We start from the raw sequence: 42,014 nt of genomic DNA on the forward strand, positions 1-42,014 counted from the left end.
CCTCCCCCGCCGCCCCCTGAATTCTGATCACTCCCAGGGGACCGCCTGGGATCGCATGCGCATGATCGCGGAGAATGCCCTGCATCCTGACGGGTCGGCCGTACGAGCCGAGGGCTCACAAGGCCGTCAACGCCACCGGCGATCAGCGTGGACCGCCCGCCCGAACCGACCGTTGACGGACGCTGGATCCACGCTGGATCATCAGCGCATTCTGGATGTTTTCGCAGGTCATTGCACTGCCGCCGATATTCCGGTTCAACGTATGAATGAATCCGCCCCCTGGCCTTGCGTGATGAATGCGCAGGTCAGGGGGTGTTTTACGGATTGGGAGTCGTGCACGTCGTGACGTTTCAGGGGAATGTCCAAGAGATGGGGTCGACGTCAGCGGGCTCCTCGTCTGTGCAGGTCAGGGGTATGGAGCGATCGGTGGGCGCGGTAAGTGACGGCTTGGTCACCGTCACGGTGGCGGGATTTTGGCTGGATGAGCTGACGCTCCGTCTTCTCTGTGGTGCGGATCTGGAGGCGGCGTAGATGCAGGGTGAGCAGGGCCTGGGCAAAGGGAGCCTTCCGTGGCGTCCAGAACGAGATGAGGGTGTTCGTGACGGCCATTGGCAAGGTGCTGTTCGCGCCCCAGCTCGTCCGGTCCATCGCCGACGGTCAGCCGCGCACGTGCAGCCGGAAACCCGTGCTGCCCGCGGGCTCCAGTCCCTCCTTCAGGTGCAGCGAGGGGATCTCGTAGTCACCGAAGTTCTGCCGCCGGAACGCGATCGGCTCGGTCGACTCCAGGGTGAGCAGGCGCTGCTCCCATGCCTTGGCGACGTCCGGGTAGTCCTCGCCGGTCATCCGGTCGGTGCCGTACAGCACGAACGGCGGCAGCATCTCGATGCCCGGGTAGTACAGGATGCCGTGGTGGATCGGGAACAGCAGATCGTCGATGGGGCCGTTGATCCCGCGAGCGGCGTAATGCGACTCCGGTCCGCCGGCGGTCACCGACAGCAGGGCCCTTCTGCCCGCGAGGGTGCCTGCGTCGAAGCGCTCACCGTATTTGGTGTCGCTGTGCTCGCCGACGCCGTAGGCGAAGCGGTAGGTGAAGCGGTGGGTGAGCACCCGGCCCACCCAGCCTTTGAGGATCGCGGGCATCGAGTACCACCACAGCGGGAACTGGAAGATGATCGTGTCGGCCCACAGCAGCTTCTCCTGCTCGGTGAGGACATCCGGGGTGAGCGTCCCGGCGTCGAAGGCCCGGCCCGAGTCCAGGGCGACCTTCAGCGGACTTGAGGCGTGGGGGCCGTAGTCCGCGGCGTCCACGACCGCCTTCCAGTTCATCGCGTACAGATCGCTCACCCGCACCTCGTGCCCGGCGTTCTCCAAGGTGGACACCGCGAGGTCCTTCAGCGAGCTGTTGAGCGACTGCGGCTCCGGGTGGGCGTGGACGATCAGTGTCTTCACGGGAACTCCTTCGGATCGGATGCCTTCGATCCTGGGCGCCGCGGCGCCCGTTGTTCAGGGGCGCCTCTTCCATCGGACGGGACTTCCTGGTACTGGCGGGGCCACCTTCACGAGGCATCACCGACGCCATGCTGGGGGCATGGACGATCTTGCAGGCTTCCTGCGGACCCGGCGTTCCCGGGTCGATCCGGCAGCCGTCGGCATCCCCACCGACAGCCGCCGCCGGGTCGAAGGGCTGCGCCGTGAAGAGGTCGCGCACCTGTCCGGAGTCAGCGTCGACTACTGCGTACGCCTGGCGCAGGGCCGCGCGACCCAGCCCTGCGAGCAGGTCCTCGACGCGCTCGCCCGTGTCCTCGGCCTCGACGCGACCGAACGCGGGCACCTCGACCGGCTCGCCCGGCAGCGCCGCCGCCGCGCGAAGGCGCCGGGCATGGGGGTCCCCCCCGGCCGGAGGCTGGGGGGCCGGCCGGAGCTGCTGCCCGTCCTCGGCCTGGTCGCCGACGCACCCACGCTGGTCATGGACCACCGCCTGGACGTGCTCGCCGGGAACCGCCTCGCCGGGCTCCTCTACGGCTGGCCGATGCCGGGCCTGAACACCGCCCGGCACATCTTCCTCGAGGAGACCGAGCGCGGCCTGGACGCGGACTGGGAGAACTGCACCCTCGACGTGGTCGGGCACCTGCGCCTGGCCGCCGGCAAATACCCTGAGGACCCCCGCCTGGCCTCGCTCATCGGCGAGCTGGCGATGGGCAGCGAGCGCTTCCGTCGCCTCTGGGCCCGCGCGGACGGGCGCGCCCGCACACATGGACGCAAGGCGTACCGGCACCCGCTGGTCGGACTGCTGGAACTACACCAGGAAAACTTCGCACTACCGGGCGAATCAGGCATGGAGCTGCTGGTGCTGTCCGCGGCCCCCGGCAGCCCCACCGAGGACGGGCTGCACCTGCTCGCGGGCCTGGGCGCGGACAGCGGTAACGCTCACGCTGTTGCTCCGCACGTGCCAGGTTGCTGTCTGTGCGGCTGTCGGCGTGGCTTGTGGCTGTGTCGCGCTTCTCGCTCAGGAGCCCCCTGTCAGGAGGCATGTCCGGTGGTGTTCGAACGGGCTGGACGAGGTGGCAGATTTTTCGAATATGGCTCGGCAGTTTTGGTGAAACTGAGCCGCGAATCGTCTATGGCGTAGCGGCAGATTTGGTCTAATGGGGTACTGTCCGTCCGTCTGAAACAAGGACCTGCCATGGCGAACCCAGCCGCGTCGCACCGCTTTCCGCGCCACTTGGAGACGGTCCTGAAGGAGCTGCTCCTGGACGAACCCGTCATCGTTCTCACCGGGGCTCGTACGGTCGGCAAGAGCACGCTCCTCACTGCCTGTGCCGCGGGCCACGGAGTCGATGTTGTGGATCTGGACGAGGTCGACACCCGGCATGCGGTGTCGACGGACCCTGGACTCTTCGTCAGCGCCGACCGCCCCACGCCGGTGTGCATCGACGAGTTCCAGCACGTTCTGTCTCTATTGGACTCGATCAAGGCCGAGCTCAACCGGGACCTGCGCCCCGGGCGCTACCTGCTGACGGGCTCCACCCGCTACGACACCCTGCCACTGGCGAGTCAGTCCCTCACCGGCCGGGCGCATGTGACGACGATGTGGCCACTTTCCCAGGGAGAGCTGCGGGAGCGACGGGAGACCGCGCTCGATGCGCTGGTCAGCGATCCGGGTGCCCTGGTGACGGCGGAGCCCTCGCTCACCTCGCGCCAGGAGTACGAGGACATGGTCCTGGCCGGCGGCTTTCCCCTCGCCCTGGCCCGAGTCCCGGGCCGGTCCCGGGACCGCTGGTTCCGTGACTTCGTCAATCTCGTCATCGAGCGGGATGTGCTGGAGATCCGCAAGGTCCGGCAACGGCAGGTGCTTCCCCAGGTCCTGCGCCGGCTGGCCGGGCAGACCGGACAGGTGCTCAACATCAGCCACGTCGCCGACGCGGTCGGTCTGGAGGTGAGCGTGGTGCGTGACTACATCGGGCTCCTTGAGGCCGTGTTCCTTGTCCACCGGCTGGAGGCGTTCGGGCGCTCGGTCACCAACCGTGCCACCCGGACCCCGAAAATCCATGCCGTCGACACCGGCCTTGCCGCCTTCCTGCTCGGGGTGACCGGGCAGAAGTTGCAGGCCCGCACGCCGGCGGCCCTCACTCAGTTCGGCCATCTCGTGGAGACCTTCACGGTCAACGAACTGCTCAAACAGTCCGGCTGGTCACAGCAGGCCGTCTCCTTCTCGCACTACCGGACCAGGGATCAGCAGGAAGTCGACCTGGTGATGGAGACGGATGCCGGGATGGTTGCTGGGGTGGAGGTCAAAGCGGCCGCCACGGTCAAGGACAGCGACTTCGCGGGACTGCGGGCTCTCAGGGAGCGGCTCGGTGAGGACTTCGCGGGCGGAGTGGTGATCAACCTGGGGAAGCGGTCCTACACCTACGAGGACCGGCTGCACGTGCTGCCCCTCGACACGCTGTGGCGCTGACGGCCGCATCCGCCAGCAGAGACGCCTCGCGGAATGCGATCCAACCGGGTTCCCGATGCATGGTTTCCGGCGGCTGGATCCTGGCTGGATACACCCCGATTCTCCGGTGTTTTCGCAGGTTGAAACCCTGGGGTGGATGTTCCGGTTCAACGTATAGCGGCTGGTCCCCTAGTAACGTCTATGTTACTAACATCGTTGTTAGTGTCATGCGTGGAGGTCGGCAGACGTGGTGGATTTTGTAGGCCGTCGCCAGGAGCTGGCGACACTGGAGCGAGAGCTGCAGAAGGTAGCGACAGGGGTTGGCGGGGAGCGGCCCGGTCGGTGCGTGATGTTGCGTGGGCGGCGCCGGGTGGGCAAGTCGCGACTGGTCGAGCGGTTCGCGGAGCGCTCCGGAGCCCCGTTCTTGTTCTACGCGGCGACCGGTGCGTCCCCCAGGGATGATCTGGCACGGCTGGCCCGGGACGCCCAAGCGTCGACGCTGCCGTTGGCGGGGCTGGTGGCCGCCGCGCGGCCGGAAAACTGGGACGCCGCGTTCGATGTGCTGGCCGCGGCGCTGCCCGCCGACCGGGCGAGCGTGCTGGTCATCGACGAAGTGCCGTACTTGATGGATACCGATGGCGCCTTTGAGGGGATGCTGCAACGGGCCTGGGATCGGGTGCTGGAGACCAAGCCGGTGCTGCTGGTCCTCATCGGCTCCGATCTGTCGATGATGGAGGCACTGAACAGCTACGGACGCCCCTTCCATCAGCGCGGCCGGGAGATGGTGCTGGGACCGCTGAACCCCGCCGAGGTGGGGCGGATGCTCGGGCTGGATCCGGCGGAAGCCTTCGACGCCGCGCTGGTCACCGGCGGGCTGCCGCTGATCTGCGCGGAGTGGCCGCGGGGCACAGGGCTGTGGGACTTCCTCGGCGAGGCGCTGAGCGACCCGGTCTCGGCCCTGCTGGTGTCGGCCGAGCGTTCGCTGGCTGCCGAATTTCCCCCGCAGGCTCAGGCGCGTACGGTGCTGGCGGCTATCGGCAGTGGTGAGCGGACCTTCACCAACATCGCTCGTGCAGCCGGCGGAATCGGGGCCACGCCGCTGCAGCGAGCACTGGAGCTGCTCACGGACAAGCGGATCGTCGCTGCGGAGCTGCCCGTATCGCTGCGTCCGTCGAAGGACCGCCGCTACCGGGTGACAGATCCCTACCTGCGGTTTTGGCTGCACCTGCTCGGCCCCTCCATGGAGGAGATCGAGCGGGGGCGGGGCGATCTGACCTTGGCGCGGATCCGGGAGAACTGGACCAGCTGGCGCGGCCGGGCCGTCGAGCCCCTTGTGCGCGAGGCCCTGGCGCGGATACTGCCCGACGATCAGCTTCCCGCGGCCCCCGCAGTGGGCGGCTACTGGACCCGTACCAACGACGTCGAGATCGATATCGTCGGGGCGGATTGCGCTCCCATTGCCAAGGAACTGCTCTTCGTCGGCTCCATCAAGTGGCTGGAGCAGTCGCCCTTCGACCGGCACGACTTGGCCGCTCTCTATCGACACCGGGCCGCTCTCACCGACGAACCTGTTCCAGTCGTGGCGGTTTCGCGCAGTGGAGTCGACTGTCCAGGGCTTGACGCCACCTACGGTCCCGGCGATTTGCTGACCGCCTGGCCGCTGTGAGGGGCGGATGGCAGGCGAGGCACGAGAGTTGGGGAGCGCGATCATGCTGAACAGGCGTTGGAGTTCGGCTTCAACGTCCAGCGTCACCTCGACAGGCAGTCGCGCTGATGTCGCTGAAACTCTCGCCCGGTCGCTGCGTCACAGTCGGCAGCCGCCGACGTAAGTGCGCTCAGATCCCGGTGCTGCCAGGCTGTTCGGTGCCCCGCCGCGCTTCGGCGAGCAGGACGCCCAACCGGCGCAGGACGTCCACCTGGGCGTCGTTGTAGATGTCCTGGACGGCCTGGCCGACGGTTTTCTTCGCGAACTTCTCGCCGCGCGGGGCGTCGGCGGGCAGGGTGCTAAGACCCGGGTGCTGCCGGTACAGCGCGTGCACGAAGGCGACCAGCCCTTCCGCGACGTCGGCGCGGGTCTGCTCGTCGGCGTCGGCGGGCAGCCGCTCGAACCTCTCACCGGCGGCATCCATGACCGGGTTCCTCATCAGGTCCGCATAGGCCGCCGTGCCCTTCGGGCCGAGCACCCTGCTCATCACGGTGACGAACGAGCGATCCGCGTCGGACATCGGGGTGTCGACCGCGGCCGCGGCGAACTCCGGAGGCAGGTCGGTCGGAACCGACTTCTTCAGGATGAACCCGAGTTCCATCCTGGCCCGCTGCAACCGTTCGATGGTGGCCGCCAGTTCGGCGTCGAGCGTGCGCAACGCCTCCTCCGGATGATCATCGGACTCGCCCATCTCGGCGATCTGGGACAGGGGGAACCCCAGGTCGACAAGGCGCTTGATGCGCAGCAGCCGCACGAGGTGGGCCACGCCGTACTGCTTGTAGCCATTGGCCCGGCGTTCCGGCTCGTCGAGCAGACCGACCTCGTGGTAGTGCCGTACCGCCCGCAGGCTGGTGCCCGCGAGCTCGGCGATCTCACGCGTGCTCCATGCCATGGCTCCGCACTCCGTTCGGCTCCTCGCGCGTCAGCGCGCGGCCTCGACTCACTCCATTCGAATCACTCCATTCGAAACCATGCCGTCGCGGCACGGTCAAGCGCCACCCCGCCCCTCCGGAAGGGCTTGACTGTGCCGTGACGGCACGGTTTTTCGTGGTTCCCATCGCATCGACGGCACGGGTTCGCGAAGACCGAGGAGACGCCATGACCGAGCACCACCGCACCGACACGGCCGGGCACCACCGCACCGACACGGCCGGGCACCACCGCACCTACACGGCCGGGCACCACCCCGCCGACAGGACACCGGCCGAGCCCGCCGCGCAGAGCGAAGCGCATCAGAAGCTGCTCGACCAACTCGGCGGTACGAAGGGGATGGTGTACACGGCGATCCCGATCTCGGCGTTCGTCGCGGCGAATGCCGCTTTCGGGCTGCCGCTCGCGATCGGCAGCGCACTCGCGGTGGCCCTGCTGATCACCGTGTGGCGGATGGCGCAGGGGGAGCCGTTCACCGCGGCGGCCGGCGGTGTCTTCGGAGTCGCGGCCGCCGGCGGCGTCGCGGCGTGGACCGGCTCGGCGGGTGGCTTCTTCCTGATCGGCATCTGGGCGAGCTGCGCGGGCGCGGTGCTCCTGATCGTCACGTTGCTGGCCCGCAGGCCGGTGACCGGCCTGCTGTGGAACGCGCTGCACGGCAACAGGCACGCGTGGCGGGACGACCGCCCCAGCCTGCTGGCGCACGACGTCGCCACCGCCACCCTGACTGTCCTGTTCGCAGCACGGTTCGGCGTGCAGCAGTGGCTCTACGAAAGCGATGCCACGGGCTGGCTGGCTCTCGCCAAGGTCGGTATGGGCGTGCCCCTGCTCGCCTTGGCTCTGCTGGTCGTCTTCTGGGCGTTCCGCCGGACGACCAAGCGGCTCGTAGAACCGGCGACCCAGTGAGCCGGCGAGCCGGTGGGCCGGGCGACGGCCCGGAATGACCGTGCCGTGACGGCACGGTGCCACCTCGCACCGGCAGAACCCGCACCAACAGAGCCCGCACCGGCAGAACCCCTCGTTCCCGCCGAATCGTTCCCGCCGAACTCAAGGTCGGCCACACGTCGTTTCCGGAGGAGACCATGAAGAAGATTCCCGTGCCCGCCGCGGCCACTGCGGCAGTCGCCGCGCTGGCGTTAACCGGTGGGTCCGTCGGCCCTGCCGGCGCGGCACAGTCCGCTGCCCCCACGGTGGCCACCGCCGAGGACCCCGTGACACACAGGGACAACAACCGTGTCCCCAAGGGCGCGGAGTGGACACAGCACTACTTCCCGTCCTCGGACGGCTCCGGTACCGAGCTGCACGCCGATGTCCTGCTGCCGGAGAGACTGCCCCAGGGTGAGAAAGTGCCGGTCATCCTCTCTGTCGGCGCCTACTTCGGGCACTCCGGAGAGCTCACGGACGAGAAGTGGAAGAAGACCGGCCCGTCCGCACGCTTCAAGGACCTCGTCGAGGGAGGCGACCTGTTCGACCGGGGCTACGCCCTGGTACAGGTGGACCTGCGCGGCTTCGGCGGGTCCAGCGGCTGCCTCGACTACATGGGCAAGGGCGAGCAGGCCGACGTCAAGGCGGCGATCGACTGGGCGGCGAAGCAGCCGTGGTCCACCGGCAAGGTCGGCATGTACGGCAAGTCGTACGACGCGACGACCGCCCTGGTCGGCAACAACCTGGACCAGGACGCGCTCAAGGCCGTCGTCGCCCAGGAACCCGTCTGGGACATGTACCGCCTGACCCGCTCCAACAGGGTGCCGAAACTGGGCGGGGTCCTCGCCCCCAACACCTACAACCAGATAGCGCAGTTGCCGCCGCTGCCCGACGACCAGGAGCGCTACAAGAGGAACAACCGGTACGAGCTGAAGCACCCGGAGTGCACCGCGTACAACACGGACAACAACCTCAAGCCCGACCCCGAAGACCCGTACTGGCGGCAGCGCGACCTGGCGAAGCAGGCCAAGGGCAGCGACACCCCGCTGTTCTTCACCCAGGGCTTCATCGAGTCGAACACCAAGCCGGAGGCGATGCAGGAGTACCTCGCGGGCCACCAGGGCACCGAGCGCGGCTGGCTCGGCCAGTGGGACCACGTACGCGGCAACGAACGCACCGAGGACGGGCGGCTGCAGATGGGTCGCGCGGGCTGGTTCAAAGAGGTGATGTCCTTCTACGACCAGCACCTCAAGGGGATCGCTCCCACGACCGACTACCCGGCCTTCGCCGTCCAGGACAGCACCGGAGCCTGGCGTTCCCAGGACACCTGGCCCCTCTCGGACCGGTCCGCCGACGTGGTGCTGCGCGACGGGTCCTACGTGGACCAGGGCGAGCCCGGCGACTCGGCGAACTTCCTCACGTGGTCCGAACCGGTCGAGCGCGACATCCGCATCACCAGGACGCCCAGGATCGAGATGGACACCGAGGGCAGCGGCAACGTCATGGTCAAGTTGTACGACGTCGCGCAGGACGGCTCCGCCGTCATGTTCGACGAGCAGGTGGCGATCGTGGATGCCTCCGGCCACGTGGCCATGGACCTCAAGTCGACCGACTGGCGTCTGAAGGCCGGCCACTCCCTGGCCGTCGAGATCGGCACCGTCTATGACGGCGCGTGGATCGACACCCCGACCGGCGACCGCATCAAGGTGACGGACGCGCGCCTCGGCCTCTCCGTCGACGACCCCTCCGACGACCAGGCCACCGAAGGCAAGCGCTCGCCGTACCTCGACACCTACGTGAAGGTGTACACGAAGAAGAAGTTGGCGACGCAGCCCCCGTCGTTCACGGTCCCTTCGGCTCGCGACTGATACCCGGCCGGCTCGTGCCGAACTCGCCCTTTGACCTGCATTTGTGCAGGCCAAGGGGCGATTCGCTGCAGTGGCGTGTTCCGGCCGGTGCACACAGGGTCGTATCCAGCTCACGCGGTGGGCGGGCGCGGGACCGCGTGCTGCTCGGAAGTCACACGGGGACCCTCGTCAGCCTGAGGCGTCCCGGCTCTTCGCGCCGGCGCGCAGATAGCCCGAGTTCGCCACCTGACCGAGGAACGTCATCCGGGTGTCCGTGGCCATGTGCTTCTCGTAGGCCTCTTTGATACCGGGCCACTTGGGGTGCCCGAAGTCGTCGAGTACGACGATGCCGCCGGGCGCGGCAATCTGCTCGGCCCACGCGAGATCCGCGAGGACGCCGGGGGCGGAGTGGTCGCCGTCGACGATGATCACTCCGTAGGAACGGTCGGAGACCAGGGCGCGCACCTCGGGGTCCTCGGAGAAGCCCTGCTGGATGCGGGTCGCGGCTCCGGCCGCGCCGGCCAGGCCCAGATTGGTGCGCACCGCGGCCCCGCGCACGGGGGTGCCGGTCGGGTCGGCTCCCTCGGTGGTGCCGGGCTGGAGCTGCAGGCCCGCGAGCGGGTCGACGATCGTCAGGCTCGGGTCGCGGCCCGCGCGCTCCATCATCCGGATCAGGGCCGCGCCGAACATTCCGTACAGGGTGCCGATCTCCAGGATTTCATCGTTCGGCGGGTCGAGCAGCGGTACGGCGGAGAGCTTGCCGCAGATGTTCATGGTGCCGCCCGCGATCCGGCCGACTCCGAGCGCCTCCAGGGCGATGAGCAACCGGAACGACTGGGCGATATTGCGCTCCGCGCCGTCGCTGTCCCCGGTCATCAGCGCCAACTCGTCGATGGCGCGCTGGAGATGGACCTCGGCGGGGAGTCGCGACACACCACGCCCTGTTTTGTCAAACAGCAGCTCGAGGGGCCGCTGGCGCTGGCGCAGCGCCGTCAGCTCGCGCAGCAGTCCCCCGTCGGGGTCCCTGCTGGCGCGGCGGATCCCGCGCTCGATGCGCTGATCGATGAGGTCGGCGATCGGACGCAGGGTGCGCCTGGCGGCCTTGGTGGTGAGTAACCCTCGCATGGCTCTGTGTCCCTCACAGGTAGGGGAGAAGTACCGCGTACATGTGGGGGGGGACAGAAGGTGTGCAGGCCTTCCCCGTACGTCGGTGGAGACGGGCGGCACAGTGGGAGCGTCCGACGACAGTAGAACGTAAAACATCCATAGATCAAGCACAGGAAACGACGGCATCCAGCCCAGGAAAAGCGGAAATGACCCTTGGGCCACAAGAGGGTTACCGCATCAAGTCGTCAGGGTGGAATCACCGTCCAGGGCGGCGATTTCTTCGACCTGCTATCCAAGTGACGGTGCGAATGGCCGCGGATGTGGTTCAGCGACCTTCACGCGAAACCGTTGCCGGTTGCGCCACGTCAGTTGCCCCACATTCCGCCCCTTTACCTGCCCGTCCTGGGGTCCACCTTCGATCGGCGTCACGGGCAGAATGAACTCGTGCCTCTCACTCAGACCCGTCTCCGGCTACCTACGGGCGCCCGTGGTGACGCCGCACTGGCTTTGGGGACGTTTGTGTTGGTGGCGATCGCCGAGGGGCAGCGGCTGGGCAGCGGCGAGGGCTCGGTGGCCTCGATGGTCGTGTCCTGGCTGCTGATCGGAGCGGTGTGCGGCGCGCTGTTGTTCCGGCGCCGATGTCCGGTGGCGGTGGGCTGGTTCACGGCGCTGGCCACCGGGGGCTACTACGTGCTCAGTGCCGTCGACGGGCCGCTGGTCCTCGTCCCGATCGTGGCGTTGTACGCCATCGCCGCCCAGGGTCGGCTGCAGCCGGCCATCGCCGTGGCGGCGGCGATGGTGATCGGCGTCGGCGTGGGCGCCCTCATGACCCGGAGCGACGTCACTGGTACGGCGGTGTTCATGCTCACCGGCTGGTTGGTCGCTGTCGTCGCGCTCGGCAGTGTGCGGCACGGCCGGGTGGCGTACGCCGAGGAGGAGGCGCGGCTTCGGGCCACCGAGGAACGGCTGCGCATTGCCCGCGAGTTGCACGATGTGATCGGGCACAACATTTCGATGATCAACGTGCAGTCGGGTGCGGCCCTGCACCGGCTGAAGAAGGACCCTGCGCAGGCCGAAGCGGCGCTGAGCGCTATCAAGGCGGGTAGCCGGGAGACCTTGCAGGAGCTGCGGGCCACCCTCGAGTTGCTTCGCCGGGTCGACGAGGATGCGCCCAGAGCACCAGCGCCGGGTCTGGCCCGGGCGGATGCACTGGTGGCCTCGGCAAAGCTCGCGGGGCTCGCGGCGCGGATCGAGCGGACCGGGGCCGAGCGCGCGTTGCCTGCCCAAGTCGACCTGGCCGCATACCGGATCGTGCAGGAGTCGCTGACCAACGCCGCCCGGCACAGCGGCGCCGGACACGTCACGATCCGGATCGCCTACGGGGACCGCGAGTTGACGGTCGCCGTCGAGGACGACGGCCAAGGCGCGGCAGCCCGCCCGGCCAGGTCGGGAGGCGGCAGCGGCATTGCCGGCATGACCGAGCGGGCGCGGGCATTGGGCGGCGAGCTGGCCGCGGGCCCACGGCCGGAAGGCGGATTCGCGGTGCGGGCCCGGCTACCGTACGGGATCACAGGAGAGCCGACGGAGCGGAGCAGCCGATGATCAGGGTCCTGCTGGTGGATGACCACTGGCTGGTCAGGGCCGGGTTCCGGTCGGTCCTGGACGACGAGGACGACATCGAGGTGGTGGGCGAGGCCGCCGACGGGCAAGCCGCGGTCTCGGCCTGCCGCGCGCTGAAGCCGGACGTGGTGTTGATGGACATCCGGATGCCGGGGACGGACGGTCTCGACGCCACCCAGGTGATCACGGAGGATGAGCAGCTGGCCTCGGTGAAGGTGGTCATCCTGACGACCTTCGATCTGGACGACTACGTGTACGGGGCGCTGCGCGCCGGGGCGACCGGCTTCCTGGTGAAGGACACCGAGCCGGAGGAACTGCTGCACGCGGTGCGGGTCGCCGCCCGGGGCGACGCCCTGATCAGTCCGTCGGTCACCCGGCGGCTCATCGCCGAGTTCGCGGGCCGGGTCAAGGGCCCTCAGCCGGACCCTCGGCTCGATGTGCTCACGGACCGGGAGCGCGAGGTCATGCAGCTGGTGGCCGCCGGGCTCACGAACGACGAGATCGCCGAGCGGCTGGTGCTGCAACTGTCGACGGCGAAGACGCACGTCAGCCGCATCCTGACGAAGCTGGGTGCACGAGACAGGTCACAGCTCGTGGTCCTGGCGTACGAGTCCGGAATGGTCAGCCCCGGCTGGCTGGAGGACTGAGCGGATACGGCGAAGTCCGGTGCTGTACCGCGCCCCGTAAGGGGCGCGGGGAACTGCGCGACCAGCCACGGACGGCCCGCAGGTTCCGGACCGCACTTCCAGCGGAGCGCTTAGGCAGGCCCGGCCCTCACCGGTCTCACCGCTGGCCCGCAGGCACGGTACTGCCCCGGGGTGGTTCGCTGACCCGGCATACCTGCTGCCGCGCACGGCGGATCCGGGCTGGTCAGCAGGGTTCGATCCGGTTGGCCATCCGCCCGTGGACGCCGCCCTACATCCGGGGTACCGCGTCGCGTACATCCGCTGAGGTACGCCTGGTGTCGTCCGGGGACTGACGATTTCGACCTCGTCGCGGGCGCACGATCGGGGCATGAACGCACCTCCCTCTCCCGGACGGGTCACGACCGCGCTCGTCGGCGCCCTCGTCGGAGCCGCCGCCGGAATTCTGCTGGTGTCGGCTGCCGGGGCCCTGGCCTTGGAGATCGACGGAGTGTTCGCCATCCCGGCGATCGGCGTACCCACGTTGTGCGGCGTCGTAGTGGGCGCGTTCGTCATGCCTGGCAACTCACGCTCCAATCGGAGGTAGTCACCCATGTCTCCCGACCGCGGCGCACCCGCGCCCTTTGCCCCACCGGCACCACCCGGCCGACGAGCTGAAGCGCGCGTCGGCCGGTTCGGCGCCCTGGCCGGCTGGGCGCAGCGTCATCGCTGGGCGGCTCTGCTGCTCTGGGTGGCCGTCCTGGCTGCCGTCACGTTGGGCTCGACGGCCGCCGGCTCCGCGTACAAGAACAACTTCGCGCTGCCGGGCACCGACTCGCAGACGGCCACCGACCTGTTCACAAAGCACGGTTCGGACCAGGCCGGGGACAGTGTCGAGATCGTCCTCAAGGACACCCGGGGCATCGACCAGCCCAAGGCCGCCGTGGAGAAGATGCTCGCCGAGGTCGAGCAGCTGCCGGGCGTCGCCGAGGTACGCAGTCCCTACGTCGACGCCTCCGCCGTGTCCAAGGATGGCACGATCGGCTACGCCACCGTCACGCTCGACGGCAAGGCCGAGGCCGTGCCGAAGGCGGAGGTCGCCAAGATCATCGAAACCGCCCAGGGCGCCGCGTCAGGCAGTCTCCAGGTCGAGCTCGGTGGCGAGGCCGTGCGCGGCGCCGAGGAGAAGGAAGCCCCGATCGCGGAAATGGCCGGAATCGTGGCCGCTGTGATCATCCTCGGGCTGCTCTTCGGCTCCCTGGTGGCGGCGGCCGTGCCGCTGATCACCGCTCTCTTCGCGGTCGGCTCGGCCCTCGGTCTGATCGTTCTTGCCTCGCACGTCTTCACCATCGCCGATTTCACGCCGCCCATCACGATGCTCGTCGGGCTCGGCGTCGGCATCGACTACGCCCTGCTGATCTTCTACCGCTACCGGCAAGAGCTCACCGACGGCGCCGAGCCGGCCGAAGCCACCCGTAAGGCCCTGGACGCCGCAGGACGTACGGTGTTCTTCGCCGGCTGCACGGTGATCATTGCCCTGCTGGGGCTGGTCGCGCTCGGTCTCGGCTCGCTGCAGGGGGTGGCCCTTTCCCTGGCGCTGACCGTGCTGACCACCATGGCCGCATCCCTGGTCCTGCTGCCCGCCCTGCTGGCGATCTTCGGCAAGCGCATCCAGCGCCATGTGCTCAAGCACGCGGCCAGGACCGAGGCCAAGGGCAAGGCCGAAGGCCGCCGCTGGCGGGCCCTGGCCTCGGCGGTACAGCGGCGGCCGTTGCCGGCTCTGGTGGCCGCCACCATCGCCCTGCTGGCGCTGTCCGCACCGGCCCTGGGCATGCGGCTCGGCTTCGCCGACGCGGGCAACGACCCGAAGACCACGACCTCCCGGCAGGCCTATGACCTGCTCACTGAGGGCTTCGGCCCGGGTTTCAACGGTCCGCTGATCGTCCTTGCGCAAGGAGACGCGGCAGCCGGCAAGATCGTGTCGTCCGCACTGGCCAAGACCGAGGGTGTGGCGGCGGCCAGCCCTGCGGTGCCCTCCGAGGACGGAGCCCTGTCCACCGTGTTCGTCTACCCGACGACGTCACCGCAGGACAAGGGCACCGCCGACCTGGTGCACCACCTGCGCGAGGACGTGGCCCCGGAGCTCGAGCAGGACACCGGTGCCAATGTCCTGGTGGGCGGCGCCGTCGCAGGCTCCCAGGACTTCTCGGAGACCGTCTCCAAGCGGATGCCGATCTTCATCGCCGTCGTGGTCGGGCTGTCGTCCCTGCTCCTGATGATGGTCTTCCGGTCGATCCTGATCCCTCTCAAGGCCGCGCTGCTGAACCTGATCTCGATCGCGGCCGCGCTCGGCGCCATGACCCTGGTGTTCCAGCACGGCTTGTTCGGGGTGCAGCCGGGCCCGATCGAAGCCTTCCTCCCCGTGCTGATCTTCGCGATCGTGTTCGGGCTCTCCATGGACTATGAGGTGTTCCTCGTCGGGCGAATGCACGAGGAGTGGGAGCGTACGAAGGACCATTCCCTCGCGGTGCGGGAAGGGCTGGCCTCCACCGGCAAGGTGATCACGGCGGCAGGCGCCATCATGATCGTGGTGTTCGGCGCCTTCATGCTGAGCGCCGACCGGATGCTCCAACAGTTCGGCCTGGGGCTCGCGGTGGCGATCTTGATGGACGCACTGGTCATCCGCTGCCTGATGGTCCCGGCCCTCATGCAGCTGATGGGCAAGTGGGCCTGGTGGCTGCCCGCCCCGCTCGCCCGGTGGCTGCCCAAGGTGACGCTCGAAGCCCCTGCGCAGAGCCCGCCGGCGGCCAAGGAGACCGTCGCTCCTTGATCGGCAGATTGCCGTGATCGCCGCTACATGTTGATCAGGCGGCGCCAAGTCCATGCGCTGGGCCCGGCCGGAAACCCGTCCGAGCCCAGCGCGTCGACGGCAGTTGGGCACACCTGCAACTCCATGCGCCCATCACAGGAGGGGAGGACGGTCGCTCATGGCTCACATGAGGCCGCCACCCGAGCGGGGGTGGCCGCTTCTTTTACTGGTACTGCGGTACCAGTCACCCCTCGAAGAGTCACCCGCGGTCCCAGTGATTGCGACGTTCCCGCCCGTAGCTTCGAAAGCAGAGGTCACGGCCCTTCCGTGACCGGTATCCAAGCGAGAAGGAGTGACCTCGGTGATCGAAGCGCGAGAGCTGACCAAGCGCTACGGCGACAAGACGGCCGTGGACCGGCTGAGCTTCACCGTCAAGCCTGGTGAGGTGACCGGATTCCTCGGCCCCAACGGCGCGGGCAAGTCGACGACCATGCGCATGGTCGTCGGCCTGGACGCCCCTACCGCGGGCTCGGTCGTCGTCAAGGGGCGCGCCTACGCGGAGCACCCGGCGCCGCTGCACGAGATCGGAACTCTGCTGGACGCCAAGTCCGTCCACCCCGGGCGCAGCGCGCGCGGCCATCTGATGGCGTTGGCACACACGCACGGCATCGCGCGCCGCCGGGTGGACGAGGTGATCGAGCTGGCCGGGCTGACCAGTGTGGCGGGCAAGCGGGTGGGTGCCTTCTCGCTCGGCATGGGGCAGCGGCTCGGCATCGCCGCCGCACTCCTGGGCGATCCGGACATCCTCATGCTGGACGAGCCGGTCAACGGCCTGGACCCGGAGGGCGTGCTGTGGGTGCGCAACCTTCTTCGCGGGCTGGCCGACGAGGGCCGGGCGGTGATGCTCTCCTCACACCTGATGAGCGAGATGGCGCTGATCGCCGACCACTTGGTCATCGTCGGCCGCGGACGGCTGCTCGCGGACACCACGCTGGACGACTTCACGCAGACGGCCGGCGGGGGCGGCGTGAAGGTCGTCACCGACCAGGCGGCGCGGCTGCGACGGCTCATCGCCGGCCCGGATGTGGTGATCACCTCCGATTCCGCCGAGGAGTTGGTGATCTCCGGGCGCACCGCCCGGGAGATCGGAATGATCGCCGCCTCGCACGGGGTGCCGCTCTACGAGCTGACCCCGCAGTCCGCCTCCCTGGAGACGGCCTTCATGGACCTCACCCGCGACGCCGTGGAGTACCACAGCGCACCCGCCGACAACGCGGGCACTGACCGAAAGGCGGCATGATGACCACCTCCTCTCTTTCCGTGGCGCCTGCCTCCGCGACGCCGGTGCGCAAGGTGACGCCTCGCGGGGTACTGCGCTCGGAGTGGGCCAAGTTCTGGTCGCTGCGCTCCAGTTGGATCACCCTGACTGCCTCCGTGGTCGTGCTGCTCGTCTTCGGGACGATCGCTGCCTCCACATACAGCCCTCCCACGGGAGCGGACTCCGGTCCGTCCATGTCCGACGGCTCCAGCGACGCGGTCAACCTGGCCCTGATGGGCACGCCGTTCGTGTCGCTGATCGTGGGCTCGCTCGGGGTGCTGCTGTTCGCGGGCGAGTACAGCACGGGCATGATCCGCTCCACGCTCGCCGCGGTCCCCAGGCGGCTGCCGGTGCTGTTCTCCAAGATTGCCGTGGTGGCACCGCTGGTGCTGGTCCTCACCACGATCGGCGCCTTCGTGGCGTTCCAGCTGGGCGCGATCGGCCTGGACGGCGAGGAGATCGCCCTGTCGCTGGGCGATGACGGTGTACTGCGCAGCCTGCTCGGCGTTGGGGTCTACCTGGCCCTCGTGGCGGTGTTCGGTGTGGCTCTGGGCGCGCTGCTGCGCTCTGCCGCCGGAGGCATCGCCTCCCTGCTCGGCATCCTGCTGATCCTGCCCAACCTGACCTCGCTGCTGCCCGACTCGCTGGCCGACACGCTCCAGCCGTACTTCCCCAGCACGGCCGGAGAGGCCATGTTCTCCCTGCACCGGTCGGCCGACTCCCTCTCGCCCGGTGCAGGATTCGCGGTCTTCGCCGCCTGGGTGGCCCTCGCACTCGCCGCGGCGGCCATCCGGCTGAAGCGGACCGATGCCTGAGTGGGGAAGTGGAGACGATCGGGCTCATGAGTCCGCACCGTGCGGCTGGCGCCGTGGACCGGGCGCAGGGGGCGGCACCCTCGCCGTCCCCTGCGCCCGAGGCCGGCTGGGAACATCCCCTGCTGGACTGGCTGCTGCGCCGCCAGCGCCGCCTGCAGCAACTGGGCCGGCGGCACCCCTGGTTGCTCGACACCGCGGTGGTGCTGATCGTCGCGGTGATCGGCCTGACCGACCTGCTCTCCGACGGCGGTGGCGACGGCCCCTTCGGGAACACCGAAGTCCGCGACGACCTGCCGGCCGCCGTCTCGTACGTGGTGTCCGCCGCGCTCGTCGTGCCGCTGTGGTGGCGCCGCCGCGCCCCGGCCCCCGTGTATTTCCTGATCGCCCCGGTCGCCCTCGTCCAGGGGGCGCTGGGCCTGCAGGTGGCGGCCGGCATCGCCGCGTTCATCGCCCTGTACACCATGGCCCGCTACGGTTCCCTGCGGCTACTGGGCTGGGTCGCTGCCGTGGCCGTCGCGCAGGAAACGGTTCCGGTTCTCGTCCTCCTGCCGAGTGAACGCTGGCTGCAGAGCCTGTTCTTCGAGCTGGGGACGGTCACCGCGGCTGCCGCCGTCGGGCTGACGCTGCGCACCCGCCAGATGTATCTGACCGCGCTGGAGGACCGCGCCCGGCGCCTGGAGATCGAACGCGACCAGCGCGAACAGCTCACCGTCGCCGCCGAACGTTCCCGAGTTGCCCGCGAGATGCACGACATCGTCGGCCACAATCTCTCCGTCATGATCAGTGTCGCCGACGGCGCCGCCACCCTCGCCGCCAACAGCGGCGAGCAGTCCGAACAGTCCCTGCGCATCCTCGGCGACACCGGCCGCCAGGCCATGAGCGAACTCCGGCGTGTCCTGGGCGTCCTGCGCGAGAAGCAGCACGGCGAACGGCCGCTCAGTCCACAGCCCGGCATCCGCGATCTGGCCGCCCTCCTGTCCAGGGTCCGCACCGCGGGACTGGACGTCACCTATCGGACCGTGGGCGACCTCGACACGCTCGGCAACAGTGTGCAGCTGACCGTCTACCGCATCGTCCAGGAAGCCCTGACCAACACCCTCAAGCACGCCGGTGCCGGCTCCGCCGCCGACGTCACCGTGACCGCGGACGCCGGACAAGTCCGGATCCGGATCGCCGACACCGGAGCCCCGCCGGAGGTACGTCGACCGTCGCCGCAGCCCGACGATCCCGGGCACGGCCTGGTCGGCATCCGCCAGCGGGCCGCCCTGTACGGCGGCACCGCCACCATCGGCCCGCGCGACGACCGGCCCGGCTGGATCGTCGACGTCGTATTTCACGCATCCGACGAGCCCGCCCCGCCGGCACCAGGAGAAGAACCGCTGCCATGACCACTGTGCTGATCGCGGACGACCAGCCCCTGCAGCGCATGGGCTTCCGCATGCTCATCGAGGGCACCTCCGGCCTGACCTGCGTCGGCGAGGCCGAGCACGGCGCGGAGGCCGTCCGCATGGCAGCCGAACTGCGCCCCGACGTCGTCCTGATGGACATCCGCATGCCCGGCATGGACGGCCTGGAGGCAACCCGCCGGATCACCGCCGCCGGGGGCGGCCGGACCCGCATCCTCATCGTGACCACCTTCGACCTCGACGAGTACGCCCACGACGGACTGCGCGCCGGAGCCAGCGGCTTCCTGCTCAAGGACGCCCGCCCCGAGGAGATCGTCGCCGGCATCCACGCGGTCGCCACCGGCGACGCCGTCGTGGCCCCCAGCCTGACCCGGCGCCTGCTGGACGCCTACGCCCACCAGGTCCTCGCCCCGACCAGCACCCCTGCCACCGAGGATCCCCGCCTCGCCACCCTCAGCGGCCGCGAGAGGGAAGTGCTCATCGCCATCGGCCGGGGCTGGAACAACACAGAGATCGCCGAACGGCTCGTCCTCACCGAATCCACGGTGAAGAAGCACGTCGGCCGGGTCCTCGCCAAGATCGGCGCCAGGGACCGCATCCAGGCCGTGATCACCGCGTACGACGCAGGGCTGGTTCGGGCACAGCCGTAGCGGACCAAGCGCTCCGCCGGCTGTGTCGATATGCGGCTCCGCCGCGGGGCCGCGATGTGCCGTCAGTCCGCTGCGGCGTCATCGTGGCTGGTCGCGCAGTTCCTACGCCCCTTTTGGGCGCTCCCGAACCGCAGCCGACTTCACCGGACCTGCTCAGGGAAGCAGCACGGCGAAGCGAGCGCCTTCGTCGGGCGCCGTCCTGAGTTCGACGCGGCCGCCGTGGGCCTCCAGGATCGCGGCGGTGATGGCCAGGCCGAGTCCGGTGCCGCCGCGGGTGCGGGAGCGGGCCTCGTCGACCCGGTAGAACCGGTCGAAGATGTTCGGCGCGGCCTCCAGCGGCACGCCGGGCCCTTGGTCGATCACTTCCAGTACGACACGGCCGCCCGATTCCAGACTGCCCGCTACGGCTACGGGAGGTTCTGGCCGTGTGGCGGACATGCCCACGCGGATGTGCACGGGCGTGCTGGGCGGGGTGTGGGCCAAGGCGTTGCCGACGAGGTTCGTGATCACCTGGCGCATCCGGTGTTCGTCCACCGTGACCCGGATCGGCTTTCCGGCGCTTTCGAGGACCAGTGGCCGCTGCGGGTCGCGGACCCTTGCGTCGTGCACGGCGTCCTCGACGAGTGTGCGGATGTCGAGTTCGGCCAGGTCAAGTGCGCGTTCCTGGTCGAGGCGTGCCAGCAGCAGCATGTCGTCCACAAGGCGGCTCATCCGGATCGCCTCGTCCTCGATCCGGCCCATCAGCCGGTCCACATCGGCCCGGTCCGGCGCGCCGCCGCAGCGGTTCAGCTCGGCGAAGCCACGGATCGATGTCAGCGGGGTGCACAGTTCGTGCGAGGCGTCCGCCACGAACCTGCGCAGCCGCTCCTCGGACCGTTCCCGTTGGCGCAGTGCGGAGGAAAGCCTGCTGAGCATGGTGTTCAGGGCGCGACCGAGCCGACCGACCTCGGTGTGCGCATCCGAGGCGACCCGCAGATCGAGGTGGCCGCCGGTGATGTCCTCCGCCGTCTTCTCGATCTTGGTCAAGGGTCGCAGCCCCAGCAGTACCAGCAGGAACCCGACCCCGCCGAGGACGAGCAGCAGAGCGATCCCGACCCCGACCTCGATCCAGATCAGCTGTGTCACGGTCGCCTCGGTGGTCTCCGTCGACTGCGCGGCCACAATGATCCGCGGCCCGTCGGGCATCGTCCGCTTGGACACCACGACGCGCCAGTCGGCACCGCCCTGCTGGTCGGCGACCATGAACGGGCGCTCGTCGTACCGGCCGACGGTGGTCGAGTCGATCAACGGCAGGGTCGGCCCCACCGTGGCCGGCTGGGCGGACAGCTGCGGCTTCCCGTTGCGGTAGAGCACCTGGAGCGCGAAATCCGTGGGCAGACCGTTGGAGTTGCGCCGGTCCTCCGGCGACGGCCTCAACTGTTGCGGGCGGCCGTCCACCTGTTGCACGAGGAGCCTGAGCTGGTCGTCCATCCGGGCGACCATGAACTCGCGGATCATCACGACGCTCGCGACCCCGATGGTGCCCAGGCCGAGGGTGGCCAGCACGAGCAACGCCACGACCAGACGCGCCCGTAGAGTCCACGGTTTGCGCCACCGGTTCTTGCTCATCGCTCTTCCCTGGGCAGCCGCAGCGAGTAGCCGATGCCCCGGACGGTGTGGATCAGCGGCGGTTGCACCGAGTCGATTTTGCGGCGCAGATAGCTGATGTACGACTCGACGATCCGGCCGTCCCCACCGAATTCATAGCTCCACACCCGGTCGAGGATCTGCGGTTTGCTGACCACCCGCTCGGCGTTGACCATCAGGTACCGCAACAGGTTGAACTCGGTGGGCGACAGCTGGACCAGCCGACCGGCCCGATGGACCTCGTGGGCGTCCTCGTCGAGCACGAGATCGGCGTACCGGAGGGTGCCGTCGTCCTGCGGGATGTCGGCGCCGCTGCCCGTGCGCCGGAGGATCGCCCACAGCCGCAGCACCACTTCCTCCAGGCTGAACGGCTTGGTCACATAGTCGTCGCCGCCGGCTGTCAGGCCCGCGATCCGGTCTTCCACGGCCCCCCGTGCGGTCAGGAAGAGCACCGGCAGCCGGTCATGGACCGTACGGAGGTTGCGGGCGAGGCTGAAGCCGTCGGTGTCGGGCAGCATCACGTCCAGAATGACGATGTCCGGCCGGACACGCCGGGCCGTGGCCAGCGCTTCGGCTCCGCAGTTCGCCGCGTGCACGGTGAACCCGCTGAGCCTGAGCGCTGCCGACAACAGCTCCAGGATGTTCGGTTCGTCGTCCACTACCAGGACGGCTGCCTCACCACTGTGCTGATCCACCTGACCAGCATCGACGAAGAACCTGGGAAGTACCTGGGAACTGTCTGAGAACGCTGTGATTCAGGCATCCGTGCACTCGTGCAGGGTTCCGGCCTCGCCCGCCTTGAGCACGGGCTTGCAGTTCTGCTCGACCCACCTGGACCGCTCGATGACCGTCTTCTCGTCCATCTGCATCATCCCGCCGCCGGTGAGCACGAACCGCAACCTGCCCTCATGCACCCAGGTGGACAACTGGTCCAGCGAGGGCACCGGGTCCTTGCCGTCGAACCCGCCCATGCCGACCACGGTCGCGTCGCTGTCGACGATGTACACCCCCGCGGCCTGGGAGCCGCCCTCGACGGCCAGGGTGATCGCTTCTCCGGATGCATGCGATGTGGCGTAGTCCAGGATCTTGCGCTGGTCCGCGGTGAGTTCCGCGCTGTCCCAGCCGGCCGGCATGGTGTCGACCGTCGGCCCCGCGGCCGGCAGGCTCGCGATGGCGGTGGTGGAGGCCGCAGCGGCACCGGACCACACGGCGGGTGCGAGGAGTACCGCGCCGAGCCCGAGCCCGAGTCCCATCCTCGGGACCTTGCGCAGTACCAGGGCCAGGATCGCGACCAGCGCGACGACCAGCACCGCGTACCGCAGCCAGCCGTGCCATGAGGTGTTCCGGGAGACGAGCACCCACGCCCACCCCGCCGTCACCGCGACACCGGCGGGCAACGCGAACCGTGCCGGTCCCTCGCTCTCCCGGTACTTCTGGAGCGCCCACACGGTGCCTACGCCGACGAGCGCGCCGATCGCGGGTGCCATGAGGGTGGTGTAGTACGGGTGAAAGACGCCCTTCTGGTTGCTGAACACGATGGCGTTCACCAGGAGCCAGCCGCCCCACAGCACCCAGCCCGCCCGGTTCGCGGTGTCCGCTGGGGCGGACCGGCGCAGGCGCCGGAAGCCGAGCACCGCCGCGCACGCCAGCGCGGCCAGTGCCAGCGGCAGCAGCCAGCTGATCTGCCCGCCGACCGCCTCGCCGAACATCCGGCCCGCACCGGACGAACCTCCGAAGCTCGTGCCGCCCGGGCCGCCGAAACTCGCGCCGCCGGGTCCGCCGGGGCCACCTCCGCCCGCCGGTGCCCCGCCGTTGCCGTTCCCCTCACCGCCGAACACGCGGCCGAGCCCGTTGTAGCCCAGTACCAGATCCAGGACCGTGCCGTCGGTGCTGCCGCCGATGTACGGCTTCTTGCCCGGCCACAGGCCGACTGCCGCGACCCACCACAGCGAACTCGCAAGGAGCACGACGGCCGCACCGGCAAGGTCGAGCATCTGACGGCGCCAGTGGGCCTTGCTCCCGGCCAGGTACGCGGCGAAGAAGGCAGGAATGACGATGTACGCGGCCGCCATCTTCGCCAGGAAGCCGCACCCGAGCAGGAACGCTGTGAACAGCAGCCACTTCGTCCTGGTACGGGGGTCCAGCGCCTTCATCGCGCGGGTGAAGGCGTATGCCGCCGCGACGAGCGTGAGGACGAGCATGGTGTCGGTGTTGTTCGTGCGGGTGGTCGCCACCGTGATCGGCGTGAGCGTGAGGATCAGCGCGGCGATCAGCGCGGCCTTCTCGCCCGCCCACATCCGGACCGTCCGGTGCAGCAGGAAGATCGCCGTGACACCTTCGACCACCTGCGGCAGTAGCACGGACCAGTGGTGGATGCCGAAGATCTTCACCGAGATCACCTGCGGCCACAAAGACAGCGGCGGTTTGTCGATCGTGACCACACCGGCCGGGTCGAACGAACCGAACAGGAAGTTCGTGAAGTTCGACGACATCGACTTGACCGCGGCCGTGTAGTACGTGTTGCCCCAACTGCCGGTCCACATCACCCAGCCGTACAGCACCGTCCCCAGCACGAGGATCGCGATGAGCGCGTACCGCGGCCCGTGCGGGGGACGTTGCTGAGGCGGTTCGACGGGCACTGCCTGCTCCGTCTGTTGGGCTTGGCCGGTATCGGCGGCGGTCATACGTTTCCCTTTTCTTGTTTGAAGACCCAGCCGCGCAGCAGGACGAACCGGCCGGCCGTGCCGAGCACGGATGCGCCGAGCAACACGAACAGTTCGAGGAGACGCGAGGGTTCGGACACTGCCGAGTGCAGGACGAGCAGCGCGGTCGATGTGAACGCGTAGTAGAGGCCGAAGACGATGAGCCCTTGCAGGTGCGCTCTGCCGGACGAGCCACGGGAGCCGAGGAACGTGAACCGCCGGTTGGCCTCGGTGTTGAACATCGTGGTGACCACGAGCGCCAGCAGGTTGGCTGCCAACGGGTGCATCGCCGGCCGCAAGAGTGCGTAGAGCAGCAGAGTGACCGCTGTGGACAAGAGGCCGATCACGCCGAACGACAGCAGTTGCCAGAGCAGACCCGGGTCCCGTCGGGACAACACCGCGTCGGGGTGGGCCGCTTGGGGTTCCGGACGCCTTGGCAGGTCGGCGACCCTTGCCGTGCCGGCGGCCTTCGCCCTCGCCACCCGGATCAGACCCCGGATGTCCTCGAGCGCGGTCGATCCGATACTGACCCGGGTGTCGATGTCCTCGACCCAGTCGACCGGCACCTCGTGCACCCGCAGTCCGTTGTGCTCGGCCAACAGCAGCAGTTCGGTGTCGAAGAACCAGTTGTCGTCCTTGATGCGGCCGAGCAACGGGCGGATCACGTCCGTGCGCGCGGCCTTGAAGCCGCACTGGGCGTCGGAGAACTTCGCGCCGTGGCTGAGCCGGATGAGCGCGTTGTAACCCCGGGAGATCAGCTCACGCTTCGGGCCGCGTACGGTCCTGGCGCTCGGGGCGAGCCGCGAGCCGATCGAGACGTCCGAGTGGCCGTTGACCAGCGGAGCCACCAGGGGCAGCAACGCGTCGAGGCCGGTCGACAGGTCGACGTCCATATAGGCCACCACGTCGGCGTCGCTCCATTGCCACGCGGTGCGCAGGGCCCGGCCACGGCCCTTCTCGTCGAGATGCAGCACACGGACCTGATCCGAGGCTTCGGTCAGCTCGTTGGCGATCGCCAGGGTGGCGTCGGTGCTGGCATTGTCGACGATGGTGATGGTCCACTCGAACGGCAACTGTTCGCGCAAATACGACGTCAGGACGTCCACGCAGCCGCGCAGCGCGCGTTCCTCGTTGTACACCGGGATCACGACGTCGACCGTGGCGGTCTTGGTCGCACCGGTCAGGTCCGGCGGTGTCGCCGGGGCAGGGGTGCCAGTCATGACAACAGGTGTGCCAGGCGTAACCGCAAGCGGCCTGGACGGAACCTGAAAGAAGCCTGGGAATCTGCGAGTTCGGCTCTCAGGTAACTCGCACAAACGCGTCCTACGGTCGCGGCGTGTCAGGAACATCGGAATCCGTCGACATCGACGAGAAGCAGACGCGAACATCCCGCCGAGTGGGATTGGTGGTTACCGCGGTCGTGCTCGCGGTCGTGGCCAGGGTCGCCATGTTCGACCACGAGTCCACCGACTTCAAATTCTTCGTCAAGGGCTGGTACGAATTCATTTCCACACACGGTGGATTCGGAGCTCTCAAGTACAACTTCGCCGATTACAACGTCCCTTATCTCTACCTGATAGCGGCATTGACCTATCTGCCGATACCCGCACTCATCGGGATCAAGGTCATCTCGGTGGTGTTCGACCTGATCCTGGCGTACTTCACCTACCGCATCGTCGCGCTGCGCCACACCGGCCGCCGGCTGCCGGCACTGGCTGCCCTCCTCGTGCTGTGCCTCCCCACCGTGGCGACCAACAGCGGGATGTGGGGGCAGGCCGACTCCCTCTACGCCGCGTTCGGCCTCGGCGGCGTGTACTTCCTCCTGCGCAGGCGGCCGTGGCCGGCCGGCGTCTTCTTCGGCCTGTCGCTGGCCTTCAAACTGCAGGCAGTCTTCCTGTTCCCGCTGCTGCTGGTCCTCGCATGGAAAAGGTGGATCCCGTGGCGGGTACTGCCGGCCGTCCCCGGGGTCGTCCTGCTCCTTGACGTGCCGGCGTTGCTGGTCGGAGCGCCCATAGGGCGCTTGTTGTCGGTGTATGCCGACCAGACGAGCGCGTATCCGGCACTGTCGATGCTCGCGCCGTCGATCTACCAGTTCCTCCCGGCGAGCGCCGACGCGGAGGTGATCCGGCCCATCGGTATCGCGGTGACCGGACTGGTGATTCTCGGGCTGTGCCTCGGCGTACGGCTCAGCCGAGTGCGGCTTACGACAACGAAAGTCGTGCTGATGGGAGCAGCTTCGGCTGTCCTGGTGCCGTTCCTCCTGCCGTCGATGCACGAGCGCTACTTCTACCTGGCCGAGGTACTCACCGTGATCGCGGCGTTCTACCTGCCGCGCCGCCTCTGGTACGTGCCTGTCCTCGTGCAGGTGGCCTCGTTCCGCGCCTATCTCCACGTGCTGTTCCCGGCAGCGGATTCGACGCCTCCGGGAGACCTGCCGGGAGGGCCCGGCCTTCCCGTACCCGGCGGGCACTCGGAGCCCGGGGACATGTCGGGCGCTATGCCGGACGCGATGTTGGACCAGTACGCGCCCACCCTGGAGTTCCGGGTCCTCGCCGCGCTCATGGCGGTCGCGGTCGTGTCCGTGGTGTGGACGGCATTCCGCGAATTCCGCCGAGATTCCCCGCCGGAGCACAGAAAACACACATTCACGATGCGCTGACCACGTGGCGATCCATCAGGTTTCACCGCGGAATTCCACAGCCGACCCGAGGGAGTCAAATCATGTATGCCGCAGCCGCCGACCAGCCAGGAGGTCTCGCCGGCCTGGTGGTGGACATCATGGACGAGCTGGGCGGACCGGGCGCCGCGCTCCTCGTCGGCATCGACAACATCTTCCCGCCGACGCCGAGCGAACTGGTGCTGCCACTGGCCGGTTTCGCCGCGAGCCAGGGCACCATGAGCCTGTTCATGGCGCTGTTCTGGACCACCCTCGGCTCCGTCGCCGGCGCCCTGCTCACCTACTGGCTGGGCGCGTGGCTCGGCCGCGACCGCGTCCGCTCCCTGATCATCCGCACACCACTGATGAAACCGTCGGACTTCGATCGCACCGAACGCTGGTTCCTCAAACACGGCACGAAGGCGGTGTTCTTCGGCCGGATGGTGCCGCTGTTCCGCAGCCTCGTCTCGCTACCCGCGGGCGTCGAACGGATGCCTGTGTGGCGGTTCCTGTACCTGACCACGCTCGGCAGCCTGATCTGGAACGCGGGCTTCGTCGTGGCCGGCTACCAGTTGGGCGCCAACTGGCAGGACGTGGACGAGTACGCGGGCGTCTTCCAGAAGGTGGTCATCGCAGTCGTCGCACTGGCCGTCGTCGTGTTCGTGGCGGTCCGGATGCGAATCAGAGGCTGGAGAAGGTAGCTGAAGCGATTGACGACTCATGTCCGCGCCGCGATGTCCCGTGCCGCGATGTACCCGAACGTCATCGCGGGTCCGATCGTCGAGCCCGCGCCCGCGTAACTGCGGCCCATGACGGCGGCGCTGGCGTTTCCCGCCGCGTACAGCCCGCGGATCACCGAGCCGTCCGGGCTGAGCACGCGCGCCCGGGCGTCGGTGAGCAGGCCGCCCTTGGTGCCGAGGTCGCCCGGAACGATCCGGAAGGCGTAGTAGGGGGCCAGCCACAGCGGTGCCAGGCAGGAGTTGGGGCGGACGGAGGGGTCCGTGTAGTAGTGGTCGTACGCGCTGTCGCCGCGCTCGAAGTCGGTGTCGTCGCCGCTCCTGGCAAGGGAGTTGAAGCGGTCGACGGTGGCGCGCAGAGCGGCCGCGGGTACGCCGATCGAGGCGGCCAGCGAGTCCAGTGTCCACGCCTTGTGGACGGCGCCCGACTCGTACCAGGCGTCGGGGAACACGAAGGTCGGCGCGACGTCCTTGAAGAGGTAGCGGTTGCGGTAGTTCTGGTCGACGATCAGCCAGGCCGGGATGTGCGGGGCGTTCGGCGTGTCGCGGTCGTACATGGTGTGGACGACATCGCTGTACGGCGCGGCCTCGTTGACGAAGCGCGCTCCGGCCGCGTTGACGAGGAGCCCGCCGGGCAGGGTGCGTTCGGCGAGGCAGAAGTACGGCTGGTCGGGGAGCGGGATCGCCGGGCCCCACCACGCGTCGTCCATCAATCCCAGCGCCGCGCCTGCCCGTTCACCGGCCCGGATACCGTCGCCGGTGTTCTCCTTGGCGCCGACCGTCCACTGGGTGCCGATGGGCTGCTCCTGGTACTGCTTGCGCATGGCCGCGTTGTGCTCGAAGCCGCCCGAGCCGACGATGACGCCCCGGCGGGCGCGCAGCAGTCCGGGTGCGCCGTTTCTGGTGACGACCGCGCCGGTGACGGCGCCGTTCTCCCTGTGCAGATCGGTCAGCGGCGTGTTCAGCCACACGGGCACGCCGGCCCTGAGCAGCCCGGCGCGCAGCCCCGCCGCCAGCGACTGGCCCATGGTGAGCGGCTTCTGGCCCAGCAGCGCCGCCTTCGTCCCCCGGGCCAGGCACTCCGTGGCCACGGCGAGCCCCTTCGCGCTGACCGCGGAAAGGACGAGCCACTTGTAGTCGGCGCTGAAGACGACCATGCCGGCCGGGACCGTCATGTACGACGGGTTCAGGCGCGCCAGCTCCGCACCCAGGATGTTCCCGTCGAGTTGGTCGGGCTCGATGGAACGGCCCTGCGCCAGCCCGCCGGGCAACTCCGGGTAGTAGTCGCTGTAGCCCTCCATCCAGCGGAAGCGCAGCGGGCTGTTGGCCATGACGAAGGAGAGCATGGCGGGCCCATGGTCGAGGAAGGCCTTCTGCCGGACGACCGGGACGTCGTCGCCGACCACGGCCGCGAGGTACGTGGCGGCCTTCGCCGGGGTGTCGGGCACCCCGGCGGCCAGGATGACGGAGTTGTTCGGGACCCAGATGCCCGCGCCGGAACGGGCCGCCGAACCGCCGAAGGTGGCCGCCTTCTCCACGACGACGCACGTCAGGCCCTGCTTGGCGGCGGTGAGCGCGGCCGTCATACCGGCGGCTCCTGAGCCGATGACCACGACGTCGTACGTGCCGAGGAGGGGCAGGTCGGCGGAGTCGGCGGCGTCTGCGTAAGGGCCGCCGGGGTACGGCAGCCCGCCGGCGAGAGCGAGGCCGGCGCCGGCGGCACCGATCACACGGCGGCGCGAAGGGGCGGAGAGTGGCGTACGTCTGACGGGATCAGCGTGGGTGGACATGGCAGGTCTCTCCAGTCTGGTCAGGGAAAGGGAGGCCGTGCTGTGCTGCCCGGAGCACGAGGGGCTCCGGGCGCCCCGTTTCTGATGCAGAGTCAGGAATGTGGCGCCGAAACCGGGTTGAAGTCAAGGGGTACGCCCGCCCCGGGCGCCGTACACCATGCGGAGCCCGACGCTCCTGCCCCGCATCCGCCGGCCCTCTCCCCGACATCCGACCGAACCGGACCGCAATGACGCGCCGGAGGCGGCGGAAGCGGCGGAGGCGGCGGGACGAATCGGCCTTGGGGCCCTCGATCAGGGGAGTTGAAGCGATCAGGGGAGTTGGAGCCGGTTCAGCGGCGTGTCCGCGTGTCCGGAAACGCGGGCGGAGGCCGGGACGGGCCGGCGGCGGCTTGGAGCCCCGCCGTTGTCGGCTTGGAGCCCCGCCGTTGCCGGCCGCATCACTCACCGGCCGCCCGTGAAAGGCCCGTGTCCGACCAGAACGCAGGCCTGCGCCTGCACGGCCTGACACGAGCCCCGACACGAGACCTGACACGAGACCTGACAGCCTGGATGACGCCGGCCGTCAGCGGGTGAGCAGCAACGCGTCGCCCACCGCCCGCTCGGTGCCGTCCGACGGCGAGTTGATCACCTTGCCGTTCACCACCGTGGTGACCGAACCACCGCCGTCAAGGGCCATGGCGCGCACCGCGCCCAGCGACTTGATCAGCTCCGCCCCTTCGTTGAGCCCGAATCCGTCGCTGTAGCTGGGCTGGCGGCCGTCCGCGGTCACCAGGAGCACACGGCCCTGCCGGTCGACGCCCAGGAGCATGCGCGGGTTGCGCTTGATGCCCCAGGTGTACGCGAAGGACGGGTCGCCGATCCGCTCGATGCCGTCGGCTCCGTAGTTCACCGCGACTTTTCCGTCGCGCACCAGCTCGGGGCCGCCGTTGACGATGTCGTCCTGCGGGCCGAGTTCGAGCTCGCGGCCGCTCTCGTCCAGGATCCGCTGCCGCACCTTCAGCTCGCTGCCCGGCTTCGCGTGCGTACGCAGCCAGGAGGCTCCTTCGCCGATGCCGGCCAGGACGCTGCCGCCATCCGGCACGGCACCGCCGCGCGGACGCACCTCCCGAACCCGGCCGCTCGCGTCGAGCACCGCCTCGATGCCGTCACCGGCCGGGGTGCTCGCACCCAACTCGTCGGTGAACTCGACGATCTCGTCGGGATCGGTGCAGGTCACATCGTGCTGCGGCACCTCGGTCGGGGAGTCGCCGCCGACACCACCGCAGTTGCGGACCAGGCCGGGCACGCGGTTGATGCCGTCCACGATCGCGGACGCCCCGCCCGCTCGGACGCTGAGTTCCGTGCGGAGCTTCTTGAACTCCGGGCGCAGACCGTCGCCGCGCAGCACCGCCGCGATCCGGCCGTTGGTCGCCGCGCTCTGCAGCTCCCCGTCGTACGCGGCAATGCCGGCCGAGGCGCCCGGCACGCCGTCCTTGCCCTCCATGACGAAGAAGCCCGCGTTGACGCCGAGCAGGGCGTCGTCGCCGACGGCCATGTCGCTCACCTTCTCCCGGCCGGCGACACCCGTGCCGTACGTGGCGTCCAGCGCACCGCCATAGCGCTGCGGGTCGATGATCGCCACCTTGACCCGGGCCAGACCGGTGCCGGGCTCACCGTCCGCGCCGGTCCACTCGCTGATCGCGTCGAACCCCGCGTCCACGAGGTCCTGACGCTGCGCGTCGGCCTCGGTCCGGTTGGCGTACTCGCCCACCCGGACTCGTACGCCGACCAGCCCTCTGCGGTCCGCACCCCGCGGCCATTCGACCCGCTCACCACGAGCGCTGAACCCGGCGCCACGCAGCCGCTCCGCCAGCGCCTGAGCGCCCTGCTCGGTGGCGAGGTGAGCGCCGTCGGCACGCACCGTGACCGTCCAGTGATCCGCACCGGGACGGCCCGAGATCCTCCCCTGATACAGGTCGACTCCGGAGGCGAGGCGATCGTGCTGCCAGCCGGCGATCGGCCGAGGTACGGGGGTCGACGGAGGAACGGCGGTCGACGGAGGAACGGCGGTCGTCGAAACGGCGGCCGTGGTGGCTGCGACGTTGTCGTACTGGTCGACGACAACACCAGGAGCGACCAGTCCTGCCGCGGCGACGGCAACCACCGACGCCTTCACGGAAACACGGAACGGACGGCGTGCGAGGGCCATAGGCACTCCTAGGTAGCGGACGAACATCGCGTGCACAGCTGACTTGCTCACATGACACGCTTTCGGAAGGCGCGTTCATGCGTCACAAGCGCAACTCCTTGCGCAGGGAACGCGAATTCCCGAGCGACGGTTGAACCCAGGCGTGAATACCGGAAGTCCGGCCAGTGAACTCGCCTCAGGCCAACCATGGGTGGACCGCACCGGGGAAGGATCGCGAGAGTTCCGGTTACCGTGTCAGGCGATCCGAATACGGAGATCCCCCTCGTCGGAGGTGGCCGGCTCATCGTGAACGACCACGCCACCTGCGGCGGACCGCAGGAATACATGGACGTATTCCTGCGGTCCGCCCTCCCGGCCATCCAGGACCTCTGCGAACGTCGGGGCGGCGAACTCGAGTCGCTCACGCACGAAGCCGTACCCGATGCCACGGGCGACATGGTCGTCGCCGCCACGGCGGTGGTGCTCTTCCGCGGCCGCCGCTGCGTTTTCCGGCGCGGGATCTGGCCCCCGAGTCACCCCCGGCCACCCGCGCCGCCATCTACGCAACCGTCCTGGAAGAACGACTGCTGACAGGAGTCCGCCCCTCGCCCGGCGACGACACGTCGCCGGTCGACCTCTGAAGGCGCGTCCTCACGAAAGCGACGCGGCCGGGCGCTCAAAGCCCGTCGCGCCGCTCGAGGCTCCTGTGCGGGCTGACGCGGATCACGACGCGCGCTGGACCGAGGTGAGCCGGACCGAGGTGGGCACGCGGAGTGCCCGAGTGATGACGCGTACCCGTTCTGCCACCCGGGCACCCTGGCGACACGGTCACGCAAGACCTCCTTCGCCCCGCAGGTATGCTCCCGCGCGCGCCGCGGCCGCTGCGGCCTCGGCGGCTTGGTCTGCGGTGGCCTCGTCGAGGCGGTCGCCGGTGGTCAGCAGGCGGTAGTAGAGGGGGGCGGAGACGGCACGGATGACCTCGTGGACATCGGTGCCCTCAGGCACCTCACCCCGGTCGATGGCCTGCTGGACGCAGGGCGCCCACTCCTTGACGCGGATGTCGTAGAAGCGGTGCAGGGCCTCGGCTGTCTTCGCCTCGCAGGTGGCGGCCGCGATCACTGCCTTGAACAGTGCTCCCTGCCGCGGGTCGGCCAAGGTGCGCTGCACGAGCCGGGCGTTCGCCTTGAGATCACCGAGGAGCGAGCCGGTCTCGGTCCGTGGCAGTGACTGCTCGGCCATGTCCAGCAACAGGTCGGCCACCAGGCGGGGCACCGTTCCCCAGCGGCGGTAGACGGTGGTCTTGCCCACCTCGGCGCGGCTCGCGACGGCGGCGAGGTCCAGGTGGGCAAAGCCATCCTCAGCCAAGGCGTCCCCGGCCGCCTGCAGCACCGCCGACCGCACCCGCGCCGTGCGCCCTCCGGGACGGACGGTGCCCGGATCCGCACCCTCAAGCTCCATAACGGTACTCCAGTTTCATTAATCGTCCATGGCTGCTACGTTGAGGCCCCACGCTAACGGAACTACAGGACCATTAACCAGTTTGATCGGTCAGGCAACGAGAGGAACAGCCATGGAATACAGGCGGCTGGGTGCATCCGGCCTCAAAGTCCCCGCGCTGAGCTTCGGCACCGGCACCTTCGGTGGTCAGGGACCGCTGTTCGGCGCCTGGGGCAACACCGATGCGCAAGAAGCGCGCCGCCTCGTGGACATCTGCCTCGACGCCGGGATCACGATGTTCGACACCGCCGACGTCTACTCCGGCGGCGCCTCTGAGGAGGTGCTGGGCGAAGCGATCAAAGGCCGCAGGGACCAGGTGATCGTGTCCACCAAGACCAGCCTGCCGATGGGCGAAGGGCCAGGCGATGCGGGCTCCTCCCGTTCGCGTCTGATCACCGCCTGCGAGGACGCCCTGCGTCGGCTCGGCACCGACTACCTCGATCTGTTCCAGCTACACGCCTTCGACGCCGGCACGCCGATCGAGGAGGTCCTGTCCACACTCGACGATCTCGTACGAGCGGGAAAGGTCCGCTACCTCGGCATCTCCAACTTCTCCGGCTGGCAGGCGATGAAGTCCCTGGCGATCGCGGAGAGGTACGGCCACCCGCGCTATGTCGCACATCAGGTCTACTACTCCCTCATCGGCCGCGACTACGAATGGGAGCTGATGCCCCTCGGCCTTGACCAGGGCCTCGGAGCCCTCGTCTGGAGTCCCCTCGGCTGGGGACGGCTCACCGGCAGAATCCACCGGGACCAGCCGCTGCCGGCCAACAGCCGACTGCACGACACCGCGGACTACGGCCCGCCGGTCGAGGACGAACACCTCTACCGCGTGGTCGACGCCCTCGACGAGATCGCGCAGGAGACCGGCAAGACCATTCCGCAAATCGCCATCAACTGGCTGCTGCGGCGGCCGACCGTCTCCTCCGTCATCATCGGCGCCCGCAACGAGGAGCAACTCCGCCAGAACCTCGGCGCCGTCGGCTGGACGCTCACGCCCGACCAGATGGCGAAACTCGATGCGGCGAGCGGCAGGACGGCGCCCTACCCGTACTTTCCCTACCAGCGCCAGGAAGGCTTCGCCCGCCTCAACCCAGCAGTTGTCGGCCCTCCGCCTGCTGCATGACATCGGCGTCAAGTGGCTGGAGTGCAGCCGCGGGTGTCGGCTCCGCTGGTTCAGCTCGCGGTCGAGAGCACACGGCCGCCCTCGGCGGCGGGCGCGGCACGGGCCGGGATCTGCGTGCCGGCGCTCACCCGGGCGGTGAGGTTGTGCTCCGGACGACGAGGCGGGGGGCGATGACGTCCTCCCCGGCCGGGACCCCGTCGCGCTCCAGGCGTGCGACGGCCCGGCTGACGGCGAGGTGGGCGAGGCGGGCGATGTCCTGTCCCACCGTGGTGAGGTCGATGTGGGCCAGGCGGGCCAGATGGCTGTCGTCGAAGCCGACGACGGAGATGTCTCCGGGGACCGCGATGCCGGAGCGGAGCAAGAGGTCGAGTACGCCGGTCGCGCAGCGGTCGTTGAAGGCCAGTACGGCCGTGGGGCGCGGGCGGGCGGTCGACAGGGTCCGGGCGGCCTCGGCGCCTTCCTCCTCGGTGAGCCCGCCCGGGAGGATGCGGATGTGCTCGCTCAGGCCGTGGCGGTTCATGGCGGTGCGGTAGCCGCGGCGCCGGTCGGCCGCCCCCGGTGCCCGGCCGCCGTCGATGTGGGCGATGTCGCGGTGGCCCAGAGCGACGAGGTGGTCCACCGCCTGACGGGCTCCCTCGTCGTCGGCGGTCCGTACGACCTCCAGGCCAGGGACGGACGGCCTCAGCCGGCGGGCTACGGAGACGACCGGCACTTGCCCGGCGAGTTCCGCCAGCCGCTTGGCGGGGGCCTGCGGGCCGAGCAGGATCAGCGCCTCGCAGCGGTCGTCGAGCAGCGTCTCGACGGCGCGCCGCTCGCCGCGCCCGGCGGTCACGGCACTCAGCGCGATCTGGTACCCGGCCGGTTCGGCCGCCGCGTAGATACCCTCCACCAGATCGGCGTGGAACGGATGCTGGAGGCCGAACTGCACCCCGAGCAGTCTGGAACGCCGGCTGCGCAGCAATCGCGCCCGGGCGTCCGGGCGGTAACCGATCTCACGCGCGGCTTGGAGGATGCGCTCGCGGGTGGCCGCGCTGGCGCCCTTGGCATCGCGCATCACGATGGAGACGAGCGCCGTCGACACCCCTGCCCGCGCCGCGACGTCCGCGAGCGTCGGCCGCTTTCCGTCGGGGACCGCGGGGGTTTCCGGCACCTGTCCTCCCTGGGCTGAGCCGCCTGTCCGGAGATCGACTATAGAACGTTCTAGGCTTCGCCGGCCACCGAAGTCTTGACAGGTGTGCGCGGGGACTGGCGTACTGCTCTCACAGGTTCCTAGAACGTTCTAGTACCTAGAACGTTCTAGTCATAGTCGCGGAGAGTAAGGGTGGCGGCGATGTACACACTGGCGGTCTGCGCCGAGATGGTCTTCCTGGACCTGCCGATCGACGAACGAGCGCGGCGCATCCACGACGCCGGCTTTCAGGTGGAGATCTGGGACTGGACCCGGCACGACCTGGACGCGCTGGCCCGGACCCCGGCCGACTTCTCCTCCATGACCGGCTACATCCGCGGCAGCCTCACCGACGAGGACGGGGCGGCCGAACTCCTGCGCACCGCGGAGGAGTCGCTCAAGGCGGCCGAGCATCTGGGCTGTCCTCGGCTGAACCTGCATGGCACCGGACTGGACGGCAAGGGCCTGCCGGTGGTGCCGGTGGATGGTCCGGCCACGGCGGACATGTGGATCGCCGCCCGTCACACGCTCACCCGCATCGCCGAGCTGGGCGAGAGTGCGGGGGTCACCTTCACCCTGGAGAACCTCAATACCGCTGTCGACCACCCCGGGGTGCCGTTCGCGACGGCCGCGGACACCCTGGCCCTGGTCCAGGCGGTGGACCGGCCCGGGCTGCGGATGAACCTGGACCTGTACCACGCGCAGATCGGCGAGGGGAATCTCATCGAGCTGGTCCGCCGGGCCCACGGCCTGGGCCTGATCGGCGAGATCCAGGTGGCCGACGTCCCCGGTCGCCGCGAGCCCGGAACCGGGGAGATCAACTACCCCGCGGTCGCCCGCGCCCTGGCGGAGCTGGGCTACGAGGGCACGGTGGCGATGGAGGCGTGGGCCTCCGACGACAGCGCCCAAGCCCTGGAGCGTTTCCGCGCCGCCTTCACCCACTGAAGCCTTCTGAAGTCGTCCGACGACAAGTGACGTACGGAGTCCCCGCATGACCACCCAACAGCCTCTCTCCGTCGGTCTCATCGGCGCCGGACGGATGGGTTCCTTCCACGCCGAGACCCTCGCTCACCGCCTCCCCGGCGTCCGGCTCGCCGCCATCGCCGACCCCGCTCCCGGCGCCGCGCAAAGCCTGGGCGAGCGCCTCGGCTGCACCACCACCTACACGGACATCGGCGAGCTGCTCGCCGACCCGCGGATCGACGCCGTAGTGATCGTCACCCCGGCCCGCACCCACGCCGACCTCGTCCAGGCGGCGGCCAAGGCGGGCAAGGCGGTCTACTGCGAGAAGCCCATGGCCGTCACCCTCGCCGAGGCCGACCGCGCTGTCGCGGTCGCCGCCGACGCGGGCGTACCGCTCCAGGTGGGCTTCAACCGCCGCTACGACCCAGGGTTCCGGGCCGCCCACGAGAAGATCGCCGCCGGCGCCATCGGCACACCGCAACTGCTGCGTTCCCTCACCCGCGACCCCAAGCTCGCCGACCCGGCCCGTATACCGCCATGGACGATCTTCCTGGAGACCCTCATCCACGACTTCGACATCCTGCGCCACCTCAACCCCGGCGCCGAACCCGTCGAGGTCTCCGCGATGGCAGACGCTGTGATCCGCCCCGACTTCAAGGACCGCGGCCTGCTCGACACCGCGGTCGTCACGATCCGCTTCGACAACGGCGCCCTGGCCACCGCCGAGGCCAGCTTCCAGGCCGTCTACGGCTACGACGTCCGCGCGGAGGTTCTCGGCTCGGCCGGCATGCTCACGATGGGCGACCTCCGCCGTACCCACCTGACCGCATACGGCCCGGACGGTTCCACCGCCGAGTGCGTCACCTACGACCAGGATCTCTTCCACGATTCCTACGTCGCCGAACTCGCCGACTTCACCGACAGCGTGCGCACCGGCCGCACCCCGTCCGTCACCGGCGAGGACGCACGCGGCGCCCTGTCCCTCGCCCTCGCCGCGATCGAGTCCGTCACCAGCGGCGGACCGGTCAGACTTCCTTCTGTCCTTCGCGCATCCGGTGCTCGCTCGGGCTGATGCCGTGTTCCCTTTTGAACGCGGCGCTGAGGGCGAAGGCGTTGGCGAATCCGACGCGGTCCGCCACCGCGGCGAGCGTTGCGCCGGGCTCGCGGAGCAGGTCGGCGGCCAGGGTGAGGCGTCGTTCCCGCAGGAAGGTCATCGGCGGCTGTCCGACGAGGGCGGTGAAGCGCCGGGCCAGGTTCGCTCGTGACACGCCTGCCCTGGCGGCGAGGGCCGGCAGGGTCCATGGGTGTGCGGGGTGGGCTTGCAGCAGGCGCAGGGCGGGGCCGACCACGGGGTCGCTGTGGGCCCGGTACCAGGAGGGGACCTGGGCGCCGGGGCGGGTGAACCAGGCGCGCAGGGCCGTGATGAGCATCAGGTCCAGCGTCCGGTCCAGCAGGATCTGCTGCCCGGACTCCTCGCGGGTGATCTCCTCGAACGTCCTCCCACTGACCGGGCAGGCACCCACGTCCGCCTCGACGACGGCCACGGACGGGAGGGCGGCGAGCAGTCGGCTCGGGGTGCCGCTGTCGAAGGTGTAGAGGCCGCTCAGGAGGAGTGTGCTGTCCGCCCCTGCCATCCGTGCCGTGTCCCAGGTGTCGGCGTCCGGGACTCGCGCGCCGAGCGTCTCCTCGCCCTGTGTGGTCGTGCAGCGTCCTCCGGGTTGGATCACCACGTCCGGTTCGGTGGCCGGGTCGTCCGCGATCACGTACGGCGCGCCGCCGCACAGCACCGCGACGTCACCGGGGCCGATCCTGACCGGGTCGCCGCCCTGGGGGGTGATCCAGGCGGAGCCGCGCAGGAGGACCGTGAGGGCCAGGGGGGAGCGGTCTTCGAAGCGCGCTGCCCAGGTGCCGGTGAGGGCGGACTGGTTGAAGACCGCGCCGGCGGTACGTATCCCGTTCAACAGGTCGGTCAGCGGATCCGTGCTGGTCAGTGCGAGGGGATCCATGCCGGTCAGCGTAGACGAACGGATATGGAGCTGAGTCTGCGTGGCATGGCCGGGGCGGATGGCGGCTGGTTCAGTCGAGTCCATGAGCGACGAGATGATCCTGGTGACGGGTGCTACGGGCAAGACGGGCCGCCGTGTGGTGCGGCTGCTTCAGGAGCGGGGCGTGGTGGTTCGCGCGGCGTCCCGCTCCGGTACGCCGTCCTTCGACTGGACGGACCGCGCCACCTGGGAGCCGGCGCTGCGCGGCGTGACGCGGATGTACCTGGTGCACCCCGGCCTCGGCACACCGCAGGCCGCTGAGGACGTCTCCGCGTTCGCCCGGCAGGCCGGGGCCGCAGGAGTCCGGCACGCGGTGCTGCTGTCCACGCCCTCCGACGCCTGGGGCCCTGCCCAGGAACGCGTCCTGGCTGCGGAACGAGCGCTGGAGCAGGCGGGTCTGGAGTGGACGGTGCTGCGGGTTCGCTGGTTCTTCCAGAACTTCAGCGAGGACTTCCTCCACGATCCCGTGATGAGCGGCGAGGTACGGCTGCCGGCCGGCGACGGCAAGGAGGCGTTCATCGACGCCGAGGACATCGCCGAGGTGGCGGTCGCCGCGCTCACCGAGGCCGGGCACGCCGGGTGGCACTACGAGCTCAGCGGCCCCCGGCTGCTGTCCTTCCAGGAGACGGTCGAGGAGATCGCCCGGGCCACCGGCCGCGACATCCGTTACGTGCCGCTGACCCCGGAGGCGTACGCGGAGGAGCAGCGCGCGCAGGGCGTGCCCGAGGAGTGGGTGCAGCTGTCCATCGGTCTGTACGAGCAGGTACGTTCCGGCGGCCTCGCCACACTCGGCGACGGCGTACAGCGCGCGCTGGGCCGCTCTCCCCGGGACTTCTCCGAGTACGCCAAGAGCACCGACGCGGCGGGCGCCTGGAACGACTGATGCTCTTCCGGCCCCTCCGGCGTCGCGTTCTGGCCTGTTTCTGGCGTCGCGTTCGGGGCCGGCTGCGTATGCGGCCCGGTGATGGACTCCGTCACCCGCGAACCAGAGCCGCGACAGCCAAGAGGGCCACAGCCAAGGCGGCCACAGCGAAGCACGAGGCCCGCATACAGGAAGCGCTCCGCTCCCGTGAGCGCCGGCACCGCGCCTTCCTTCTGACGGTCGGCGCGATCGTCGTCGCCTGGCTCGTCGGCCAATGGGCGTTCAACGCCTACCAGGACTACGAACGCAAGGCCACCGCGGCCAGGAAAAACGTACACGGCGAAAGGGTCTGGGCCGCCGATGCACTGAAATTCGACCACGTCGAAGGAAACGTCGATTACCCCATGACCCCGCCTGTCGGCGGTAGTCACGACAAGGCGTGGATGACCTGTAACGGCACCGTCTACACAAAGGCGATCCGTGACGAAAACGCCGTGCACTCCCTGGAACACGGCGCTGTCTGGATCACGTACAACGGCCTGGCCGGTGCCACCGACGTGAAGCAACTCGCCGAGAGGGTGGCCCGGACGCCCTACACCCTGATGAGTCCCGTCGCCCAGCAGTCCGGGACGATCATGCTGTCCGCGTGGGGCCACCAACTGACTGTCGACACGGCCTCCGACCCGCGCGTCGAGCAGTTCATCACCGCCTACGTCCAAGGCCCACAGACCCCCGAACCGGGCGCCGCTTGCACAGGGGGCATCACGGGAAAGTGAAATCCGCGGATTCCACTTCGACGCCGATGCTGAATTCAGGATTTGACAAATCGAGCTGATTGATACCACGGGCCATTCATTGATCCCTGCCGCATTGCCCACACCTCGACCGGCTCCGTCAAGCGCGACATCGTCACATCGAAAACAGTCTCAGGAAGCGCGTCATCAGCGGCGGCTGAGTGTTAGGGTCCACGACGTCTCGAGGATTCAGTAGTGCCTTCGATTTCCGCGAAGGCGCCGAACTTGACCAAACTCTGTTCGCCTGTGCAGCAGCCCTTCATTCGGGCTGCCCGGGAAATGAATTTGACATTCCAGGTTTTTCGCTACTCGAGACGAGAGTGAATCCCTTTTCCGCGCCCTCCGTCACCCATTGGAGTTCCCCCTTGCCTTCCGACAGCACGACCACCGTCGTCCCGGCGCAGCCGGGCACCCAGGCGTCCGAGGCGCCCGGGGCGTCACCGCGCGGCCGGCATCTCGGCCTGGCGCTCTTCGTGATCGCCGCGGCGCAGCTCATGGTCGTTCTCGACAACACCATCACCAATATCGCGTTGCCCAGCATCCAGACCGACCTGGGTGTGTCCGACGCGAACCTGGCCTGGATCGTCAACTCCTACGCGCTCGCCTTCGGCGGACTGCTGCTGCTCGGCGGCAAGGCGGGAGACCTCTTCGGCCGGCGGCGCATGTTCCAGGTGGGCATCATCGTCTTCACCCTCGCCTCTCTGCTGGGCGGTCTGGCCCCCAACGAGGGCCTGCTCATCGGCGCCCGAGTGCTCCAGGGCATCGGCGCGGCGATCGCCGCGCCCAGCGCACTGGCGTTGATCACGACCACGTTCCCGGAGGGCAAGGCGCGCAACACCGCGATGGGCGTGTACGCGGCCATGGCAGGCGTCGGCGCCACCGTCGGCCTGCTGCTGGGCGGCATACTCACCGACGGGCTCGACTGGCGCTGGGTGTTCTACGTCAACATCCCGATCGGCCTGGCGGTCCTCGTCGGCACCAAGACCCTCGTCGAAGCCGAACGCCACCCCGGCCGCCTGGACACCCCCGGCGCGATCACCGGTACCGGCGGCCTGATCGCCCTGGTCTACGGCATCACGCGCGGCGGCGAGCACGGCTGGACCAACAGCCTCACCCTGGTGTCCTTCGCCACGGCAGCGGCGCTGCTCGTCGCGTTCCTGCTCCTCCAGTCGCGTGTCTCGGACCCGATGATGCCGCTGCGCCTGTTCAAGGACCGCACCCGCTCAGGCAGTTACGTCACGATGCTCTTCATCGGCGCCGGCATGTTCGCCACGTTCTACTTCCTGACCCTCTACATGCAGCTGATCCTCGGCTACAGCGCGGTCAAGACCGGTTTCGCCTACCTGCCCTTCAGCGTCGGCATGGCAGCCGCCGCCGGCATCAGCTCCAAGCTGGTCACCCACATGGCACCCCGGCTGATCGCCGGACCGGGCCTGCTGGTCGCGGCGGCGGGCATGTTCTGGTTCTCCACCCTGGAGACCGGTTCCTCGTACGCGGCCCATCTGATGCCCGCGATGTTCGTGACCGCCCTCGGACTGGGGATGGCGTTCGTCCCGATGACGGTGACCTCGGTGAGCGGCGTGGATCACCTGGACACGGGCGTCGCCTCGGCGCTGCTGAACACCGCGCAGCAGATCGGTGGCGCCCTCGGTCTCGCGGTCCTGTCGACGATCTCCACCTCGGCGGCCGACGACAAGCTCCCTGAGGCGGCCTCCGCGCTCTACCGGGGCTTGGCCACCCAGGACTTCGGCCTGGTGGCGAGGGCGAGTGAGGCCGTGACACACGGCTACACGCTGGCCTTCGTCGCCGCCGGCGCCATGTTCCTGGCCGGCCTGGCGGTCACGATCCTGGCCGTCAACGCGGGCAAGCAGCAGCACACCGAGGGCGCGGCGCCCGTCCACATGGGCTGACCGCACGAACGGTGACGTCCACAGGTGCCGGCACCGTCACGGGATCGGCCCGGCAGGCCGCGCAGGCGCACGTCGCGCCGATCCCCGGCACACAGCCACGACGGCGTACGGCGGATCCGTCACACCGCGACGGATCCGCCGTACAGGTACCAGCCCTCCACAAGCCCGCCCACCGCTGTCAGTGCCCCATGGAAAGATGTGCCTTCATCGCGGCAGACGGCACAGGAGCGGGACAGCAGTCGGACAAGAGGGGCGTCATGGCAAGTGGTGAGGGGGTGGGTGG

33 protein-coding genes and 1 pseudogene are annotated in these 42,014 nt (G+C 69.2%); 22 read left to right on the plus strand and 12 right to left on the minus strand.

Features of this window, described 5'->3' with window-relative positions:
* Positions 1-657: 657 nt before the first annotated feature.
* Complete coding sequence (locus G5C60_RS24705; RefSeq protein ID WP_165262947.1) at positions 658-1,449, minus strand: NAD(P)H-dependent oxidoreductase; 792 nt, start codon at positions 1,447-1,449, stop codon at positions 658-660.
* 139 nt (positions 1,450-1,588) lie between these two features.
* Here G5C60_RS24705 and G5C60_RS24710 point away from each other — a divergent pair.
* The 3 genes and pseudogenes from G5C60_RS24710 to G5C60_RS24720 all read left to right on the plus strand — a co-directional run.
* Positions 1,589-2,434: pseudogene (locus tag G5C60_RS24710) on the plus strand (helix-turn-helix transcriptional regulator); the annotation flags it as partial.
* Positions 2,435-2,683: 249 nt separating this feature from the next.
* Positions 2,684-3,958: an ATP-binding protein gene (locus G5C60_RS24715; protein ID WP_165262949.1), complete on the plus strand. Its 1,275-nt coding sequence runs from the start codon at positions 2,684-2,686 to the stop codon at positions 3,956-3,958.
* 226 nt (positions 3,959-4,184) lie between these two features.
* Entirely contained in the window at positions 4,185-5,603 is a 1,419-nt protein-coding gene (locus G5C60_RS24720) for a DUF234 domain-containing protein (protein WP_165262951.1), read from the plus strand.
* A 169-nt stretch (positions 5,604-5,772) separates the two neighbouring features.
* Here G5C60_RS24720 and G5C60_RS24725 read toward each other — a convergent pair whose 3' ends face one another.
* Positions 5,773-6,534: a MerR family transcriptional regulator gene (locus G5C60_RS24725; RefSeq protein WP_165262953.1), complete on the minus strand. Its 762-nt coding sequence runs from the start codon at positions 6,532-6,534 to the stop codon at positions 5,773-5,775.
* A 206-nt stretch (positions 6,535-6,740) separates the two neighbouring features.
* Between G5C60_RS24725 and G5C60_RS24730 the strand changes: the two genes are divergently transcribed.
* Both G5C60_RS24730 and G5C60_RS24735 read left to right on the plus strand, forming a co-directional pair.
* Positions 6,741-7,475, plus strand: coding sequence for a DUF3159 domain-containing protein (locus G5C60_RS24730; protein WP_165262955.1), 735 nt, complete (start codon positions 6,741-6,743; stop codon positions 7,473-7,475).
* Positions 7,476-7,651: 176 nt separating this feature from the next.
* Positions 7,652-9,361 carry a CocE/NonD family hydrolase gene (locus G5C60_RS24735; RefSeq protein WP_165262957.1) on the plus strand — a complete coding sequence of 570 codons (1,710 nt, stop codon included), beginning with the start codon at positions 7,652-7,654 and terminating at the stop codon, positions 9,359-9,361.
* A gap of 168 nt (positions 9,362-9,529) precedes the next feature.
* Here G5C60_RS24735 and G5C60_RS24740 read toward each other — a convergent pair whose 3' ends face one another.
* Positions 9,530-10,465: a class I SAM-dependent methyltransferase gene (locus tag G5C60_RS24740; RefSeq protein ID WP_165262959.1), complete on the minus strand. Its 936-nt coding sequence runs from the start codon at positions 10,463-10,465 to the stop codon at positions 9,530-9,532.
* 426 nt (positions 10,466-10,891) lie between these two features.
* Here G5C60_RS24740 and G5C60_RS24745 point away from each other — a divergent pair, with 426 nt between their 5' ends.
* From G5C60_RS24745 to G5C60_RS24780, 8 genes are all read left to right on the plus strand, one after another.
* Positions 10,892-12,049 (plus strand): histidine kinase, encoded by a 1,158-nt coding sequence (locus tag G5C60_RS24745; protein ID WP_165262961.1) that lies wholly within the window; start codon positions 10,892-10,894, stop codon positions 12,047-12,049.
* Complete coding sequence (locus G5C60_RS24750) at positions 12,046-12,714, plus strand: response regulator (protein WP_165262963.1); 669 nt, start codon at positions 12,046-12,048, stop codon at positions 12,712-12,714. The genes G5C60_RS24745 and G5C60_RS24750 overlap by 4 nt, the downstream gene beginning before the upstream one ends.
* Before the next feature lie 367 nt (positions 12,715-13,081).
* Positions 13,082-13,297: a hypothetical protein gene (locus G5C60_RS24755; protein WP_165262965.1), complete on the plus strand. Its 216-nt coding sequence runs from the start codon at positions 13,082-13,084 to the stop codon at positions 13,295-13,297.
* Positions 13,298-13,303: 6 nt separating this feature from the next.
* Positions 13,304-15,520, plus strand: coding sequence for an MMPL family transporter (locus G5C60_RS24760; protein ID WP_165262967.1), 2,217 nt, complete (start codon positions 13,304-13,306; stop codon positions 15,518-15,520).
* 340 nt (positions 15,521-15,860) lie between these two features.
* The gene (locus G5C60_RS24765) at positions 15,861-16,799 is read left to right on the plus strand and encodes an ATP-binding cassette domain-containing protein (protein WP_165262969.1); all 939 of its coding nucleotides are present in this window, start codon (positions 15,861-15,863) and stop codon (positions 16,797-16,799) included.
* Positions 16,799-17,632 (plus strand): ABC transporter permease, encoded by an 834-nt coding sequence (locus G5C60_RS24770; RefSeq protein WP_420907406.1) that lies wholly within the window; start codon positions 16,799-16,801, stop codon positions 17,630-17,632. Before G5C60_RS24765 ends, G5C60_RS24770 begins: the two co-directional genes overlap by 1 nt.
* A gap of 26 nt (positions 17,633-17,658) precedes the next feature.
* Entirely contained in the window at positions 17,659-19,020 is a 1,362-nt protein-coding gene (locus tag G5C60_RS24775) for a sensor histidine kinase (RefSeq protein ID WP_165262973.1), read from the plus strand.
* Positions 19,017-19,688, plus strand: a complete 672-nt coding sequence (locus tag G5C60_RS24780; protein WP_165262975.1) for a response regulator — start codon at positions 19,017-19,019, stop codon at positions 19,686-19,688. Before G5C60_RS24775 ends, G5C60_RS24780 begins: the two co-directional genes overlap by 4 nt.
* A gap of 153 nt (positions 19,689-19,841) precedes the next feature.
* On the opposite strand, the gene G5C60_RS24785 is transcribed toward G5C60_RS24780, so the two are convergent.
* From G5C60_RS24785 to G5C60_RS24800, 4 genes are read right to left on the minus strand one after another with little or no spacing between them, the layout of a single operon-like run.
* A complete protein-coding gene (locus G5C60_RS24785) occupies positions 19,842-21,296 on the minus strand; it encodes a sensor histidine kinase (protein ID WP_165262977.1) in 1,455 nt (484 codons plus the stop codon).
* Positions 21,293-22,009 (minus strand): response regulator, encoded by a 717-nt coding sequence (locus tag G5C60_RS24790; protein ID WP_165262979.1) that lies wholly within the window; start codon positions 22,007-22,009, stop codon positions 21,293-21,295. Before G5C60_RS24790 ends, G5C60_RS24785 begins: the two co-directional genes overlap by 4 nt.
* A gap of 60 nt (positions 22,010-22,069) precedes the next feature.
* On the minus strand, positions 22,070-23,998 hold the full coding sequence (locus G5C60_RS24795) for an ArnT family glycosyltransferase (RefSeq protein ID WP_206439962.1): 1,929 nt from the start codon (positions 23,996-23,998) through the stop codon (positions 22,070-22,072).
* Positions 23,995-25,236 carry a bifunctional glycosyltransferase family 2/GtrA family protein gene (locus tag G5C60_RS24800; RefSeq protein ID WP_165262981.1) on the minus strand — a complete coding sequence of 414 codons (1,242 nt, stop codon included), beginning with the start codon at positions 25,234-25,236 and terminating at the stop codon, positions 23,995-23,997. The genes G5C60_RS24795 and G5C60_RS24800 overlap by 4 nt, the downstream gene beginning before the upstream one ends.
* A gap of 116 nt (positions 25,237-25,352) precedes the next feature.
* Between G5C60_RS24800 and G5C60_RS24805 the strand changes: the two genes are divergently transcribed.
* Both G5C60_RS24805 and G5C60_RS24810 read left to right on the plus strand, forming a co-directional pair.
* Positions 25,353-26,675, plus strand: coding sequence for a glycosyltransferase 87 family protein (locus tag G5C60_RS24805; RefSeq protein WP_165262983.1), 1,323 nt, complete (start codon positions 25,353-25,355; stop codon positions 26,673-26,675).
* A 62-nt stretch (positions 26,676-26,737) separates the two neighbouring features.
* Positions 26,738-27,373 (plus strand): DedA family protein, encoded by a 636-nt coding sequence (locus G5C60_RS24810; RefSeq protein ID WP_165262985.1) that lies wholly within the window; start codon positions 26,738-26,740, stop codon positions 27,371-27,373.
* 17 nt (positions 27,374-27,390) lie between these two features.
* Here the strand turns inward: G5C60_RS24810 and kstD are convergent, their stop codons facing one another.
* Together kstD and G5C60_RS24820 are read right to left on the minus strand one after the other, a co-directional pair.
* Positions 27,391-29,199 (minus strand): 3-oxosteroid 1-dehydrogenase, encoded by a 1,809-nt coding sequence (gene kstD / locus G5C60_RS24815; RefSeq protein ID WP_165262987.1) that lies wholly within the window; start codon positions 29,197-29,199, stop codon positions 27,391-27,393.
* A gap of 562 nt (positions 29,200-29,761) precedes the next feature.
* Entirely contained in the window at positions 29,762-31,387 is a 1,626-nt protein-coding gene (locus G5C60_RS24820; protein WP_165262989.1) for a phosphodiester glycosidase family protein, read from the minus strand.
* A gap of 285 nt (positions 31,388-31,672) precedes the next feature.
* Here G5C60_RS24820 and G5C60_RS24825 point away from each other — a divergent pair, with 285 nt between their 5' ends.
* Positions 31,673-31,957: a hypothetical protein gene (locus G5C60_RS24825; RefSeq protein ID WP_241267040.1), complete on the plus strand. Its 285-nt coding sequence runs from the start codon at positions 31,673-31,675 to the stop codon at positions 31,955-31,957.
* A gap of 237 nt (positions 31,958-32,194) precedes the next feature.
* On the opposite strand, the gene G5C60_RS24830 is transcribed toward G5C60_RS24825, so the two are convergent.
* Positions 32,195-32,824 (minus strand): TetR-like C-terminal domain-containing protein, encoded by a 630-nt coding sequence (locus G5C60_RS24830; protein WP_165262991.1) that lies wholly within the window; start codon positions 32,822-32,824, stop codon positions 32,195-32,197.
* Between the two features lie 112 nt (positions 32,825-32,936).
* Between G5C60_RS24830 and G5C60_RS24835 the strand changes: the two genes are divergently transcribed.
* Positions 32,937-33,989: an aldo/keto reductase gene (locus G5C60_RS24835; RefSeq protein ID WP_165262993.1), complete on the plus strand. Its 1,053-nt coding sequence runs from the start codon at positions 32,937-32,939 to the stop codon at positions 33,987-33,989.
* 124 nt (positions 33,990-34,113) lie between these two features.
* Here G5C60_RS24835 and G5C60_RS24840 read toward each other — a convergent pair whose 3' ends face one another.
* Entirely contained in the window at positions 34,114-35,139 is a 1,026-nt protein-coding gene (locus G5C60_RS24840; RefSeq protein WP_165262995.1) for a substrate-binding domain-containing protein, read from the minus strand.
* A 180-nt stretch (positions 35,140-35,319) separates the two neighbouring features.
* On the opposite strand from G5C60_RS24840, the gene G5C60_RS24845 reads away from it, so the two are divergent.
* Both G5C60_RS24845 and G5C60_RS24850 read left to right on the plus strand, forming a co-directional pair.
* Positions 35,320-36,102, plus strand: a complete 783-nt coding sequence (locus G5C60_RS24845; RefSeq protein WP_165262997.1) for a TIM barrel protein — start codon at positions 35,320-35,322, stop codon at positions 36,100-36,102.
* A 46-nt stretch (positions 36,103-36,148) separates the two neighbouring features.
* A complete protein-coding gene (locus G5C60_RS24850) occupies positions 36,149-37,192 on the plus strand; it encodes a Gfo/Idh/MocA family oxidoreductase (protein WP_165262999.1) in 1,044 nt (347 codons plus the stop codon).
* Here the strand turns inward: G5C60_RS24850 and G5C60_RS24855 are convergent.
* Positions 37,146-38,126 carry an AraC family transcriptional regulator gene (locus G5C60_RS24855; protein ID WP_165263001.1) on the minus strand — a complete coding sequence of 327 codons (981 nt, stop codon included), beginning with the start codon at positions 38,124-38,126 and terminating at the stop codon, positions 37,146-37,148. The two genes, G5C60_RS24850 and G5C60_RS24855, sit on opposite strands and share 47 nt — an antisense overlap.
* Positions 38,127-38,208: 82 nt before the next feature.
* Here G5C60_RS24855 and G5C60_RS24860 point away from each other — a divergent pair, with 82 nt between their 5' ends.
* The 3 genes from G5C60_RS24860 (at position 38,209) to G5C60_RS24870 (ending at position 41,731) form a co-directional block, all read left to right on the plus strand.
* Complete coding sequence (locus G5C60_RS24860) at positions 38,209-39,048, plus strand: NmrA family NAD(P)-binding protein (protein WP_165263003.1); 840 nt, start codon at positions 38,209-38,211, stop codon at positions 39,046-39,048.
* 68 nt (positions 39,049-39,116) lie between these two features.
* A complete protein-coding gene (locus G5C60_RS24865; protein WP_165263005.1) occupies positions 39,117-39,803 on the plus strand; it encodes a DUF3105 domain-containing protein in 687 nt (228 codons plus the stop codon).
* Between the two features lie 383 nt (positions 39,804-40,186).
* On the plus strand, positions 40,187-41,731 hold the full coding sequence (locus G5C60_RS24870) for an MFS transporter (RefSeq protein ID WP_165263007.1): 1,545 nt from the start codon (positions 40,187-40,189) through the stop codon (positions 41,729-41,731).
* Positions 41,732-42,014 lie beyond the last annotated feature (283 nt).

Origin of the sequence: Streptomyces scabichelini (assembly GCF_011045015.1) — a bacterium.
Classification (GTDB): Bacteria; Actinomycetota; Actinomycetes; order Streptomycetales; family Streptomycetaceae; genus Streptomyces; species Streptomyces scabichelini.

Excerpts from the sequence above, each read along its gene's own strand:
- G5C60_RS24845 (WP_165262997.1), top strand. The coding sequence starts at position 35,320 with ATGTACACACTGGCGGTCTGCGCCGAGATGGTCTTCCTGGACCTGCCG.
- G5C60_RS24750 (WP_165262963.1), top strand. The coding sequence starts at position 12,046 with ATGATCAGGGTCCTGCTGGTGGATGACCACTGGCTGGTCAGGGCCGGG.
- G5C60_RS24830 (WP_165262991.1), bottom strand. The coding sequence starts at position 32,824 with ATGGAGCTTGAGGGTGCGGATCCGGGCACCGTCCGTCCCGGAGGGCGC.
- G5C60_RS24800 (WP_165262981.1), bottom strand. The coding sequence starts at position 25,236 with ATGACTGGCACCCCTGCCCCGGCGACACCGCCGGACCTGACCGGTGCG.
- G5C60_RS24855 (WP_165263001.1), bottom strand. The coding sequence starts at position 38,126 with ATGGATCCCCTCGCACTGACCAGCACGGATCCGCTGACCGACCTGTTG.
- G5C60_RS24795 (WP_206439962.1), bottom strand. The coding sequence starts at position 23,998 with ATGACCGCCGCCGATACCGGCCAAGCCCAACAGACGGAGCAGGCAGTG.
- G5C60_RS24820 (WP_165262989.1), bottom strand. The coding sequence starts at position 31,387 with ATGGCCCTCGCACGCCGTCCGTTCCGTGTTTCCGTGAAGGCGTCGGTG.
- G5C60_RS24860 (WP_165263003.1), top strand. The coding sequence starts at position 38,209 with ATGAGCGACGAGATGATCCTGGTGACGGGTGCTACGGGCAAGACGGGC.
- G5C60_RS24770 (WP_420907406.1), top strand. The coding sequence starts at position 16,799 with ATGACCACCTCCTCTCTTTCCGTGGCGCCTGCCTCCGCGACGCCGGTG.
- G5C60_RS24780 (WP_165262975.1), top strand. The coding sequence starts at position 19,017 with ATGACCACTGTGCTGATCGCGGACGACCAGCCCCTGCAGCGCATGGGC.
- G5C60_RS24850 (WP_165262999.1), top strand. The coding sequence starts at position 36,149 with ATGACCACCCAACAGCCTCTCTCCGTCGGTCTCATCGGCGCCGGACGG.
- G5C60_RS24740 (WP_165262959.1), bottom strand. The coding sequence starts at position 10,465 with ATGCGAGGGTTACTCACCACCAAGGCCGCCAGGCGCACCCTGCGTCCG.
- G5C60_RS24835 (WP_165262993.1), top strand. The coding sequence starts at position 32,937 with ATGGAATACAGGCGGCTGGGTGCATCCGGCCTCAAAGTCCCCGCGCTG.
- G5C60_RS24775 (WP_165262973.1), top strand. The coding sequence starts at position 17,659 with ATGAGTCCGCACCGTGCGGCTGGCGCCGTGGACCGGGCGCAGGGGGCG.
- G5C60_RS24715 (WP_165262949.1), top strand. The coding sequence starts at position 2,684 with ATGGCGAACCCAGCCGCGTCGCACCGCTTTCCGCGCCACTTGGAGACG.
- G5C60_RS24760 (WP_165262967.1), top strand. The coding sequence starts at position 13,304 with ATGTCTCCCGACCGCGGCGCACCCGCGCCCTTTGCCCCACCGGCACCA.
- kstD (WP_165262987.1), bottom strand. The coding sequence starts at position 29,199 with ATGTCCACCCACGCTGATCCCGTCAGACGTACGCCACTCTCCGCCCCT.
- G5C60_RS24755 (WP_165262965.1), top strand. The coding sequence starts at position 13,082 with ATGAACGCACCTCCCTCTCCCGGACGGGTCACGACCGCGCTCGTCGGC.
- G5C60_RS24730 (WP_165262955.1), top strand. The coding sequence starts at position 6,741 with ATGACCGAGCACCACCGCACCGACACGGCCGGGCACCACCGCACCGAC.
- G5C60_RS24725 (WP_165262953.1), bottom strand. The coding sequence starts at position 6,534 with ATGGCATGGAGCACGCGTGAGATCGCCGAGCTCGCGGGCACCAGCCTG.
- G5C60_RS24810 (WP_165262985.1), top strand. The coding sequence starts at position 26,738 with ATGTATGCCGCAGCCGCCGACCAGCCAGGAGGTCTCGCCGGCCTGGTG.
- G5C60_RS24785 (WP_165262977.1), bottom strand. The coding sequence starts at position 21,296 with ATGAGCAAGAACCGGTGGCGCAAACCGTGGACTCTACGGGCGCGTCTG.
- G5C60_RS24865 (WP_165263005.1), top strand. The coding sequence starts at position 39,117 with ATGCGGCCCGGTGATGGACTCCGTCACCCGCGAACCAGAGCCGCGACA.
- G5C60_RS24735 (WP_165262957.1), top strand. The coding sequence starts at position 7,652 with ATGAAGAAGATTCCCGTGCCCGCCGCGGCCACTGCGGCAGTCGCCGCG.